Below are 57,671 nucleotides of genomic sequence, written 5' to 3'. Positions count from 1 at the left end.
AGAAATCCTACCGAGAGATACATATCGAACTCGGCATCGCACTGCCGACGGTCGACTATCACATGATGAAAGCTCTTGCGCATTTGCGTCAAGCGCTGGGTCACTGTTGGTGACTGCAGGCATCCGGCCAAAAGGGACCACTCAAAATTTAATTTCAATTGAAACTAAGGTGCTCGCAAAAGTGAGCGTCATCTTCTGTAGCGGCCGGTCCGCGCCAAAACAGGGAGATATCAATGTCGTCGACAATTCGCACACTTTCCGTCCTTCTAACCGGGGCAGCATTTGCAGGTGCCGCTCCTCCTCTTTTCGCCCAAGACAGTCCAGGCGAACAGGCACAAGATGACGCTGCCGAGGTTGGCGATACAGCTTTGGACGAAGAGAGTTCCGCGATCGTTGTCACGGGAACGCGTATCCGAGGCGCACGGGTCGTAGGTGAAGTCATCGAGCTTGATCGCGAGACGATCGTCGAGACGGGCCAGGTGGACCTCGGCGAAGCGATCCGCAACCTACCCCAGAATTTCTCGGGCGGTCAGAACCCTGGGGTTGGTTCGGGCGGCGGCATCGGCAATGAAAATGTAAATTCAGCATCGTCTCCCAATCTGCGCGGGCTTGGGCCCGATGCGACGCTGACATTGCTCAACGGTCATCGCCTTCCATACAACTCGGCGTCCCAGGGCGTCGACATCTCCGCCATTCCGCTCGCCATTGTCGACCGGCTCGAGGTCGTCCCCGATGGAGCTTCAGCGCTCTATGGCTCGGACGCGGTTGGCGGCGTTGTGAACGTCATCCTGCGCCGCGACTTTGAGGGCGTGACAACCTCGGCCCAGATTGGAGCGAGCACCGATGGAGGCAACTTTCGCCAACAGGCCGACATAGTCGCAGGCACAATCTGGAACAGTGGCGGCTTCGTCTTCGCCTACGACTTCGCGAACAATTCCGGGATTGAGGCGAGGGAGCGCGCCTATGCAGGATCACTGCTACCGGAAACCTTGCTTTATCCCTCAAACCGGCGCCACGCCGTAACATTTTCGGCGCACCAGAGCTTGTCAGAAGGCGTGGAGGCCAATCTCGACGCGCTCTATTCGTATCGCGAATCAACCACCATTGATGGCACGCCGGCCCAGCGCATTCGGCGTGAGCCCGACCTCGAGACCTTTTCCGTAGCGCCGTCGCTGCAGTTTGACCTTGGGCCGAGTTGGAAGGCCAATCTCGCGGGTGTCTTCGGGCGCGATCGAACCCGCTTCCAGACCAGTTTCATTCCAGAGACAGGTCCGGCGCGCGTCTCTACGGGAAGCTACCTGCATCAGATCACCTCGCTGGAAATGGGTGCGGAAGGCCCGGTTATCACTCTTCCCGGCGGCGAGACGCGCTTGGCTGTCGGCATCGGATTTCGTAACAATCGACTCGAGTACTCTCTGGAAAGCGCGATCCTCAATGCGCAATTCGATGCAACGCAGCGGGCTCGCTTCGCCTATGCGGAACTGTATGTTCCATTCGTGTCGGGTCGGAACGCCGTCGATGGAATCGAGCAGCTAACGCTATCCGCTGCAGTTCGCTACGAAGACTATCCCGGACTCGACCAGCTCGCCACCCCGCGCCTTGGGATTACCTATTCGCCAAGTGGTGATCTGATGTTCAGAGCGAGTTGGGCACGCTCGTTCAAGGCTCCCACGCTTTTCCAGCAAAACATCTTTTCTCAGGCCATTCTGGTGCCTGCTGCGGTGTTCGGAGCGGGCACCGGCTCCGACACAGTCTTTCTGAGCGGGGGCGGCAATCCCAACCTCCGTCCCGAGCGCGCCCGAAGCTGGACGGCGGGATTCGAGTTCCAGCCTGCGGCAGTCCGAGGATTGACCGCCTCCGCGACGTGGTATGATATCCGCTATGACAACCGCGTCGTTGCGCCGATCGCTGGATCGATCGCAGCTGCTATCAACAATCCGGGCTATGCCAGCCTCATCGATTTTTCACCTGATCCGGCCGATTTGGCCGAACTCATCGCGGGTGCCCAGTTCGGATTGGAGAACTTTACAGGCCGCCCGTTCGATCCTGCAGATGTTGTCGTTCTGTTCGATAACAGGAACATCAATGTCGCGGCGTGGAGCGTAGAAGGGCTGGATGCCAGGATTGCCTGGAACCGCGATCTCGGGAATGACCGCTCGATAGAATTGGATCTCAACGGCAGCTGGTTGCGCAGCAGGCAAACCATCACATCCGAACTACCTGAAGTCCAGCTTGCCGGTACGACTTTCAACCCGCCCCGCTACCGCGCGCGTGGAGCAGCAAGATATCGGGCAGGCCGCCTTACCGCCAATGCGGCAGTCAGTTATATCGGTGCGCTCGTCGACAGACGGCTTGCAACCGTGCAGCGGCTGTCACCAAGCGCAACTGTCGATCTTGGCATGCACTATGCGGTCATTCGCGGCGACGACCGTGATCCCGGCCTCGAGTTCTCGTTGACCATTCAAAACCTGTTTAACGATAAGCCGGACGTGATCGGCCAAACCGGTCCCAACACAACACCCTACGATTCAACCAATTATTCTCCGATCGGGCGCTTCATCGCGTTTGGCGTAAGGAGGCATTGGTAATGACTGCGCTCCTTACCCTAGCGCTCAGCCTGACGATCGTGCCGACAGCTGAAGATCCGCCATCGGCCGAAGATCCGTGTGATGCACTGCCCATCGCCCAGGAAACGGCAAATGCGGAATTAGGTGAGTGGACAGTGGACGGACAAGTCCGGATTGCGGATATTGGCGCACCGGTCGGAACTCCCAATCGAAGTGTATTTGGCATCTCGCCTGACGACAGCCAAATTGCCTTCACCGTCCGTCGCGCAATTCCCGAGACGAATAGCTATTGCCAAAGACTGCTGGTCGCGCCGTTGAACGGCGAAGGTTCTCCAATCGAGGTGGCGCGCGGCGGGGAATTCATTCGCGACGATTTCCGGCTTCGCGACTTTACCGCGATACTGGCCGGTTGGCCTAGGACAAGCGCGCCGCGATGGTCGCCGGATGGCATGCGAATTGCGTATCTGAGGAGAGAAGCCGGTTCGACACAGGTTTGGTTGGCCAGCCCAACCGGGCAAACGGGTGCGGTCCGAGCAACCAATCTGGCCGACGATGTCGACGATTTCGCCTGGGCTCAGGACGGAATGGGTCTCATTGTCAGCACAAGGCCTGCAATTCGCCTCGCCGCCGCGGCAATCGCCAGCGAAGGCAGACGCGGCTTTCTCTTCGACGCGCGGTTTGCGCCGCAGGCAGCCGACCGACCGATACCGACCGGCCATGCCGATCCGATCTATACATGGGTTTCGCTTCGGGACGGGTCATCGCGACCTGCAACCGAAATGGAGCAGGTGCTTATTGCCCCGCCGCGACCGGCAGCGATACCGGACAACGCACGAAATGTTCGATCAGGAGAGGGTGGATTTTCGGCCTGGCTCGAAGCAGAGTTCCCCGAGCGTCTCCTCAGCCCGACGCGGCTGGTTCTGGCCGCTCCGGACGGCAGCCGAAAAGTCTGCCCTGTCACGCAATGCGACGGCATCCGAGAACTGTTCTGGTCGGCCTCGGAGCGCGCCCTTTTCCTCGTCCAGCGTACTGGATGGGCCGACAGCCAGACGGCATTGTTGCGCTGGGATCCCCGCGATGCTGCGCCTCGCCAAGTCCTGATTTCCGATGATGTGTTCATCGGGTGCGCCCCTCATGCCAACGAACTTATTTGCGGGCGTGAGGGCAGCACACAGCCTCGCCGATTAGTGGCGCTCGACATGCGAACGGGATCAGAACGACTGATCCACGATCCAAACCCGCAGCTTGAGAACATGGAGTATGGCTCCGTCCAGCGTTTCCGCTTCCGCCTGGCAAGCGGTGTCGAGAGTTTCGCCGACCTTGTCCTGCCGCCCACTCATCGACCTGGCGAACTGCATCCCCTGATCGTGGTGCAGTACCGGAGCCGGGGCTTCCTTCGCGGAGGAACCGGGGACGAGGTTCCGATCCAGCCTCTCGCCGCACGCGGATTCGCGGTCCTCAGTTTCGACCGGCCTGATTTCCCGCCAGAGGCGTATCTGGCAACAACCGATGCAGAAATACGGACATTGAGCGAAGATGACTGGGCGGACCGGCGCCAGGTGCAGGAAGCACTAGAGCTCGCTGTACGACGCGCCGTCGAGACTGGTGCGGTCGATCCAACGCGCATGGGGATCAGCGGATTCAGTGATGGCGGATCGACCGTCCAGTGGGCGCTGATCAACTCGGACCTTTTCCAGGTCGCTTCGATGGGATCGTGCTGCGAGGATCTCTACTCCTTCGCTCTCGCTGCAGGGCCACGGTTTACCGAGTATTTGCGGGACATGGGTTATCGCTATTTCGAGCCCGGTGCCGAAACATTCTGGGAGCCCATGTCGCTCATACTCAATGTGGACCGGATCGATGTTCCAATTTTGATCCAGGCAGGGGACAGCGAGTACGAAGGCAGCCTCGATGTCGTTGAAACCTTCTCGCATAACAATAAGGCTATCGAACTCTACGTGTTCCCCGATGAGTCTCATGTCAAATGGCAATCGTCGCATCGCCTGGCGATGTACGAGCGCGTCGTCGAATGGTTCGAGTTCTGGCTTATGGGCAGGCTGAACTGCAATCCTTCAAGAGAAGCACAGTACGCCCGCTGGAGCGCCATGGAGGGTGCCCCGCCCACACGCGACCTTCGCTGCCATGCTGAACCATTAGCGGGTCCATGAGCGAGCCCAATTCTCGGCTTCGAGCAGGTCAAGTATGCGACCGAACATGCTGTTGTCGTCTCGTTCATCAGTGCGCAGCGCGGCTTCCACGGCATGGCGGTCGATTACCCCGTTCGCGGCGAGCAACCCATCCAGCAAGCGCTCGGCGATCGAATTTCGGTTCAGGGCGAAAATTTGCCTTACGAAGCTGTCGGGTCCGGCCTTCGATGTTCTGGCCAGCACGGCAGGCGGCAATTCCTGTGCGAATGCCGCCCGGGCCAAAGCGCGGTTCCTGCCGCCGTGTGCCCATATCCAAGTCGGAACACCGAGACAAAACTCCATGAGCGGCTGACTCATTAGTGGCGAAAATCGAGGCGGGCCGGCGGCCAGTCCATGAATGTGGTTCTGTGCCCGCATGATCAGGACCATATGGTCGCGTTTTCCCGAACCTGAGATCCCTAGAGGACTCAGCCAGGGCACGAGTGGCTCGCTGTACGCAGCGTCAGTTCCGCAGGTAAGCAGACTCGCATCGACCGGCCAGCTTTCCCTCGTTCCCTTACCAAGCCGTCTGCGAAGAACTGCGGCGACCATGGTGGGGACCGAGCATCCGGTGATATGGCACATGTCAATCAGGGAGCGCAGCACGCCTGTCCCCAGACCCTCCGCTGCCAGCCGGTCGGCTACCGGCGCAGAGGAATGGAGGAAACAGAACAGATTGTCGCCTCCGTTGCCATCGTAGATGACCGAGGCGCCGAGGTCCGCCATCGCATCGACAAGCAAGGCGTCAAGAATGTGCTGGAATGAACGTCGGGCCGGTCGCGGCAACCCGCGGGAGGAAGACCTCGAAGGATCGTAAAACGCCGGGTCGTATATCCGTTCGACACACCGAACCCCGAACCATTCCGCCACGCGATTGGCGTATATGCGCTCGTCGCCGGACGGATCCGGAGTGGCGAGAGTAACGCAATCGAAGCGTTCGCCCGAATGGGCCAGAGCAGCGCAAATGAATGACGAATCGACGCCGCCCGATGCCGCTACGCTTGCTCTTCCAAACATGCCGCTCCAGCTTTGCAGCACTGCGGCGCCGAGCTCCTTCAGTTGCGCGGCGTAATCCGTGAATGCCGGGATCGGCATTCGTGGGAGAAAGTCGGTTGCATGCCATATCCTACGGATCTGCAAACCCTGGCGCGCGAGTAAATGCAGCGATCCAGGCGCGAGTTCGTCAATTCCCTCAAGACACGTTTTCCGGTGGCGTTGTTCAGGCCGTAGCAGGTGCGCGTGCAGCGCCGGGTACGAAACCGGCGTCTCCAATCCTCCCGCTTCCGCAATCAGGAGCGGGTCACTGGTCAGTATGACGTGATCGGATGTGGAGAGAAGGTAAACGGGCAAGAGTCCGGAAGGATCGACCAGCACACCCATTGGCCCATTGCTCCAATCGCCTAGGATGGCGACATATCCACCCCAGACGTTGGCGACGAGATGCTTGGCGGCCTCCTCGGCTTCGGCCGGGGCCAACCCGAGTTCCTCGGCGGCGCGCACGCGGCGATATGTCGTTCGGGAAAAAGCGATCCCGATCAGGCAGCACTGTCGGTTCAGGAAATGGCAGGGCGTTTCGCTGTCACACCACAAGGCCGCGACATCGGAACAAACCTGACCCGGGGTTGCAACGATTGACGGCAAGATTTGGCCGTTCGCGCCATGAGGAACCGCAAGAACAAAACGTAGCGGTCTCATACGACAAGAATTGGTTCATAGCGGAGCACTTCTTCGACACTGTCGTTCAAGACCGTGTCTCGGTGCTGCGTCCAGCAGTGTGCTGCAAAAGGGGGTGTATGGACGCCGATGACGATCCGCGCCCGGTCGCCATATGCGGCAAGACAAGTCGCGAGAGCGATGGAGCGCGAAAGACACCGGTCCGCAGCGGTGCGCAACAATCGTGCATCCTCAAAAGCCCCGATACACCTGCGTCCCTTCTCACTGATCTCGAATTGGCTTTCCGACCTGGATTCGACAACGCTCCGTAATTGGGAAAGGACCAGCGCCAAAGAGTGTTTCGCGAGCCGCGCTTCAACGCGGCGTTGCATCCAAAGCGCTCTCGCGACTGCGGGCAGACTAAAGGTGTGCTCGGCGATTGCCGGGCTCGATTGTTCTGGGACGGTCCAGTCCGCAGGCCGGGCGAGGCTGCTCGGTTGGTGCCATTGCTTCTCGGGATACCGGCCAAGTTTTTCGAGACATCTGCGATTTTCGTCATCCGACAACCGAAAGTAGCGATCGTTGGAAACATCGAGAAATAGGAGCTGGCCATCCAAAATGCGCCACGCCAGTCCTTCGCGGTGGAGATCCATCGATTGGGAGCCCGAATCGGCGGGTCGCGCGGCAGGATTGCGCCGCACGGCCCGCCGAGGACTTATTCGTCGAGCAGGCCCGGGCTGTTGGCCAATTGCCCGCCGCTGGCGTCGATGTAGAAACCGACGGCGCCCTTGGTCTCAACCGAGGCCTTGCCGAGGTCGATAACCTCATTCTGGTTATGGTCGAACTCCTTCATGATTCACTCCTGTGGTTGGTATCGCGACTCGGACGTCGCAAGTGGAGAGTGAGCGCGGAGCGGAATTCAGACCAACTTATAATGGAATTATAAATACAGTGTGGTCGAAGATGCGACCGGGTGATGGAAACACCCGTTGGCGAGTGTATCGACACTTTTAGCTTTTCGCCTGGACATGCGTGTCGCCACCCGGTCGCTAGGAATATGCGTTCGCTACTTCACGATAAGGCCAATCATGCACGCGGAAACAGCGCAATTCTACCTACGTGTGCATTTCGCAAGTAAGGATGGCTTGGAAGAACCAGAAAAAGTTCCGATATTGTAGGTGCTTATTGTTTGGATAGTGCGCGCGATCCTCTGCGTGCCTTGGCAAAATCCCGGTCACTTGCAACAAAGCGCTCGATCATCGGCGGAATAAGCAGCTCAGGCACAGGCGCACCCTCTGATACCCCGCCATTGAGCACGGTCCCATATTCGATCAGCCGGCGATGGAGCCGGGCAGGGATTTCGATCGTTAACTTTACAGGCTTGCCATCGGTGATGTCGGAGAGTTTGAGCCGGGTCATGCTCCACCCTCCAGCACGATATCGCGCGTCACCAGCACCCGCACGGGAAAGCCGGGGCGGATCGTCAGCGTCGGGCGGATATCGAGCTCGCGTGCAATCACCTGCTCGCCAGCGCGATTGATGCTGTCCTGACTGCCGCGGCGAACAGCGCGCAGCAGATCATCATCTCCACCTGCGCCGAGTTCGCCACCAATCCCGAGCAAAGTGGAAACGAGCGCCGCCTTGACGACACCGCCCCAATGGTAATCGACGCCGTCTTCCAGTCCGGCATAGCCCGAGGGATCGGCGACTGGCTGGCGATCGAGCACAATCGAGCGACCATCAGGCAGGATGAGCCTGTTCCAGGCCAGCAGCACCCGGCGTTGCCCGAACCCGACATCGGATTCGTACTCACCGATCAGGCGCGCACCCTGCGGGATCAGAAGATGCCGTCCGGTCAGGCTGTCATAGATATTCTCGGTAACCTGCGCGGTCACGAGGCCGGGCTGGTCTGAGCGGATGCCGGTGATCAGCGCTGCCGGAATGATCGACCCGGCCTGAAGCAGCGCGCCAGATGGCACCGCCTCAAGCCGCTGCACGGACGCTGTCCGCGTCTCGGCAGGCTGTTGGAGAAAACTTGCCCGCGCGGTCGAGACGGAGGGCTGAAATGGTACTGCCGGTTGTGGTCCAGCCCCCGAAGCTGCCGGACCAGAACTGGCAGCTTGTGTCCCGCCGCCGAAAAACAGGCGGCTGCCGCGCGCCGCCTCGCGTTCCTGTTCTAGGCGTTCGCGCTCTATTTCTTCAGGGCTCGGCGCCGCCCGCTGGGGCGGGACCGGAGGCGGGGCGCCGACAGGGGGCAGCGCGGCAATAGCACCGCGATCCTGCGCCTCGAGGATCGGTTGACCGAGATCGCCCGGCAGCGGTGGCCCTAACCTCGGAACCTGGGAATAGTCCGCCGGGGCTGCGGCAAGCCCGTCTGCCACAGCGATCCCGTCGGTGTTCACCAGCTCTTCGCCGCTGTCCTGTGAGGGCGGCTGCAGGCCGTAGAGCAATATACCGCCAAGGACGGTCAGACCCGCGGCGCTGGCAATGCCGATAGCTTTGCGCGACAGCCTGACCACGCGCGGCCCTTCCCCGCGCAATTGAACGATACTTTCGGCATCGGGTGGCGGCTCGGTCTTGCTTTCCTCGTTCACGACCGCCCCCTCTTGCGGTTTTCAATCTTCACGCGGACCTGTCTGCGACCGGCACCGAGGCGCAGTTCGGCCTTGTGGAAGAGGCGGTCGACGATGAGATAGCGCCCGGAGACCCGGTAATTGACCAGCTCGGCTGCGCCACCGGCGCCAACCACGAAAAATGGCGGCATTTCGCCCCGGGCGATATCGGGTGGAAACTCGACCAGGGTCCGCTGTCCGTCGTCGAAGACCCGTAGCGGGCGCCAGTCAGGCTTGTCACCCGAGATGCGGTAATCGAAATTGAGCGCCTCAAGCGTGAACCCGTCGGCGACTGGTGTGGCTCGCGCCGCTCGCTCTTCTTCAAGGCGCAGCGCGATCAGTTCGTCTGCCGGATAGGACCAGCTGACCGAGGCCATATAGATGTCCGGATTGGCGCGCAGTTCGATATGATAGGTGCGGCGGTCGGTATTGATGACCAGATTGGTGGCGATGTCGGGCCGCGTCGGTTTGATAAGGATATGCACCCGCTGCGTCGCTCCCGAGCCGCTCAGCGTGTCGCCGATCATCCAGCGCACGGTATCACCTGCAGCGACCGGCCCGGGGCCGACCAGCGTTTCGCCCTCCTGCAAGGCGATGTCGGTCACCTGCCCGGGTTTGGCGTAGACCTGGAACAACGCACCTTCGCGATAGGCATAGCGCTGGATGGCATTGTCAAATCCGGCATTGTCCGGTTCGATCCTGGCGGCCTCGTTCGCCGCTCCCACATGGCTCTGAGGATCAGGGGCGGGGTCAGAGGCAGGGGAGCGGCGCGCGGCAGTGGGGGAGGCCTGCCGCGAGGGGGTGTTGGCATATGCAATGGCCTGAACAAGGCGGGATGCATCGGCGAGGTCGAAGGCGGTGATCGCCCGCGATGCGGCCCGGGCCTGCGGCGCAGGCGTCGCTGACGCGGGCGATCCGGCAAGGAGTAGAACGCCGGCTGCGAGCAGCGCCGGACGGGAGAATTGAAGTAAGTGCGTCATCAGCCAAGCTCCTTTGACCAGTTGATCGAGGTGACGAAGATCCCGAGCGGATTGCTGGTGAGCGCGTCGGGCGTTCTGGGAGGCTGGACGGCAACGCCGAGGATAGCGGTCCAGCGAGTGGTTTCGGCGAGCGCGCCGTCGCGGTAGCGCCGCTCGACCCAGGCCACGCGGAAGCTGCGCGGCGAGGCTCGGATCACGCTGGTGACATCGACCGCAACCTGTTCGCGGCCGATTGCCGCGAACGGGTCGTTGGCCCGCGCATAATCGTTGAGCGCCAAGGCGCCCTTGTCGCTGGCGAACTGGTAGGCTCTGAGCCAGTTCTCGCGCACCACAATCGGATCGTCGGGGATAGCGCGGACATGCTCGATAAACCGGGCGAGGTGAAAGGCGATCTGCGGATCGGTCGGCTCGTAATCCGCAGCGGCAGGAGCGACGGTGCGGGCCTCGCCGAGCCTATCGACCTCGACCACCCAGGGCACGATGGTGCCGCGCGCATTCTGCCACACGAGCCCGCCCGTCAGCGCTGCCGACAGGCCGAGGGCGCCGAAAAAGGCGTAGCGCCAGCTCTTTGCCTGGACGCGCGCGGAACCGATGCGTTCGTCCCAGACCTGCGCCGCGCGCTGGTAGGGCGTCTCTGCTTGAGGCGTTTTTGCGTAGCGGATCGAAGGCCGTTTGAACATTGAAAGCTAATCCTTCTCTTTGGTGTCGATGGAAGCGCCTGCACCGTGGCCATCACCGGAGCGCACGGTGTGCGCGGCAAGCGAGGCCGAGTGCCCCAGGCTCTGCCTGTGCTTCATGGACCGCGCCCAGGCCGGCGGGCCGTTCGTCTGTTCCGGATCCGGTGACGAAGCACCGTGAGCGGGCACGATGCGGCCACCCATGTTCCCGACCGACGCACGCGCCCCGTCGCGGAAATTGCTCCTGGCGCTGTCTGCCGCTTTGCGTAGCGGCGACATGGCGGCACCGCCTGCTGCGCGGCCAACACCCGCCATTCCGCTTGCAACCGCGGCGCCGCCGCTCTTGCCCGCCGAACCGGTGGCATAGGCCATGGTCGCACCTCCGGCAGCGCGCGAGGTGCCTCGCGCGACGGAAGAGGCAGCACTGGCGACCGCGCCGCCCGCAAGTTTGGCACCGGCCACGCCGCCAACCGCAGCACCGCCTGCAAGAAGCGCGGTGCCTGCGGCAGCGCCTGCACCGAGCTGCGGACCGCCCGCGACAATGCCATTGGCGATCCCCGGCCCGAAAATGCCCAGACCAAGCAGGGTGAGGCTGGCGAGCACGATGGCCAGCGCATCCTCGATGGTCGGCTCGCCGGGGATGGCGCCGGTGAATTCGGCGAAGAGCGTCGAACCGATGCCGATGATGACGGCGAGAACGAGAACCTTGATCCCCGAGGAGACCACATTGCCGAGCACACGTTCGGCAAGGAAGGCGGTCTTGCCGAACAGTCCAAAGGGAATGAGCACGAAACCCGCCAAGGTCGTCAGTTTGAACTCGATCAGGGTGACGAACAGCTGGATGGAGAGAATGAAGAAGGCGATGATGACAATCGCCCAGGCGACGAGCAGGATGATGATCTGCAGAAAATTCTCGAAGAAGCCGACATAGCCCATCAGATCGGCAATCGATTCGAGCAGCGGCCAGGCGGCATCGATGCCTACTTGCGCCACCCGTCCCGGCTGCAACAGATCGCTCGCGCCAAGCCCCGAGCCGCTCGCCTTCAGGCCTAGCCCGGCAAAGCTGTTGAACACGATATTGGCGAGCGCGCTCCAGTTGCCGATGATGTAGGCAAAGATTCCGACGAAAAGCGTCTTCTTGACGAGCCGGGCGATGATGTCGTCGTTCGCGCCCCAGCTCCAGAACAGGGCGGCGAGCGTGACATCGATCACGATCAGCGTGGTCGCGATAAAGGCGACCTCGCCAGAAAGCAGCCCGAAGCCGCTGTCGATATATTGCGAGAAGATCGCGAGGAAGCGATCGACAACACCGGTGCCGCCCATGTCAGTTCTCTCCTCTCGCTTCGCGGGAAAAGGACTCAGGCAGCGCCCTGTCGCCGATCCCGGAATAAGCCTCGGGGTGATCGACGCCGAAGAAGCGGCGGCGTTTTTCGGCCCAGGCCGCGCGGCAATCGGGCGAGGACAGCGCCAGTTCGCCCATTTGAGCGCAAGCCCTCAGCTGTGCTGGCAGCGGATCACCGTCGGGCACCCATATGCGCCGGTCAGCTTGCCGCACCGGCGCGGGCTCCTCGCGCAGCTGGACGATCGTCGTCGCGATGGCGAGACCGACGAACACAACGGCACCGATGCGCGCGAGGAGCTTGGTGTCCATCGCGGATCAGTCCGATCCGCCGGGCAGATAGCGCGGACGAACAGCGAGAAACCGCCTCAACTGCTCGCGCGCCTGTGCCTTGGCCGCCGCGCGTTCGGCGGCATCGAGCGCCTGCGCCCGGCCAGTAGCGGCGATCGTGGCGGTCAGGTCGGCCAGCTGGCGGGCCTGCAATGCCAGCAGCTGGTTGCCAGCCTGTGCTGCCTGCAAGGCGCCCGTGGCGGACTGGCTTGCGGAAACGAGGCTGCCGAGCGCTTCGCGCGAACCTTCGATATTGGCAACCGTGCCCGCCTGGACCTTGAGGGCATCTTCGAAAGCCACCACGCTGTTTTGCCAGCGCGCCTCGGCGCCTTCGACCATCGCCCGCTGCGAGGCACCGAGCGGTACGTTCTTGTAATGCTGGTCGAAAGCGCCCTCGATGGTGCGGACATCGTAGGCGATGCGCTGGGCTTCATTCAGCAGTTGCTGGGTCTGCCGGATCTGGTCCTGCAGGGGCTGCACGATCGTCAGCGGCAGGCTCTGAAGGTTCTTCGCCTCGTTGATGAGCGACGTCGCCTGGTTCTGCAGCATGCGGATCTGGTTGTTGATCTGCTCGAGCGTGCGCGCGGCAGTCAGCACGTTCTGCGCGTAATTGGACGGATCGTAAACGATCCCGCCGAACTGGGCGTGTGCAGGCGTTGATACCAAGGCGCTCGTACTCGCCAAGGCGAGCGCGGTGCCCATGGCCAGGCTGCGGATGATTTTTCGAGAGGTCACTTCAGGTCTCCTTCTGATGGGTTTGGGGGGTCGGAAGAGTGCGCATCGCTGCCGAGCAATTCGGCGGCCCAGTGGAGGCCGCGATACCTCAGCCAGTGGACGGCAAAGCCGCTCCGACCATGCTCTTCGATGATGCGGGACATGGCGAGCTGGTCGCTCTTGGAAGAAGCGGCGGCAAAGGCGAGCGCCACTTCGCCAAGGCCCAGTTCGAACAGGCGATTACCGCGAGAGGACTGACAGTAATAATCGCGCTTGGCCGTTGCCCGGCTGAGGATTTCAATCTGGCGGTCGTTCAGCCCGAAGCGGCGATAGATACTCAAAATCTGGGGTTCGACCGCCCGGTCATTGGGCAGGAAGATTCGCGTCGGGCAGCTTTCGATAATCGCGGGCGCGATCGCCGAGGTCTCGATATCTGCAAGGCTTTGAGTGGCGAAAACGACGCTCGCATTCTTTTTGCGCAGGGTCTTGAGCCATTCGCGCAATTGCGCGGCGAAGGCCGGACTGTCGAGCACCAGCCAGCCTTCATCGATGATGATGAGCGTCGGCGAGCCGTCGAGGCGGCCTTCGATACTGTGAAACAGATAGGACAGCACGGCAGGCGCAGCCGCCGATCCGGTCAGCCCTTCGGTCTCGAACGCCTGGAAACTCGCTTCGCCCAGCCGTTCGCTCTCGGCATCGAGGAGCCGTCCGAACGGCCCGCCGACGCAGTAGGGGGCAAGCGCCTGCTTCAATGCCTGCGATTGCAAAAGGACAGCAAGCCCGGTGAGCGTGCGCTCAGCGACCGGCGCGCTCGCCAGCGAGCTCAGCGCCGACCACAGATGATCCTTGGTTTCCGGATCGAGTGCGACGCCCTCCGCAGCGAGGATCGCCTGAAGCCATTCCGAGGCCCAGTTGCGCTGTGCCGGCTCATGGATCCGCGCCAACGGTTGCAGCAGGACTGGCTCGTCGCTGTCCTCGGAAAGACTCGATCCCAGATCCTGCCAATCGCCGCCGCACACGAGCGCGGCCGCACGGATCGAGCCACCGAAATCGAAAGCGAAAATCTGCGACCCGGCATAGCGGCGAAACTGCAACGCCATCATTGCCAGCAAGACCGATTTGCCCGCCCCGGTCGGACCGACGACGAGGCTGTGTCCGACGTCACCGACATGAAGCGAAAACCGGAACGGGGTCGAGCCTTCGGTCTTGGCGTAAAACAACGGCGGCGCGCTGAAATGCGCATCGTGTTCCAGTCCGGCCCAGACAGCCGAAAGCGGCATCATATGCGCAAGGTTCAGCGTCGAGATCGGGGGCTGGCGAACATTGCCGTAGACATGGCCGGGCAGCGATCCGAGCCAGGCCTCGATCGCATTCATGCCTTCGGTCACGCAGGTAAAATCGCGGCCCTGGATGACCTTTTCGACCAGCCGCAGCTTCTCGGCGGCAAGCGCTGGCTCTTCGTCCCACACCGTAACGGTCGCGGTGACCAGCGCGAGCCCGACATGGTCAGCGCCCAGCTCCTGTAGCGCGGCATCGGCATCCTCGGCCTTGTTGGCCGCATCGCTGTCGACCAGCACCGAGGCCTCGTTGGTCATCACTTCCTTGAGGATCGCGGCGACCGATTTGCGCTTGGCGAACCACTGGCGGCGAATTTTCGAAAGCAGCTTCGTCGCATCGGATTTGTCGAGCATGATTGCCCGCGTCGACCAGCGATAGGCAAAGCCTAGCGCATTGAGTTCATCGAGCAGGCCGGGGAATGTCGCGCTCGGAAAGCCGATCACGGTCAGTGTCCGCAGATGGGCCGCACCCAGGCGCGGTTCGAGACCGCCGGTCAGCGGCTCGTCGGCAAGCAGCGCATCGAGATGCATCGGGGTTTCGGGAACGCGTACATCGTGCAGTCGCGTCGAGATGCAGCTGTGAAGATAGCTCAGGGTCTCGCCATCATCGAGCCATTGGACCTCAGGAAAGAACCCTTCGAACAGGCGCAGCAGCCGGTCGGTCCGATCGGCGAAGCCCTCGAGAAGCTCGCGCGGATCCACGCCTTTCTCGGCCTTTCCTTCGTAGAGCCAGCTTTCAGCCCGCGCGGCATCCTCGGCAGGCGGCATCCATAAGAAGGTCAGAAAATAGCGGCTCTCGAAATGCGCGCCCTCCTCTGCGAACTGCGCGGCGCGCTCTCGTTCGACCAGTGCCGAGGCCGGATCGGGAAATGCGCAGACGGGATAATCCAGTGCCGGACGGCGCACGGCCTCGACGAAGATCGACCAGCCCGAACCGAGCCGGCGCAGCGCACTGTTCAGGCGCGCCGTCGTTGCAACCAGTTCGGCAGGGGTCGCGCTGTCGAGATCCGGCCCGCGAAAGCGAGACGTGCGCTGGAAGCTGCCGTCCTTGTTGAGCACGACGCCGGGGGCGACGAGCGCCGCCCATGGCAGGAAGTCCGCAAGCCGGTCGGCCTTGTTCCGATATTCGCGCAAGCTCAGCATGGCTCAGACCTGCAGATGCGCGGGGAACCGCAGATGCCGCCGCGCGACATCGACGAATTGAGGATCGTGCCGGGCGGCCCAGACCGCGACCATGTGGCCGAGCGCGAAAAACGCGGCGCCTGCGATCCACAGCTGCAGACCCAGTCCGATTGCGCCCGCCAACGTCGCATTGGCGATAGCGAGCCCGCGCGGCGCACCGCCGAGCAGGATATGCTCGGTCAGCGCCCGGTGAACTGGAACAGCAAAGCCGTTCGGCAGAGGAGATTGACCGCTGTCCATCAGACCAGCGTTCCGCCGCCGAAGGAGAAGAACGAAAGGAAGAAGGAGGACGCGGCAAAGGCGATCGAAAGCCCGAAGACGATCTGGATCAGGCGCCTGAAGCCTCCCGATGTATCCCCGAAAGCGAGCGCCAGCCCGGTGGCGATGATGATGATCACCGCGACGATCTTGGCGACCGGGCCCTGGATGGATTCGAGGATCGCCTGGAGCGGCGCTTCCCACGGCATTGACGAGCCGGCGGCATGGGCCGGCGCCGCAAATGCCAGTGCAATGACGCTGCCAACGATCAAAGCGGACAGGCGCGGGTGCGCTCGCGACAAGATATGGGTCACGAATGGTCTCCTGTTGTGGATGGAAGGGGTGCGAGGACGTATTCGCCGGCGGCATCGAGTCCGCGCACTTCGGCGAGTTCGGCAAGGCGCCGCCCGGTGCCGTCGCGCACGAGCACGGCGATGATATCGATGGTTTCGGCGATCAGCGCGCGCGGCACGGTGACCACACTTTCCTGGATAAGCTGTTCGAGCCGCCGCAGCGTGCCAAGCGCCGAACCAGCGTGAAGCGTGCCGACCCCGCCTGGATGACCGGTGCCCCACGCTTTCAGCAGATCAAGTGCTTCTGCACCGCGCACCTCGCCAATGGGAATGCGATCGGGCCGCAGGCGCAGCGCGGACCGGACAAGATCGGACAAGGTCGCAACGCCGTCCTTGGTCCGCAGCGACACCAGATTGGGCGCTGCGCATTGCAGCTCCAGCGTATCCTCGATCAGGACGACACGGTCGGACGTGGATGCGACCTCGGCGAGCAACGCATTGGTGAGCGTCGTCTTGCCGGTCGAGGTGCCGCCGACGACCAGAATGTTCTTTCTCGCAGCGACCGCACCGGCAAGCGCTTCAGCCTGCCATTTGCTCATGATCCCGGTCGTCACGTAATCGGCCAGCGCGAACACCGCGATAGCTGGTTTGCGGATGGCGAAGCTCGGGGCGGCAACCACCGGGGGCAGCAGGCCTTCGAAGCGCTCGCCGCCTTCCGGCAGCTCGGCGGACACACGCGGTGCGCTTGCATGAACCTCGGCGCCGACATGATGGGCGACCAGCCGGATGATGCGCTCGCCATCGGCTGCGCTCATCAGACATTCGCTCGCCGCGAGACCCTCGCCCAACCGGTCGACCCAGAGACGCCCGTCGGGGTTGAGCATGACTTCGATGACATCGGGCTCGTCGAGCCAGCGAGCGATGTCGCCGCCAAGCGCAGTGCGCAGCATGCGCGCGCCGCGCGATGAGACTTCGGATCGAAGGGGGATGACGCTCATGGACTGCCTCGGATGCGGCAACCGACCACCGGCTGCGTTCGCGAGGCAGATCAAAAAGGCATTACTTTGCCCTCAGGCAATAGCGATCTGCAGTGAGGGTAGAAGGGCGAAAAATAAGAAATAAAAGACAAGGCCAAATCGGAAGGTCGTCGCCATTCAGTCTCGAACACCGCGCGATCGTGGTTGCTTTGCATGGCCAGGTTTGGTCTTATCGGTGCACCGATTTCAATGAAGGTTGTTCCTTGCGCAGACCCGGCCCCGCCTATCTCGATTTCATGGCCTCAACTCCGGTCGATCCCTCGGTGATCGATGCGATGGCGGATGCGATGAGCAATGACTGGGGCAATCCGCATTCGGATCATGCGCATGGCCTGCAGGCCTCGAAAATTGTCGAACGATCGCGCGAAGCGCTCGCAACGCTGCTCGGTGCCGGAGAGGACGAAATCCTCTTCACCAGCGGAGCAACCGAGGCGAACAACCTCGCCATCAAAGGTGTCATGAGCTCAGCGGAACGACGCGGAAACCATCTGGTGGTGTCGTCGATCGAGCACAAATGCGTGCTGGAAGCCGCCCGTTCGCTCGTGAAAACCGGGATCGAGGTCACCGAAGTCAAACCGGGGGCAGATGGCCGCGTTCGCGCAGAAGCCATCGCGCAGGCCCTGAGGCCCGACACGGCGCTCGTATCGGTCATGCACGCCAACAACGAGACGGGCGTCATTCAACCCGTGCGCGAGATTGCCGAAATCTGTCATCGCCAAGGTGTTCTGTTTCACACAGACGCGGCGCAGACCGTCGGAAAGATCGATGTCGACTTCAACCATACCGGTGCCGATCTGCTGAGTTTCTCCGGTCACAAGTTCTACGGTCCAAAAGGCATCGGCGGCCTTGTCGTGTCGCGCGCCGCGCGGTTACGGCTCGTTCCGCAGCTTGATGGCGGTGGACAGCAGCCTCTCGGACGCAGCGGTACAGTGCCGGTTCCGCTTTGCGCCGGGCTTGCAGCGGCGGCGCGGCTTTACGAGCGCCACGGCCAGTCGGCACGCACACATATTCAATCATTACAAAGACTTTTAGAAGATCGGGTCACCAGGAAGGGATGTCCTTTCACTATCAATCCGCATGCCGAGCGCATCCCGGGTTGCACGAGCCTCAGGGCCGAGGGAGTGAATGCGGAAGACATCCTCTTGCATGCCCGCGGCGAACTATCGGCATCGACAGGCTCAGCCTGCAACTCAGGCAGCATCGAGCCATCTTACGTCCTGTTGGCGCAAGGGCTTTCCTTTGACGAGGCTTCGTCGTCCGTTCGCATCGGGATTGGCCGAACCACTTCCGAGGCCGATATCGACCGTGCCGTCAGTGCGCTCTTGGCCGCGCACGAGAAAGCCTACCGAGCAGCGGCCTGAAGCGTAAATTTCCAAGCAGGGCCCGCATCGAGGTTGCCAACTGGGGGAAATCACCAGTAGGAAAAAGCTATGCTCAGAGGCCCTCTTGGACAAACCGGCGTGAAGACGCGCTTTGCGGGACATGAAACCTTTCCGCTGAGGCGGCTGTGGCTACGCAAGGCTTACGATGCGGTCTGCGAGGATGCGGAGGCTCCGGCCCCAAATACCTTCGACAAGGACGAAGGGATCATCCGGTTCGGAGTCGGCAAGAATATGGTTGCGGCAATCAAGCATTGGGCGCTCACTTGCCGAATCATTGAAGAAGACCCGGAGCGGGGTGTCGGCGCCTTGAAGGCAACGTCCTTCGGCAAGCTCATCTTCGACCGCGATACAGGTCTCGATCCATTCATGGAAAGCCTCGCGACCACATGGCTGCTCCATTGGCAGATCGCCAGCAATTTCGAGCGCGCGACGACATGGTATTATGCGTTCAACCATCTGAATGCACACGGGTTCGACCGCGACGGCATTGCCGAGCCGATCCGGCTGCTGTGTGCCCAACTCGACCGGTCGCGGGCCTCCTCCACAACGATCAAGCGCGACGTGGAGTGCTTTGTCAGATCCTATGTCGCCAAGGTCGGCGCGGGCGCGGTTGACGATCAGGTGGAAACCGTACTTGGCGAACTTGGCCTTATGCGCGAAGTGTCATCGCGATCGTTCGCTTTCCGCCATGGGCCCAAGCCCGGCTTGCCCAACGGTATCTTCCTTTTTGCGCTTGCAGATTTCTGGGCAAGGCGTGCACCCGAGCAAGCAACGCTCGCCATCGATACGCTGGTATACGAGTCCGGATCGCCGGGGCGGATCTTCAAGCTAGACGAGGATGCGCTGATCGACCGGCTTGTCGATATCGAAAGGGTCGCCAAGGGCGCCTTTCTGTGGACCGACAGCGCAGGCGTGCGCGCGATTGCCAGGCGGGGAGAAGGCCTGCCTGATCCGGCCTCCTTCATCGCCAGCGCCTATCCGCACACCAAGGCGCTCGCGGCATGACGCAGGCCTATCTCTCAGACCATGTTTCGGTCGCCCCACGCTACCAAAGATCGATCAGGATCGATGCCGATTTTGGCCAGGCCGATCCCCTCTCCGGTTATGTACTTCAAGGATCGGCGCGCGATGCGTTGACCACCACGCTCCGCCTCGCGACAAACGGACAGGGCGCGTTCACCTGGACGGGCCCTTACGGCGGCGGCAAGTCGAGCCTCGCGCTTGCGCTTGCCTCCTATTCGCTCGGGCGCGGGCCCGCCTACAGGGAAGCGAAGCAACTGCTTGGCGATGTGCCCGAAGTGGCCGACGTTTTCGGGCGTGCGCCCAAGGACTGGCTCTGCGTGCCCGTGAGCGGTCGGCGGGGCAACCCGGTGGCGGACCTGCGCGAGGCGCTCGCATCAGCAATCGCTGGCGCCCCGGGCCACGCTCGGACCAAGCGGTCCAGGATGGAAGCCGCTGACGGGCGCGATATCGTCGAGCGGCTGCAACGCGAGGTTGAAGCGCGTCCCCAGGGCGGGGTTCTCGTCATTGTCGACGAACTGGGCAAATATCTGGAAGGTGCTGCCGATCACGCCATCGACATCCATTTCTTCCAGGATCTCGCAGAGGCGGCCAATCGCAGCGAGGGAAGACTTATCGTTGTGGGCGTGCTGCACCAGGCTTTCGAGCGCTATGCGGATCGCCTCGGGCAAAGCGTCCAGGACGAATGGCGCAAGGTTCAGGGCCGCTTTGCGGATGTCCCGATCATTACGGCGGTCGACGAGGTCATCGAATTGGTCGGTCGTGCCGTCACGACAGAGCGTTCGCACCCTCAGTCGCATCCAATTGCCGCTATTGTTGCCAGCGAGATTGCCGAACGGCGACCAGGTGTGCCCAAGGATCTTGCGGAAAGGCTCGACGATTGCTGGCCTCTCAACCCTGCGGCGGCAGCGCTGCTCGGGCCGATCACCCGGCGGCGCTTCAGCCAGAACGAACGCAGCCTGTTCGGTTTTCTTGCCTCGGCGGAACCCAGCGGCTTCACCGAATTCCTTCAACGCACGACGCTCGCCTCGGGAAGAACCTTCGGACCGGCAGAACTTTGGGATTATCTGCAGGTCAATCTGGAGCCGGCGATCATGGCTTCGCCCGACGGCCATCGATGGGCACAGGCCGCAGAGGCCATAGCGAGGGCGGGCCGCGACGGCAGCCACCTGCGCTTGCAGATCGCGAAGACCGTGGCGGTCATCGATCTGTTCAGCAATGGATCGGGTCTGGCAGCCTCATCCCGGACGATTGCGGCAAGCCTCGGTCATTCCGATGCGGACGTCGAAGAGCAGCTTGCCGATCTCGTGAAGATTTCGGCGCTGGTCTACCGTCGCCATCTCGGCGCCTATGCAATCTATGCCGGCAGCGATTTCGACATTGAGGGCGAAATCGAGGCCCGCATCGCCGAACGCGGGCGGCTCGAGATAGCGTCTCTGAACGATCTCGCCTCGCTGCAGCCGATTCTGGCCAAGCGGCATTACGCCGAATATGGCACGCCGCGCTGGTTCGACGCACAAATCGGCGAACTGGCGCCGCAAGGGCTTGGTCCGAAAGACGTTCGGGTTAGCGCCGGGGCTGCTGGCAAGTTCCTGCTGCTTCTGCCTGGGATCGACGTCGATCCCGGCCAAGCGGAGGCGAGTCTGATCGAAGTCTCGCGCACGGAGCATCGGCACGGTCTGCCCGTAATTGTTGGTCTTGCATCGAACAGTGCGGACATTCGCAAAACAGCGATCGAGCTCGAAGCCGCGCGAGACGTGCGCAACGAAAGCCCCGAACTGGCCGGAGATGCAGCCGCCAGGCGCGAGATCGATGCCCGCATTGCCCATTTGTCCGCGCAGCTGGAAGGTCTCCTGAGAGAGGGTTTCGAGCGCGCGCACTGGTTCGACACTGGTAAGCCGCTCGATTTGCAGTCGCTTTCCTATGGCCTGTCGCAAGCAGCAAGCGATATCGCCCGGCGGACTTTCCGGCAGGCTCCGATCGTGCATTCCGAACTCATCAATCGTCGGCGGCCTTCGAGCAATTCCAATGCGGCGTTGCGAGCCCTGTTGCATGCTATTGTAGTGGGCCGCGGCGAGCAGCACTTCGGGATCAAGGGCTATCCGGCCGAGAAGGGCCTAGCGGTTACCGTTCTGGAACGCGCGGGTCTCTATGTCCGGCAAGGCGAGCGGTGGGACTTCGTTCCGCCCGGCGAAACCAGCACGTTCGCCCCTCTCTGGTCGCTAACCGATGGCCTGCTCGAAGCCGGCGAGCAGGTTGGTGTTGCCGATATCTACCGGGCTTGGGGCGAGCCGCCTTACGGCGTGCAGCAAGGCGTGATGCCCCTATTGCTCGTGACCTATCTTTTCTCGCGCCGCCACAGCACTGCGATCTATGCGAAAGAGGCCTTCCAGCCGGCCATATCCGATCTGGTCATGGATCTTCTGCTGCAGGACCCCGAACATATTGCGCTGAGATCTGTTCCGACCGATGCCGCTAATGCGGTCGCGCTGAAGGAATTTGCAGCCGTCGCGAGCGAGTTCGTTGAAGAGGCGCCATCGGAGGAGCCGCTCGAGATAGCGCAGGCGCTCGTGCAGTTTGCATACAGCCTTCCCAACTGGTCGCGCAAGGCGCAAGCAACGCTTTCCAAGCAAGCCATCGATGTGCGCCGCTTGTTGCTCGATGCGGACGATCCCTACCAGCTCCTCTTCGTTGACATCCCCCAAGCGCTCGAAACTTCGGGCGAAGGCACCGCACCTGCGCTGCGCACGGTCCTGAGCGAACTTGATCACGCTTACCCAGACATGATCGAGGATCTGAAAACCCGGATGCTGGAGGGTCTGAAACACCGCGATGCCGGCAATCTCTCGGAGTTGGTGGAACGAGCGAAGCGAATAGCCGGTCACGGAGGAGACGACCTCAAGCTTCGAGGCTTCATCACGAGGCTGGCCGAGTTCGATGGGTCGACGGAAAGCATGGCGGAAATTTGCGGTCTCGTGATGGGTAAGCCGGTGACGACGTGGCACGATCTCGAGCCGAGTCGGGCGGGGATGCAGCTGTCGGAATACGCCTACCGGTTCCGACGCGTGGAACTGTTCGGCGACAGCGACCAGCAACCGACCCAGACCGCGGTGATGGTGATGGCGGGTGTCGGGTCGACCGAACGAAGCGTCGTCCGCAGAGCACAGATTGCAACCGAGGCGCAGAAGCGCCTCGGGCCACTCCTCGACGAGATCGGCAAGACGCTCGACGCCGCACAGCTCGAGCCCGATATGGTGCTCGCCGTGATCGCGGAGCTCGCACAGCGTTATATCGAGGATGACGGCGAGCGCGATGTCACTGTGCCCATCAGCGCGGAGAAGGAAGCGTGACCGGCGAGGCGATGCATGTTCTGGGTCTGTCCGGTGGACGAGACAGCGCTGCCCTCGCGGTCTGGATGCGCGATCACCGCCCGGACATCGATGTGCGGTATTTCTTCACCGACACCGGCAAGGAGCTACCCGAGGTCTACGATTATCTCGGCCGCCTTGAGGGCTTCCTTGGCAAGCCCATTGAAATGCTCAACCCTGGTCGGGACTTCGATTTCTGGCTAGCCGAATACGGCCATTTTCTGCCTTCCCCGCGGACACGCTGGTGCACCCGGCAGTTGAAAATTCAGCCATTCCAGAAGTGGCTCAAACCGCATCTCGACGCAGGCGTGGAGGTGCATTCCTATGTCGCGATCCGCGCCGACGAACCGAGCCGTTCGGGGATGATCGCAACCCACCCCAACATGCACGTCCATTTCCCATTGAGGGAGGCCGGCCTCGACAAGGCTTCGGTCATCGGCCTGCTGGAAAACTCCGGGCTTGGCCTACCGGATTACTATCGCTGGCGCTCTCGCAGCGGTTGCACATTCTGCTTTTACCAGCAGAAGATCGAATGGGTGCGGCTGATGCGCGAGCACCCGGACGCCTTCGAGGAAGCCAAGCGTTACGAGAAATCAGCCATCGAGCACGGTTCACCGTTCACCTGGACCCAGAACGAAAGTCTCGAAGAACTGGCGCGGCCGGAGCGGGTTGCCGAGATCGAGCGCAATCATGAAGAGCGCAAGGCACAGGCGCTCGCTCGCAGAATGCCAAATCCGCTGAGAGCACGGATCACCGATAGGACGGTGGAACAGATGCTTGCGGACGAGGACAGCGGCTGTCTCGTCTGTCACAAATGACGAAGCCTACAAATATCGAGGCTCAAGTTTGCAATCTATGATGTCGACAAATCAACTTTCCTTGGTTCCGGGGGCATGCTTGAGATGCCAAAATTAGAATACTGTCATTTTACCATTTCCGTTCTATGTGCCCGTGATGTTTAAGGTTTCGGCCCGCACCGTTCTTGAGCTCGGCTCAGAGCTCATCAGCTCCGACGCGATCGCATTCTATGAGCTTATCAAGAACGGTGTTGACGCAGGGACGAAGGACGGCGTCACGATCAAATTCAAGGTTGTCCTCGCCCGCAGGGACTATCTCGAGTTGCGCCATACCGTGAACCGCCTGCGAAAGATGCCCGACAATGGCAATCATGCGGAAGATGAGTTCGATTTCGAGGAAGCGCTTGCCGAACTGCTCGATGAAACCCGTGCCCGCTTCTTCAGCGATGCAGGTAAGCTTTACGATAGGGCGATCGAATTTCTCGAGGATATCGACGATCTCGACGAATACGATGCTGCGCTAGAAGAGATTGATGCGCTCAACCAGGTAACGGTTTCTGACACCGGGTCGGGCATGTCCTTGGAACAGCTCGAAACCGTGTTTCTGGTTCTCGGAACCAAATCGCGCAAAGAAGAAGTCGACACTGCGTTTGAAGACGGTGTCAGCGAAGCTCCGTATTTGGGCGAGAAAGGCATAGGCCGGCTCTCCGCAATGCGTCTTGGCGACCGGCTGACAGTTCGAACCGCCCGTGAAGAAGACGAGACCTTCAACATCTTGGACATCGATTGGACCGACTTCGAAGATCCGCAAAAGATGATCGAGGATGTCACGATCGAACCGCGCGTGGGCGGAGAGAAGCCGCAACCGGACTACAGCGGGACTGACATTCGCGTCCGCAGGCTAAAGGCCAATTGGGATCGCAACCGTGTTGAACGGCTTGCCGTTGATGATTTTTCGTTGCTTGCCAACCCGATTGGAAAGCCCAAACGCCACCGCATTGCCATTTTCTGGAACGGCGAGCGCATCAATTTTGCCCGGCTTGACAAAAATTTCCTTTCTCATGCCCACGCGACCCTCAAGGGTGAGTATAAGATCCGGGACGGCTCTCCCGAACTCACGCTGCGAATGGAGCTCGTCAATCTTGGGTTCGAGCATCCCGTCGAGCACCAGATCGAGACATTGAAATTCGACGATTTGCTCGCCGCACTGGTCGGCCTGCGTCAAAAACGCAGCCGGGAAAACAAGCGTGATGTAAACGCAGCCGCACTGACTGACGTCGGACCTTTCAATTTCGAACTCTATTGGTTCAATCGCGCAACGCTGCGAAAGGGCCGGAGTACAGGCGATTACCAGGCTTTGCGCAAATTGCTCGACCAATGGATGGGAGTGCGGCTCTATCGCGACGGATTCAGGGTCTATCCCTATGGTACCGAAGATGATGACTGGCTCGAACTCGATCGCACAGCTCTGCGCGCAAAGGGCTATGCGCTCAACCGGATTCAGTTTGTCGGACAGGTAGATATTGGCCGCTTCAGCAATCCGCATCTAATCGACCAAACCAACCGAGAGGGTTTGCGGCACACCCCAGAAGAAGCGGTTCTCAAAGAGGCGATACAGCTCGCTGTCGACAGGCTACGCGACGAAATGAAGCGCGTCGAAAACGCTTTCAAGAAAAACAAGCCGAGAGTGCCGACGGACCCGACCCGTACGAAAGCCCTCGAACAGCGGATGAAGAAAGCAATTCGCGCGCTCGCCCGATCGGCCGATGAAGACCAGCGAGAGATCGTCGCCGAGTTTGAAGAGATGCGTGAAGAATTTTCCCGGTATGCCGCAGAAGCGCGGGAGCGGATTCTCGAGCTCGAGCAGGATACCGATCAGATGGTCGCGATGGCCGGCGTAGGTCTGATGGTCGAGGTCGTTGCCCACGAATTGGCTCGATCCGCCGAGGATGCGCTCGACACGCTAAACAAGCTTCAGCGTAAAAACGTACCGGAAGAGGTACGAAGCAGGTTGGAAAGTCTGCGCGCGTCGATGAAAGCGATAAGCAAGCGGCTTCGTATTCTCGACCCGCTCAGCGTGAGTGGCCGACAACGCAAGGAGGCGTTCGAACTTGACGAGCTTGTCCGCGACCTCCTCAGTGCCCACGAAGCGCAGTTCGACCGACACCATGTCAAACTTGAAACGCATTTCCCCGATCGTCCGGTTGCGCTGAAAGCCGTCAAAGGCATGGTCGCACAGGTTATTGAAAACCTCGTTTCCAATTCTGTTTACTGGATGGATATTGAGCGCGAACGCAAACTGGGCTTCAAGCCGCTGCTCACGATAGCGGTGGAGGACAATCCACCGCGGGTACGGGTAACCGATAATGGGCCCGGTATATCGCCCGAATACGCCGAGCGGGTTTTCGACCTGTTTTTCTCGCTGAAGGACAAGAGCCGACGGCGCGGACTCGGGCTGTTCATTGCCCGCGAGGCAGCGGAGCACAATGGCGGCGCGCTTGTCATCGACACCGAAATTGTAAACCGCGAGGGACGATACACCACGTTCGATTATCGCGTCATCGGGAGCGATGAATGACGGACAAAGAAATCATCGCCGCGGCGGGCATAAAGTCCGCGCTCATTGTCGATGATGGCTATGACCTAGTACCGCGCGCGAGCGAGCTTGCAGATGTAGACTGGGATATCTTTTTCGACGACGCCATTGGCGACGCGCTCGAGCGCTTGGAAGCCGTTTTCCCGGGCTTTGACCCCGATGAGAGAGCCGATCTTCGCGGTGATGACGCCTTCATTCAAGCGCTGTGGGAACACCGTGGAGTTCTTGACGATCTGGTTCGCGACCTGTTCGCCGACTATGTCGCGAAGAGCCTGCGAGACATCAAAGCTCTCGGTGAGATCGAAGAAATACTGACCGATCTCGGGATTGCGTTCACCAAAGCAGGACGCGACTTTGTCAAAGCTGCCGAGCAGGTCGACCTCATCATCATCGACCTTTTTCTTGGTGCCGCCCAGTCGGACGAAGACAGGCAAACGACTGTAGCCGGCCTGAAAAAAGTGATCGACGGCCGTGACGCCCCCCCCGCAGTTGTTCTGATGTCGCAGATCAACCTCACAGAAGAGGCACCCGGGCTTCGCGACGAGGTCGAGCTCCACGCATCCGGTTTCCGCAGCATCCAGAAAAAGGTAATCAAGAAGGGCGCTCGAATGCGGCGCATCATCGCAACCTTGGCGACGCACCGTGAAGATAGTCTCTTGCTGGCGGAATTCACTAAGAAGTGGAAGACCGGCGCATCTGACGCGGTCGAACGTGCGGGACGAGAATTGCGAAGAATCGATATCGACGACCTGCATCATATCAAATCGCTGCTTTTATCAGCCGAAGGACTGCTGCCATCAAGCTATATGGTCAGCGTTCTCGACCGCGTCCTTCAATATGAAATCGAAGCCGACAAGGAAATCCTGTCCGGAGCCGAGGCGCTAGACAAAATAAGCGACAAGCCGGCTCCTTTGACGATCGCTAAGGGAAAGGACAGTTTCCGCCTCATCGAGCGGACGGTCTTCGCTAATCCCGAGCGGCGCAAGCGAGACAATGGCTCGGTCTGGCCACTCACATTTGGTGACATTCTCATGTCCCGGCTCCAGGGATCGGTCAGCAAGGCCAGCATTTTCAAAGGCGACCCAAACAGGGTGTTTTTCGTTGCCTCGCCGGAATGTGATCTGCTGCGTGGCAAAAACCTCCACGCAGCACTGCTTATCGGAGGTACCCTAGAACCGCTCGCTATGACGGAGCCACTTTTTGGCGAAGACAAGACGACGCCAATCATCACACGCGGGAAGAAGCGTTATCAGATCAGATGGGACTTCGGATTTCCAGCTACAATTACGCTCCAACGCGCGAAAAATCACTTGGCGTCGGACGGGTCTGCAAAGATTGCGGAAACTTTAAGGGACGTTAGCGCCCTCAATCTGCGGCAACAATATCTCGATCACATCGGACGCGTGGGAATGATGGCCCTGCCTCCTCGTACTTTCAACATAACCGTGCAATGCGCCTATCCGACAAAAAATGGCGACCTCGTCGTAATCAAGATCGGTAGCAAATCCGATCTGACAGGTGTGATGCATATCGATCAGCGCACCAAGACCGCACGCATCGCCTTCGACCAGACGCAGGAAGACGATTTTGCCGATGCGATCTTGGGTATCGACCTCGGTGATGTCGCCACCAATAGTCGATCCGAAATAGAGGCGCTCCAGCAGCAAACCCAGCTTCAGCAGTTGTTCCGCACAGGCTTCCAGAACCTAAAATATCCACTTAAACCCAGCCAAGCGGCCCAACTAATCGCTCCTTCCAGAAGTGTGGGCAACGATGCGAGCCAGAAAAATAAGCCGATTGGCAAGCTATTTGATGGCGAGAGCTCGCATCCTTCGGCCAGTGTGCTGCAGAATTCTGGTTTCGCTTTCACACTACTTTCCGAGCACGACTAGGCCTCTTTCACAACTTCGCCCTGTGATGAGCGTCTCTCCTCGCGATCGAAAACAATATTCAGCTAGGTCCGAAGTAGGCGCGCAACGCAGACATCTGCTACAGTGCGATCGGACCCGACAGGCGAGCATCGATTAGGGGTTTATTTCATTACTGAGCTTTTTGAGACGGTCTGAGCATATCTCGTGTACGACCCGGCCAAGCTCCTCAACCTGCTCTCCGAGCCATTCGAGCTCTTCGCTGGTGATGCGGTAATGCTTTGAGTATCTAGCCTTGACGTACGCTTCCTTCAGCTTCTCAAAGCGCGCACGATCGCGGCGCGTGTCGCGCGGCCAGACATAGGTCAGGCGTGGGTCGATTCGCTCCGCCTGGGTGCGGAGAAAACCCAGATTATGCACATGCGGTGTATAGAACGTGCAGACCAACAGCACGCAATGGTATAGAAATTCGGCCGATTGATGCATGTCGAATGCTGCGGGTTTTAGGAATCCTCGCTCCCGGCCCACCTTTGATAGCTCATACCGTTGCATCGCTGTCGGGAACCACTCGTCGAAATACTCCTGCGCCATCGCCAGCGCCTCACCGGCAGTCTTGGGCTTCGGCGTGTGGAGCTCGGTGTCATCGGATTGGTAGAGCGCGATCCCGTCCTTCGCGACATCCATGAAGAAGTAGCGTCCGTGCGCGAGACCGTCGTTCACCTCCTGCAGCGTATGGACGATAAAATTGACCGGCGTCTTGAGCGATTTGGTCACGCCGTACTCGCGCATCAGCCGGTCATCGAGCTTCGACCAGTACTTGACCCGGTCGACCAGCCGCTTGTCGTTGACGATGATGAGCAGATCGTAGTCCGACTGGTAGCCTTTGGCCGTATGCGGCTCGTCGACCCAAGTGCCGCGGGCATAGCTACCGTAGAGAATGACCTTGAGAATGCGGCCGGCCTTCTTCCACTCGTGCTTCGCCAGGGCAAAGGCATCATCGAACTCTTCGAAAATCAGCTGCACCACGCGCTCAAGTTCGCGTTGCTTTTGCGGAGGCAGGTGATCGAGTTCGGTGCGCATTACTGGACCTTTAGCAAGCACTTGGAATGGTTGCACCCTCGCATTCCTGCAGGTGCGCCGGCGCATGAAAGAAAGCGTTCCTCTGCTCTATTCATGTGGGTTTCCTGCCGGACTATCGAAGGTCTTTGTCAGGGCTACGCCGGAGGCTCAGGGCCGTCTCCGTCCGGATTTTCAATCTCATCCAGCCTTGGTTCCGAAGCCGCGCGAATGAGATCGTCAGCGAGATGCCTGCCCGTTTCCATGCGCCGCGCGAGCGCTTCGACGAAGAAGTCGAACCGCTTTTCTGCATCGGCACGCGCAGCGGCATTGGCTTCAAACGGCATGGCCGGGGTCACCGCCAGCCATCGCCTGAGGTAGAGCGCGAATGCCTCGTTCCCGACCTCGATATGATAGGCGAGCTTGCCGATCTGTCGGCTTATGCGATCAAGGCGTCGACTGAAGGCCGCTTCCATGCGTTCCGATCCATCGGGAGAGAGAAACGAGCCGATCGCGGCCTCCACCACCGAAGCCTGCGAAACGCGCTTGCGACCCGCATAGTCTGCAAGCTGCCTGGAAAGGGCCGGCAGCAGGCGAAAGGTATGCTTGATACGGTTGCCCTTGCTCATAGCTCGATCCCGTCGCCGGGATCGAGCGCAGCGCGCCGCGCATTGGCCTGCATCCGCTGGGCCATTCTGCGATTGCGGTTTGCCTGATCGTCGTCCGTTCGGTCGTCAAACTCAAATTCGTTGGGGATCTCGACTGGCGGCGGCGCCACATCTTCGTATTCCGGCAATTCGGGCGATTGGCGGATCCCGCCATCGGACTGGCGATCATCGACCTCGTACTCTTCAGACGCGGTCGGCAATTTCTCCAATTGCGAAGGCGCGGTCACATGTCTCCCGTGCCATTCGCTTTGGTCCGCCGCGAACTCCGGCTTTTCAACCGTCGGTGGACGCTCCACCCGTTTGCTGAGCCGGGGGTCGCGGTAGTAACGCGCTTTCCTGGCACGGATCGGATGCACGCCTGCGAGCATCACGATTTCATCGGTATCGGGAAGCTGCATGATCTCGCCCTGGGTCAGAAGAGCGCGCGCCGTCTCCGAGCGCGACACCATCAAATGACCGAGCCAAGGCGAGAGGCGGTGCCCGGCATAATTGCGCATCGCCCGGGTTTCGGTGGCGGTCCCGAGCGATTCCGAAACGCGCTTTGCGGTTCGCTCGTCATTGGTCGCGAAGCACACCCGCACATGGCAATTGTCGAGAATGGCATTGTTCTGTCCGTAGGCCTTCTCGATCTGATTCAATGACTGGGCGATCAGAAAGGCCTTGATGCCGTAGCCCGCCATGAAGGCGAGCGCGCTTTCGAAGAAGTCGAGCCTGCCCAAAGCCGGGAACTCGTCGAGCATAAGGAGAAGCCGCTCGCGATCGGCACCTTCCTGCAGGTCCTCGGTCAGACGTCTTCCAAGCTGGTTGAGAATGAGCCGGATAAGCGGCTTGGTGCGGCTGATGTCTGACGGCGGGACGACGAGATAGAGCGTGACCGGTCGGCCCTGTGCCACGAGGTCCGCGATGCGCCATTCGCAGTGCCGCGTGACACTGGCGATGACCGGATCGCGGTACAGGCCGAGGAACGACATGGCGGTCGAGAGCACGCCCGAGCGTTCGTTCTCCGACTTGTTGAGCAATTCTCGCGCCGCGCTCGCGACAACCGGATGGACGCCGTCTTCCCCCAGATGCGGTGTGTGCATCATTGCGGTCAGTGTCGCCTCGATGGATCGGCGTGGATCGGAGAGGAAGTTCGCCACCCCGGCGAGCGTCTTGTCAGGCTCGGCATAAAGCACATGCAGAATGGCCCCGACGAGCAGCGCGTGGCTGGTCTTTTCCCAGTGATTGCGCCGTTCAAGCGAGCCTTCCGGATCGACCAGCACGTCGGCGATGTTCTGCACGTCGCGCACCTCGTTGATGCCGCGTCGCACTTCCATCAGAGGGTTATAGGCCGCCGATGCCTCATTGGTCGGATCGAACAGAAGCGTGCGGCTGAACCGGGTACGGAAACCAGCTGTCAGCTCCCAGTTCTCGCCTTTGATATCGTGCACGATCGCCGAATGCGGCCAGGTCAGGAGCGTTGGCACGACAAGGCCGACCCCTTTGCCGCTGCGGGTCGGCGCGAAGCAGAGCACATGTTCGGGGCCGTCGTGACGAAGATAGAGATTGGCATGCTGGCCGATAATGACGCCCTTGCCTGCCAGAAGGCCCGCGCGTGAAATTTCGGAACGGGTCGCCCAGCGCGCCGAGCCATAGGTCGCGCTGTTCCTGATCTCTCGGGCGCGCCAGACCGACATGCCGATCGCGACCGCCACCGACACGAGACCGCCCGATGCGGCAATCATTCCGCCGGTCTCGAAGATGCGCGGCGCATAGGCTTCGTAGCTGAACCACCACCAAAAGATGGCATAAGGCGGATAGACAAGCGCTCCGGAGATACTGAACCAGGGCGCGCCCAGCTGCGCCTGATAGCCAAGCGCGTGCGCCGTCCACTGGGTGCCCGCCCACACACCTGCGAGCGTTAGGGTGAAGACGACGAGTATCTGACCCCACAATATCCGGGTTGCCGACAAGGCTGGCTCCTTTCGTGAAGGACAGCACGGCGGCTTTGCATTGCATATTCAAGTCGGAAGCTGCGTGATCGCAGGTTGGCGTAGCAAAAGCGGCGTACGGCTAGATTGCTTCCCGACTATAGTCCGGGTTGCCGGACCAGGTCAGGCGGTACATCGCCCCTTGCGCGACCGATTGCACGACGTTGGGCCACAGGGCCGCGATGCAAGTCCCATCCGCATGGCGCACAGAGGGATAGATAATGCCGTTATGACCGGCGGCGCGTGCCTCCGCCGCTAGAGCATTGCCGACAGGATAGCCTTTCGTCTTGTCCGGATCGAGGGCCGGGTGTCCGGGCTGCTCGCGCAGATCGATAAAGACGCCCGCCATGCTGGCGATCATCTCGCCATATTCGACAACGGCATCGAAATCGCCGGCATCGGCGAGCGCCTGTGTCAGGTGATGGCCGACCTCGGCAATACAGGTCTCGACATCGAGCGCGGCATACCATGCGCCGCGGTTCGCGGGGTTGAAGCGATTGGGCTCGCGCGGTTTGGCGTAAGCAAAGCTCGCATTAATGAACCTGGCATGCGGCACGCCATGAACCAGCTCGTCGGCTGTCAGCCCGCCAAACCCGCGCTCTTCGGCGATCAGGCGCGAACTCGTCGCCCCCTCGATTTCAGCGAGCAGCGCAAGCTCGGCATCACTGTCGGCAAGTGGAGCCATGACCGCTTCGCGCAAGCGCGCGCTGGAAACGAGCCGGACAGTCCGCTCGAACGCTTCGCGGATCTGCGGCGGCTCGCCTGCCTCCTCAGAGCCCGCCACGAAGCGCGTCGATATATTGTCTGGTCTCCAGCATGCGCGGAATGCCGCCTTCGATCATCGCCCCGATGGGCGAGCGGCGATCAAACAACGGGGCCCTGTTTTCGAGCTTTGGCCAGCGATCGGCCATGTCGTTGGCGAACAGCAGATGCAGTCCCTTGAACAGACCGATCAGCGCCGACGCGCGGGTCAGCTGGTCCTGACCGAGCGAGCCTTCCCAGGTTCCGGCTTTCATCCGGTCCCAGGTGCTTTCGGACACGCCGAGCAGCGCAGCGCCCTCAGCGTTGCTCGCACCCCAGACCCCAATGAGGCGCAGCACGGCCTTTACCGCAGCGCTGGTGAGGCGGCTGCGATCACCGTCGCTTGCAAAGGTCTGAAGCCCCGGGGGAGCTTCGGCATGCTGAATCGCTGCACTTACCATATCGCATCTCCTGATGCGTTTATAAGCATCATATGGTGCGTTTGTCAAGATTTCCGTTATGATGCCGGTGCTCCTCAAACCGCCGGACCGCGCGAACGCGCAAAGTTCCAGTCGACACCGCCTCGCACATGGACCTTGCCAGCGACTTCTTTTCCAAGATGCCGCTCGAGGTCTTGCCTCCAGGGCACGAGCTGGAAACCCGCTCCGTCATCGATCATGGCGAAGCGACCCGACGCCAGCGAAATGCGCTCGCGGTAGATGCCGGAAATGTGATCACCTTCCGTTACCGGATTTGCCAGACGACCATGACGCGCAGCCAGCGCTTTACCTGCCGCGTCCAGTTCCTGCTTGCGGAGCGTTCCGAGCAGGTTGCGCACCAAGGTCACGCTCCTACCATGTCGCTTCGCAAGACTTTGATCGACGAGCCATTCACGGCGCTCGTCAAGAGCCTTCCGGACTTCATTGCCGAAGCCGCCTCCCAGCGACGCGGCTCGTGCCGACAGCAGCTGCCGGTCGAGCCAGGTCGCCCCGCGCGCGTCAATCTGTCGTTCGAGCGGCAGGTCCGAACGCACCAGCAGGCTGCTGCGCCGTCGCCCGTTGCGGTCGGTCCATTCGCCTGTCTCGACGATGGCGCCGGGTGCTGCATCGCTTGTCTGGTCCAGATCGGGAAAACGCAGATAATGCGCACGCCCGTCCACTCCTTCGACGATCGCATAAGCCTCGCCTGTCAGCTCATCATGAAGACCGCGCTCGACCAACCTTCCGATGACCCGGCGGTTCTCGTCTTCTCCATGCAGCGCGAAGGATGCAAGGGCGCCTTGTGCGCCGCGTCCACGCATCGCCTTGTGCAAGGTCTTGATGATGTCGCCGCGCTCGCCCAGCGCGCGCAATGTCGGTTCGAGGTCTGCGGTCAAGGTCCAGCGCGCCGACCCGACCCGCTCGGCCAATCCCATGCGTTCGAGCGTTTGTGCGCGGCCAATAAGGAATGCGCGGTTGCTGCGGCGTGTCGCATCGTCCTCGGGGGACAAATCGACCACGCCAAGATCGTCGCGCTGATTTTGCAAGCGGCGGTCGAGCGAGGTCCAGCGCTCGGCATCGACCTCGCGGCGGAGCGCTTGCTGAATATTGCGCTCGCTGCGCGGGCCGAGCTCGACGGTGACGCGCTCCTGGGCGCGGGCCCGCATACCTTCGCTGATATAAGAGCGATCGATCACCAGGTCCCTGCCGTCCGAGGCAACGCCGCGGACCAGGACATGGACATGCGGGTTGTCGGTATTCCAGTGATCGACCGCCACCCAGTCGGGCTTGGTGTCGAGATCGCTCGCCATATCCTCAAGGAGTTCGCGCGTGAAAGCGCGCAGGTCAGCCATCTCGCTTGCGTCTTCCGGCGACACGATGAAGCGGAAGTGATGCCGGTCGTCTTCGCAGCGCGCGGCGAAGGCATCGCCATCGACCTCATCCGATAAGGCATCGAACATCTGGGCATCCGATCCGTCACGGGTGACGCCGTCGCGTTCGAGATAGGCGATGTGGCGGGCGAGCGGTGCCGAGCGGAACCGGCTGCCGCCATGGCGAACGACGCGCGCCTTGATGATGACCCGCCGCTGGAAAGCATGGGGGCGGCCTCGGAACGCAGCACGTTTGCCGCGTCCCAGATGCCCGGTTCCGCCGCCTGCCCGGCCTCGCCCGAGCGGCGTATAGCCTGACCGGCGCGAGGCCTGCAGCACGCGCCCGACCAGCGTACCGGCCTTGCGATAGGCGCGCGCATCGCTGTCTCTTGACCGACCCGGCCTGATATCGAATTCGTCGTCAGCCACAGACAGGAAAACCGGTAGACGGCGCTTTCAGCATTGAAAAGCCTAAGGATTCCGATCCAAGCGCCTGCAGGCGTACAGCAGAGACGGCGCATATTCTCCCGCAAAACCAACCACCTGCAGCCCGGCCGACGGCGCTGCTTTTATCTCGCCATCCCTCCCTTCCATTGATGCCTAGGTCTCCGCTCCTACGCCCGCTTTCGCTTGGGAACGCATGCCTGCGCGAAGGTGCGAGGACCGCTCTCATTTAGAAGGAGCCGTCGAGACGGGCGCGAAAAGATCATGCGCGGGCTGTTCCGGGCGCGCAAAAGGGTTCGCTACGGGGCCGGGCGCAGCCACCTCGTCCAACTCTTGTCGCGCCGCGCCGGAAGGCTGCAAGACGCCGGGCGGAACATCCCCGGCTTGAAGAGGCGCCGCCGCAAAAATGCCCTCGGACTGCAACAGCGGCGCAATCCGGGCGACATAGCGGCGTGTTTCGAGTGGCAGCGAACGCCGTCCGGCAAGCCAGTCTTCATAGCGTCCCGGACCCGCATTGTATGCAGCGAGGAAGCCTTGCGCGCCGTAGCGATCGTACATTTCGCGCAGGTAAGACGTGCCGGCCAGAATGTTGTCGCGCGGGTCGAACGGGTCTTGCCCGAGGGAGAACCGGGCGCGCTGCCGCGACCAGGTTCCGGGCATGAGCTGCATGAGACCCATCGCTCCTGCTCTGGAAACCGCCCGCACCCGGCCCGCACTTTCGGCGCGGATCACCGCGTAGATCCAGTGCTCGGGAATGCCGAATTGCTGCGATGCTTCGCTGACATGCGTCGCAATCTCGACGCGCGGGGAAGGTCGGACAAACTGCTCCGATTGTGCAAAAGCCTGCCCGGGACTCGCCGCCAGCATGGCGGCCAGGATCCCCGGCAGAAGATGCGGGCGGAGCACGGAATCAGTCCTTTGCCGGGCGGCGCGCGCCGCGCGACCATATCAGGACATGGCTCTGGTCGTCAGAACTGAACAGATTGGCGCGCAGGGGCCGCGGCAATACCGGATCGTCGATGACGAGCGTGACGAAATCGCCTGCCTTGTCGCCGACATGTTTCCAGCCTGCACCCACCTCGTAGGTTTCCTCGCCTTCGCCTGCCATGATGCGATAGTCCGGGGCGTTCTCGGTGTCGCCGGGGTCGGCGGCCACCAGGGTCAGCGGTGCGTCGATGGTCAGGGTTTGCAGCCGCCCTTCAAAGCCGTCGGGTGTGGCTGCAAAAGTGCCGATACAGGTCATTGTGCGTCTCCATCATTTACGTTGGGAATGGGAAAGTCGGCGGGCGAGGCGAGCAGGACATAGTCCCCGTCGCCCGCTTCGTTGGTCCAGACGGGCCGCGCGCGCCCGATGACATCGGCGCGTGCGACCGGGCCGAAATAACGCCCGTCAAAGCTGCCGGGGGCGCGCCTGTTCATCACGAACAGTTCATCCGCAGCGATAGTCCGGCATCCTTTCCAGACGGGCAGTTCGCGTCCAAGGCTGTCGCGCCGACGCGCCGAGCCCGCAGGTGTCCCATTGATCTCGATGAGCAGGTCGCGCCGGCAGACCGTATCCCCGCCAAGCGCCGCAACCTCCTTGATGAGCGGAACGCCCGCAGGAAGATAGCCGCGCGAGGCGAGGTATTTCTGCAGCCTGAAAGCAGGATCGATCGCGACGCGGTCGCCCCTCTGGAGACCGGTCTTTCCGCCGATTGAGTACAGTCCAACCGGCACGCTGGCCGTCACGTTCCAGACCAAAAGTCGCGAGAACGGGATTGCGATGCTGGCCAGTGTCGCTGCCGCGACCATGCCTGCCAGAAAGGCGGTGCGCCGCCTCATGATTGCAGCTTTCGCCGCCGCAGCCAGTCGCGATGGCGCGCAGGGGAATAGAAACGTACTTGCATGCCCCCTGCCAGCCTGTTGTGGACATGATGCCAGTGGTCGGGAGCTACATCGCAGGGATCGATGCCAACGTCCTCGATCGCATCGATCAGCGCAAGGACCTGGCGAACCTTTGGCCAGCTTCGCACCGAGAGCAGGATTTGCGCGCCAGGATCGACCTGCGGCAGAGTGGTGAACGGCTCGCCGAAACCGGCGGCTTGGGCGATCGTGAGTGTGGAGCCAACGGTCCCGTAGTCGTTCGAAGCCCACCGAACCAAGGCAAAGACCTGTCCCGGAGCATAGCTTTCGATACGCGTCCGGCGATCGAGGATGCGCTCTGCAACGGGCTTGCCGAACCGAAGCCAGTCTTCCTGCACGCCGCCGCGCCACACCAGCGTGACATGCGTAAGTGGCGGATCACCGGAACCTGCCTCGACCGGTTCCGGAGGCGGAAGCGAAGCGCGCGCTGCGCTTTTGCACAGGCGTGGCTGTGTTAGCAGGAATCTGAAAGATTCCTTGTTAGCATTGTTAAGGGCTTCGCAGGCGCCGCGTTTTCGGCGAGTCGCGCAGGCTCCCGGTTCCCGATAGTCCGGGAATAGGGTTCCCGATCGTCCGAACGTCATGGTTCCCGATAGTCCGAACATCACGCACCCTTTTCCACAGGGGGCAGCCCGATACGGCGCCGCGCGGACGCGAAGGGATCGACAGGCGCTGCAACGAACAGGAGCCGCTCGCGGCCGAACTGGTGCTCAAGAGCGAGATTGTAGCCGGGGAGCGACTGGCGGCGAACGATGGCCCGCACTTCGAAAGCGAAACGCTTCAATGGCGAGAGCGCGCCGGACTTCAAATGCAGGTGCGAAATGTCGAAACTCCACCCGCCCTTCTGCTTCCCGCCATGCTTGCGTACGATGCGATAGAGCCAGCGCTCAAGACCGCCGGTAAGCGCGAAATAGGCCGGGTCGATGGTCAGGACGAGCGCACGATCGAGCACGCCCTCGTAGAGCCAGTCCGGCACGATCATTTCGATGCCGAGCGCGCGCCCGTTGTCGTCGAGCCGTTCGCGCCATTCGTTGATCCAGGAAAATCGTCGGCGGCGTCGCGCCCCGGCCTGCCGGATGGAGGTGGCAATGCTGGTCGACTGCAAGCGGTCGAGCGCCGCCTTCAGGCGCTCGTAGCCAGCCTTTCCGGTTCCGCGCCGGGTGAAGGTAAGGATTTCATGGGGCGTCGCCGCGATAAGGCGCGAGGTGGCTTTGCCGGCATCGCGCGCCTCGACGATCTGGCTCGCTACCCAGATCAGTACATCGGCGTCCCAGATGGTGGCCATGCCATGTTCGGCGGTCGCTTCGACCAGAATGGCGACCTCGCCCATACGAAAGTCGATCGGCTTCACGCGCTTCGTCTTGGCGAGGCTGAAGAAAGGCCAGGCCATCAGATCCTGCGCATCGCGCGCGGCGATGTCGCTGCCCGCGCCGACGAACAGGTCGAGCTGTCCGGCCCCGCCGTCCGATGTCTTCAAGGAGCGCATGGTACCGCTTCAGCGCCGGACCGGACCGGTGTAGCCGTCGATCCGCTTGGCAGGATGAACGACGCCCTTGCCCGGATCGCTGGTGGAACGGCGCAAGCCCTGCTCGGCCCAGGCGTCGAGATCTTCGGGCCGGTAAACGATGCGGCCGCCGAGCTTGTGGTAGACCGGCCCTGTTCCATAGCATCGGTGCTTTTCGAGCGTGCGCGGCGAAAGCCCCAGATGCACCGCGGCATCCGGGGTGCGCAGGTAGCGGGGACGGACCGGATCGGGAACGGCGGGCATGGGGTTAGCTCCAGGAGGCTTGGGTGGCTGCGGCTAACTGCCGCTGATTGCGGAGGGTGATGGCGCATGCCCTGGCAATGGGGGGAGCGACACGATGCCGCGTTCGGATTTGTCGCCCCTACCGATCTGAGCTCGGCAGGATCGAGGAGGGGCGGCATCCGCGCAGAACCCGACGCTATCGCGCTGCCCGGCAGGCTTTCGGCTGCAATGCCGAAGGCTCAGAGCAATGAACCGCACCTGCGAGAGAGGCAGTGGCCAAGGGCCTGTGGGAAGCAAGGCAAGCGGGACCTGTCGCGGCCGTAGCTTCCCGCTCGCCCGACCCGCTGCCGGTTCGCAAGTGCATGCGGGGCCCCAAAAACACGTAATGCCGCACCCTCAGGAGCGTATCGCCAGATGCGCGGGACAGAGTGCGTCCCCAGCCCCGCTCCATTTATCCCGATCGCCAGTTGGCCAAGCCGATGTTTGGAGAACCGCCGATTGCTGCTGGATCGAAACTTGAACCTGTAGCTCAGCCCATAAGAGACACGAAAAAAGGGCAGGAACCGCTGCCGGTCCCTGCCCTGCAGAATGCCTCAGAATTCGTCGAGCATTCCGCCATGGACGGTATGAACGACCCGGATCGCAAGATGCGGGGGCAGCGCATTGTAGTCGCCTTCGTCGACCGCGCGATATCCGAGTTCGTCATCCTCGATAACATGCTGGTCGAAGAAGCTGTGCAAGGCCCGTTGCTCAGCTGTTTCCAGAGCCTCGAAATAATTGCGCGAAGGCAGTGTGCATTTCGTGAAATAGGTCATGATAATCCTCCTGAAATCTGTCGCGAGACGACAGGAGGTTGGCCGATGGGCCCGGGCAGACCGGGTCACAGGATCGCCTGACAGGGCGACCGCGAAGCGGCGCAGGGGGAAACGGTTTTGTCCGGTGCCGGATGCAATCCGGCGGCGGACAAAATGGTGGGGCCCCTGCCGTCCTTGATGCGGGCGGCGCGGGACCATCATGCTGGAAATGCGGTAAGCCAGGCCAATCCAGTCCACCTCAAACGACCGTTTCAGATGATCGCTGCCATAATGGGTCGGGCCCTCCGGGCAGCGCCTGGCTATTCCCCGGAGAAAAGACCGAGCGAAAGGAAGGGTGAACAGCGAAAGAGGCCCTGCCGTTTCCGGCAGAGCCTCCTTTGGCTGGTTCGATGGCGCCGGATCAGTCGATCGGAGGGGCGTCCTGGTTGTCGCCGCCATTGGCCCGCGAGAGGAAATCGACCTTGTCGGCAAGGATCTCCGAGCCATACCGCGTCACACCGTCCTGGTCTTCCCACTGCGTGTAGTGGATGCGGCCCTGGACCGAGACCAGCTGGCCTTTCGAGCAGTACTGACCGACGGTCTTGGCGAGGCCGTTGAAGCAGGTCACACGGTGGAATTCGCTGTCCTTGGCGGTGTAGCCGTTCTCGTCCTTGTAGGTCTTGCCGTCCTTGTCGCGTGCAGGACGATCGGTGACGACGGTGATCCCGGTGACGCTGGTGCCGCCCTTGGTCTCGCGGGTGTCGGGATCGCGGGCGATGCGGCCGGTGAGGATTGCGATATTGGTCATGATGAAATTCCTTCAGTTCCTCAAACCGGAGACCATCTCCGGCTTGCGAACATCCAGAAGAAGCAGGGCATGGGAGGACTGCACCGCAGGCCTGAAGGGCCGAAGGGAAACCTGTTCATGACGAGTGGTGCGGGCAGGCGGCGAAGCCGCCAACACGGCCGGAAAGGAACGGGTTGCGGCTCCTCAGCTGACCTGGTTCAGGACTGTTCGCGAAGAAAGCCGGATGGGTATCGGGTGCGGGTCTGAAGGTGCCAGGACCCTGCTGCAATCAGCTTACCTCATTGCCTTCCGATGCCGCCAGGAGATCCATGAAGTTGCGGGCTGCTTCCCGGTCTTCCTCGTTCTCGAAGGCCACGTCGAGGTCGGGGGCAGACCCGAGCAGGTAGAGCATGGCCCACAGGGCAAAGCGTTTTCCCCGGTCCTGCTCCAGACCGAGATCGACCTGGCATCGCTCGATCCCCGAGGCCAAGGTTTCTGCGCCAGTCGCTCCAGGATCGGCAGTGCCAAAATAGCGGATGAGAAGCGTATCAAGGTCCATCGCACTCTTTTCGGATCATCGGTCGGGCCGCGGCGAGGAAGGCCAGCATTCGTGGCCCGGTCATGCGTCGCTCAATCAGCGGTGGGTTGCTCGCGAAGCCGCCGGGCGCGCTCGACGAAGTGCTCCATCTGGGTGGCGGCATGCAGGGTAAGCGGATGCGGCTTCGCATCGGCACGCGGGGATATGAATTCCGCGATTTCTTCGATTGCTGCAAGCTGATCGGCGCTGGCCTTCGACAGAAGGCCGAGCACCATGTTCTCAAGGGCGATCACCCTGATGCGCAATTGGATGATCTCGGCATCGGAAAGTGGCGGAATATCCCATTTCTCGCAATCGGCAGCGAGCGCTTCCTGCGGCCCGCAGGGCAATGCCCCGCCTTCGTCTTCCCAGCGCGACAGCGCCCCGGCTTTTCCCGTTTCCGACATATGCGGTTCCTTTCATAGCCAACGAGGCGATCGTCTGCACGCTGCTCACATAGCACAAAGTCCTACCGGGATGCGCCTGGCACGGCGACAGCGAAGCCGGGCAAACGGAACCCCGCGCGGGTTGGTCTTCACGCGGGGTTCCTGAACGACCCCTTGGGGGCACCTGCGACCCGCAGGGCTTCGGGGGGAGGCGGGGCCGTCCTTTCCTGATCTTGCGATGTTCGTTGCGGTTTCCTGCCCAGGGTATCTCCTGAATAGCCGTGTCACCGGGGAACGCGCCCGATCACATGCTGTCCATGTCGTGATCGGCCATCGAGGACATGTCATGGCCCGCATGGGGATCGGCGGGCGGGGTCGCCTCGCTCGCGGGTTGCGTGCGCGTTGCTGGCGCTGCGGGTGTGGCAGTTGCGCGTGATGCGGGCGGGACAGCGCGCCGTGACGCAGGCGTGGCGGCGCCAATTGTCGAAAGAGCGTCCTGACGTGCGGCCGCTGCCTCATTTTCGGAGGGAGAGGTTGCCGGGTCTGCAAGACCCGCCTCGGGTGCCGTGCCAGGCATCACCGCAGTTCCGCCCATAGGCGAAACCTCAGCAGCCGGTGTGCTCTCCTGCGCTTGGTCACAAGCGGCGAGAGCGAACGTCAATGGCGCGGTCGCGAGAAATGCTATCGCGGTGTTCGATTTCAGAATTCGCATGTTATTCAACTCCTTCAGAGCCACGAAACGCCAAGATGGTCCGGTCCGTGCGCGAGCTCGCCGCCAAGGAACCCCTGGATGAGAACGAGTGCCGCCATGGAGAAGATCGACGCGCGCAACCATGCGCGGCTCTGGCTCGGCCTGCTCGCGAGGTATGCCATCGCAATACCGAGAACCGCGACCAGCATACCGGTCCATCGATGGACTTGCATGACAGTATCGCCGCCGAACCACAGACCGGTGTGAATCCATCCGAACAGAACTGCGACGACTGCGCCGATTGCTCCGCCGTAGACGAGTACGCGCACCGCACTTTCCAGGCCCGCTCCTTTCCGGCGCATCACGAACAATTCGGTGGCCGCAGCCATGAAAAACAAGGCGATCGGGAAGTGGATCGTTGCCGGATGCAGCTTTTTCAGTACGGCCATGACGCCGGTTTCGCTCTCATCCGCATGGCCACCGGCCTCGTCATGGGCTGCGCCCGCTTCATCGTGCGCGCCGGAGGACTCGCCAGCATCCGCAGTCTCGCCCATCTGCGCCATGGCCGCCTGGTCGTGCACATCGCCATTAGTGGCAGCAGGCGCGGCGCTCGCCTCTTCGCCGTGCTTTTCGTCGCCATGAGCCTGAACGGGTCCGACGAAGAGCAGGCTTGCGGCGAGCAGCGCCAGAAATGAGGGGGCTTTCATGTCTCGTATGTCTTCCGAACCTGCAGTTAAAGTGCGACCTATGTGCCTGATACGCACGGCAGCCGCGTGCCCCTCACATTAATTTGATGGTATTGGCGCGACAGAAGAGCGTCTGCGGGATCAGGTCCGATGCCGGCACGATCGCGATCGTCGAACGCATTCGGCTCCTGGCCCGTTGGGCCTGGCGAACGGGGGTAAGGCGTTCGCCCACGCACATGAGCCCCATGGGCTCAGGCGAGCTTGCTCTTCTTTGCGCGGCGGCGCAGCCTCGGCATCCGGTTCGCCAGCAGGACGAAACCCGACAGGGCTATGATCGTGCCGCCAATGCCGAACAGCAGAAGCCACCAACTGTTGATGCGATCACGCTCGGTCCAGTCCATGATGTGCAGGCCCCAGATGAAATCGAACAGGCGCCATGTATCACTACGCGCCGCCCCGAGGGTACCGCTGCTGGCATCGATGTAGAGGCGCGTCGAAGCCTCGTCAGCATAGGTGACCTGCCAGGCCGGAAAAGGGCCGCGAAACTCGGTCCCCACCGGTTCGTGAACGAGCCGCGCGCCTTCGATCGTCGTGCGCGGTCCGGTCCATGCGCGCAACGCGATGGATCTTGCCGTCGGAGCCGAGATGGGGGAGAGTTTGCGCCCTGTCACCGGATCGTGGAGGCTCACGCTACCGTCGACCTTTCGGACCTCGGTCACGGCATCGCCGTCGAGCGAACGTGTCGCTACCGCTGCAAGAGTACCGTCGCTTGCGACCCAGGCCGGGAGTGGGGCGTCGGCGGGTAGCGCTTCTCGTTCACGCGAAACGACATGTTCGGAGCGAACTTCTTCCAGGTCGAGAAACGACATGAGGGCGCCGGTTCCCATCCACAAGAGGACCTGGACACCGACGAAAATCGCCAGCCATTTGTGGATCTTGCTGCCGAGCACATGCAAGCGCAGCTTCAGCGACGGCGTTGCCAACCGGTGCTACCTCTTCGAAAGCCGTAATCAGTTGCGCGGCGCGCGCGACGAGGAATGGTACTGGACGATTCTCCACCCGTCCGCATCGTGAGCAAGCACCGATGTCGCCACGCCGTCGCGCTCGATCACCCGGCCATCGGTAAGTTCGATACGATATCCATACGTCTCATAGGCATGGGCCATGTGCCCCATCCGGGTGACGGTCAGCGTGGGGTCGGTAAAGGTGAAGCTCACGATCGCGTCGAGCTCGGGTCCGAGATGATGCTCCATGTAATTCGCGAAACTTCCTTCGGCCTTGCCATTCTCGAAGATGGCCGAGTCCTCGGTGAAGAGCGCGCGCATTGCCTGCGCGTCGCGCGCTTCAAGAGCGGTGCGATAGGCCTTGAGGGTTTCTTCAGCGCCCGCGACATCGTCCGCCGAAGCGTCCATCGCGTGCATCTGATGGTTCGCATGGGAAGAGTGGTCCATCTGCTGGGCGAAGGCTGGCAGCGGTATCAGCGTGGCAACAAGCGCAGTCGCCGCGATGCGTGTCAAAGTCTTGGTCATGGAAGTTCTATCCTTTTTGAAATTTCAGAACCAGAATCGCACACCGACGACATAATTGGTGACGCTCGGATCCTCTCCGGCGGCCCGCGCAAAATCCGCGCTGTCGCCGATGCGCCATTCCTGCGAAACGCCGACATAGGGTGCGAATTCGCGCGCGAACTCGTAGCGTAGACGCAGGCCCGCCTCGATCCGATCAAGACCGGCACCGATGCCCAGCTCGGGAATGTCCTGCGCAGAAAGCGCGAGTTCGGCTCTGGGCTGGAGGATCAACCGCTGCGTGATGCGCTGGTCGAGTTCGCCCTCGATCCGCGCGGTCACATCGCCCTTGGTGGACACGAAGGCCGCAGCATCGACCTCGAAACGGTACGGCATGAGGCCCTGTATGCCGATAACCGCGTGCGTGCGCTCCGGACCGGTGAGGTCCTGGCGAACACCCGCCTGGAAATCGAAGAAGGGCGCAATGGCGCGGCTCCAGAGCGCCTGAACCTCGGCACCTTCTATGGGTTCGCCGAAGCTGCCCTCCCCCTCTGACTTGAACCAGAATTTGTCGATGTCGCCGCCATAATAGCCCTGGATGTCCCACAGATATCCATCCTTCCCCTCGCGGGCGCGGTATTCGAGCCGATCGCCCTGAAACCAGAAGCGCATTCCTCCGTCGGTCTCGCGGACAAGCTCGCGGCGCGCTTCGTTCATGGCTTCCTCGCCCCAGATGGCGACCGCCGCGCGCGCGGGGCCGCTCCCGGCTTCTGGAGGAGGCGGCAGCAGCGGGATATCATCGTCCGCGCCCATCTGCATCGCCGAATGGTCCATGCCCTGCATGTCCTGCGAAGGCGTCTCCCCATGGCTCATCTGGCTGTGATCCATCTGCCCATGGTCCATCGACGAACTGGCTTCCGCCTGTCCCATCTCGCCGTGATTCATCTGCGAATGATCCATCGCGCCTTCGGCAGGCTTGCCCTGCGGCATAGAGCCGTGATCCATTCCGTCATGACTTTCGGGCGATGCCTGTGGACGGGCAGCGTCCATCGGCATTGTCATGCCAGAATGACCGTCCCGAGCGGTCATCGAACCATGATCCATGGTTGAATGATCCATCTCGGAGCGGTCCATGGCGGCTTCAGGCTGAGCAGCCGGTTCGCATGCTCCATCTGCTACGGGATGCCCCATTGCGCGATGGCGCTCGGCTTCTAGTTCGCACTTCGTCTTCGCGTCAGACTGCGCCTCGACACTCTGCTGCGGTTCCGTCGGCGAATGACCGGCATGCTGTGCCGCCGCGGGGGAGGCGAGAACTGAGCCGGCTGCGACCGATGCGAGCAGGCTGGCAATACGAATTTTCATGCTTCGCTCCCGTCGGGATTGGCGACCGTGACGATCTGAAACATCCCGGCATGCATGTGGTAGAGAAGGTGACAGTGGAAGGCCCAGTCGCCCGGCTCGTCCGCCGTCAGGTCGAACTGCGCGCTGCCACCCGGCTGCAGGATTACCGTGTGCTTGAGCGGTTGACGATCGGCCGGCGCGCCATTGACCAGCTCGAAGAAATGACCGTGCAAGTGAATGGGGTGCGCCATCATCGTGTCGTTGACGAGCTTCACGCGCACGCGCTCGTTATAGGCGAAACGGATCGGCTCGTCTGAGACGGCGGAGAACTTCTTGCCGTCGAACGACCACATGTAGCGCTCCATATTGCCGGTCAGATGAATTTCCATTCGCCGGGACGGCGTGCGGCCCTCGCGGTGCGGCGTCAGAGCGCGCAGCTTGCGATAGTCGAGCGTACGATGCGGCACATCGGCGAGACCGATGCCGGGATCGCCCATGCGGTCGACCGGGTTCATCGAGACCATGTCGAGACCGGGCCCGACCTTCACATCGGGCGGCAGAAGCGACGTGTCGCGCATCTGCATCCCCGACATGCCGGCCATGCCTGCCATCTCGGATTGGCCGGACGAACCATGATCCATCCCCGCCATGTCGCCGCCACTTCCGTGGTCCATGCCCGACATGCCGGCATCGCCAGACGAGCCGTGGTCCATGCCGCTCATGCCCATGTCGGCCATGGTCAGAAGCGGCGGATCGCGCAGCGGCGGAATGGCGGCGCGAGCGCCGGGTGCGCTCGCGAGTGTGGCAATACCCATGCCCGAGCGGTCCATCGACTCCGCGACCAGCGTGTAGGCTTGTTGCGCGCCCGGCGTCACGACGACGTCGTATGTCTCGGCCACACCGATCTGGAACTCGTCGACCTCCACCGGCTCGACGTTCTGCCCGTCCGCCTGAACGATGGTCATCGGCAGGCCGGGAATGCGAATATTGAAGAAGGTCATGGCGCCGGCATTGATGAAGCGCAGCCGCACGCGTTCGCCCGGGCGGAAGAGGTATTCCAGATTGTCGAGCGGGCCATGGCCGTTCAGAAGATAGGTATAAGCCGCGCTCGACACGTCGAGGATGTCCGTCGGCATCATGCGCATTTTCGCCCACATCCGGCGATCCTCGCCCGAAAGCGGGTAATCGTCGGTCCAGGTATTCTGGTTGTAGTTGAAGTAGCCTTCGCCCTTCTTGAGCTTGTCGAAAATCGTGTGGGGCGACATTTCGCTGAATTCGCTCAGCACCACGATATATTCGCGGTCGGCCTGGACCGGATCGGGTCCGGCGGGGTCGACCACGATCGCGCCGTAATGCCCGGCCTGTTCCTGCAGGCCGCTATGCGAGTGCCACCAGTAGGTACCCGACTGGCGAACCGGAAATTCGGCGGTGAAGGTCTCTCCCGGTTTGACGCCGGGAAAGCTCACGCCAGGCACTCCATCGAGCTGAAACGGCACGAGCAGACCGTGCCAGTGGATCGAGGTATCTTCCTCGAGCTGGTTATGGACATTGAGCCGGACGGTCGTGCCTTCCTGCAATCGCAACAGCGGACCGGGGATCGTGCCATTGACGGCGATCGCGCCGCCGCGCCTGTTGCCGGTCGCGAAGGCCGATCGGGCAACGGTGAGGTCGATATTGGGACCGGATACCTCGTCCAGCCCCTTGCGGGCGTTACCTGCGAGGATGTCCGCGCCCCGTGCCCAGGCAGGCATCGCCCCGGCAAGGCCGAGCAGACCCATTCCTCCTGCTCCGGCTCCGAGAAACTTGCGTCGATTGACGGCGATCATAAAGGGCTCCTGACTTGGCGTTTACCGTTACTTACGCGCGCGCCCAGCCAACCCCTCAAAGTTTTTCGAAGCGCTCCTTCAGCCTGTTGCGCGCGCGATATACGCGGGTTTCGATGGCCTTTTCGGTCGTTCCGAGAAGATCGGCCGCCTCGGCCTGGCTACGCCCCTCGATGGTCACGAGCACAAGCGCTTCGCGCAGCCTTACAGGCATTCGCGCGATCTCGGCCTGAACGAGATTGAGCTCTTCCCTGGAAACGGCCAACGCTTCAGGACCAGGCAAATCGTCGGCGATGGAATGGAGTTCGTCATCACCCGACAGTCCGAAAAAGCCCGCGACCTTGCGCCTGCGCAAACGGTCCCGGCAGCGGTTGAGGACGACGGTTGTCAGATAGGGTCCGATCGGCTTGTCCGGATCAAGCCGATGGCGCGTCAGCCACACCGAAGCGAGGCTGTCCTGAACAACGTCCTCGGCCTGAGAAGGAGAGGAAAGCATGCGTGTCCCGAGCGCGAGAAGCCGACCAGTTTCATGCTCGACGAGTTGGCTGAAAGCCCGCTTGTTTCCAGCCCTCGCCTGCGAAACAAGGGCCTCATCCGGATTGTCGCCCGCCCCCGACATGGCGCTTCAGTCGCGAGGGTCGCGGGTCAAGGCGTCGGAGACCTTGCGGTCGAACTGGCGTTGCTGCTCGGGTTCGAGAATTTCACGCATGTCGAAGACATGCCGTACCGTTGCTTTCTGCAGATCGCCCATACGCGCATGCACCTCGTCGATCGCGGCCGAAACCTCGGGACCGTACTCGTGCTCATTTTCCATCGCCTGGGCGAGCCGGGCATTGGCTGCGCGCGCCGATCCTTCGAGCCGTGCCCTTTCGAAAGCGAAACGAGCCTCGAGCGCATCGAGACGCTGCTCCTGGTCGGCCGTCAGGGTGAGTTCGTCGTGCACGAAATCGTGGAGGCCGGAGCCAGCCTCGTGATTGGCCCAGCGGTCCGCGGCAATCGCGCCGAGGCATCCTGCAAGTGCTGCGAGAAGCACCGCGAGAACGATATGCGTCGTCTTCAAACCCTATTGCTCCACATGGAGGAGCGCCGATGGGGACAGCTGTTCGCCGAGGATAAGACTCTCGCCAAATGACGCGGAAGACGTGCCATAGCCGCCGGGCCAACCGCTCGTTCCGGCGCCAGCTCCAAGCCCGACGACGAACAGACCGACGAACAGAGCCGTCCGGCGGCGTCGGTCGGCGATTTCGCCAAGCTGTCCGGCGCGCTGCCAAACGCCATCCATGAAGTCGGCGGGGACCTCGCTGGTGCCGGTGGCGGAAAGGGTTCCGAGCACCGCATCAAGAGAGTGATTGTCACGCATCCGAAAAACTCCTGGGGGTTGCACGTGTCCTATACGCGCTCGCCTGCACAATCCCTTAAACTTCTTTTTTTGAGGGAATGTCCACCACCATACGTAATCGAGACGGGTCTGTCAGAATCGGGTCGAAGCCGGGATGAATGGGAACCAGCTCGTGAACAATATCACCGCACCTGAAGATCACGGCGAATTTACGCCTCTTCTTGGCAAGAGCTTTCTGACGCCCCTTTACGACCGGGCGATCGGTCTGTTCACCCGCGAACATCTCTGGCGACAAAGGATTGTCGAAGAGCTGCACCTTGTCCCCGGCGACCGGGTGATCGATGTTGGCAGCGGAACCGGCACTCTTCTCAAGGCCTTGATGACGGATTGTCCGGAAGCGGGTCTGATCGGTGTCGAACCCGACCCGGAGGCGCTCGCGCTTGCGCGGCGCAAGTTTGGCGCGGGAGCCGATCTCGTGAAATGGCACAATGGCTTTCTCGAAAGCCTCGAGCTACCCGCAGGGTGGCAGCCGAACAAGATCGTCAGCAGCCTCGTCCTGCACCAGGTCCCCTTGCGCAAGAAGCAGACAATCCTGGAAACCATCGAAAGCTTGCTCGTGCCAGGCGGAACCGTGTTGATCTCCGATTATATGAAGCAGGATAGCCCACTCATGCGGAGCCTCTTCCGGGCGACCGTCCAGTCTCTTGACGGCATAAGCGACACGCAGCCCAGCGCCGACGGCGAAGTCGAAAAACTGTTCGCCGAAATCTTCACCGAGCCATGCCTGCTCCAACGGTTCCCGACGGCAACCGGGACGATCTCGCTATGGCGCGGATACAAGAAAGGAATTGCACAATGAATTTGAAAAAGCCTTCGCTGCTCCGGCGATCGATTAGCGGCGCGGCCTTGCTCGTGCTGGCAGCCTGTTCGAACGTGGCTCAGGCAGCGACCTATACGATGTTCCGGGATCCAGGATGTGGGTGCTGTCTCAACTGGGCAGGCCATGTCGAAGACGGGATGAACACGAAGGTGGCATCGGTCGACAGCAACGACATGGCGGCGATCAAGACCGCGCGGGGCGTACCCCATGAGTTATGGTCATGCCATACGATGGAGGTCGATGGATACATCATCGAAGGTCACGTGCCTGCAGAAGCCGTCGCCAAGCTTTTGCGCGAACGGCCCGCCGGCGTTGCCGGCCTCGCGGTTCCGGGAATGCCTCTGGGATCGCCCGGCATGGAGGCCGGAAACCGGATCCAGCCTTACGACGTCATCGCCTTTGGCCCAACCGGACAGAGCGTCTTCGCGTCCTTTCCGTAAGGGGGTGAAGCCACTCCATGCGTCGGCATGAAAGGTTGCAGGCGATGAGGACTAATTGCGGGAAGCGACACAGAAGCCTGTCGAACTTCTCGCCGGGTCCGGGCTGGCTGCCCCCACAGTCCCGGACCCTTCCAATTTGTATGATTGCAGCACGCACGAAATAGGAGAAATGCGATAGTCAAAAGCTCGGTCAGAAATGCTGGATCTTTTTAAGGGGTGAACCTCTGCCCAACGTACTGCTTGTCGTGATGCTTCTCGGACGGGATGACATAGACAGGGGAAAGACTTGCAGACAGATGGCGACGATCAACATAGCGAGAATGCGGGCTCGATAACGTTGCTGGGCGGTGTCGCGATGGGGACCGGCGTCATGATTGGCGCAGGTATCTTCGCACTGACCGGCCAGATTGCCGAACTGGCTGGACCGTTATTTCCGCTTTCTTTCATAGTCGGCGCGCTGGTTACCTCGCTTGCCGCCTACAGCTACATCAAGATGTCGAACCGCTGGCCCTCCTCTGGCGGCATCGCGATGATCCTTCAGAAGGCTTACGGACCGGGCGTCGTTGCAGCATCGGCATCGCTCCTGATGGCGCTGTCGATGGTCATCAACGAAAGCCTGGTCGCTCGGACCTTCGCGACCTATGCCTTGCGGCCCTTTGGGCTCGAAAGCAGCGGCATTCTGGTCTCCGTCGCGGCACTGGCCCTCATCGTTTTCGCCTATTTCGTGAATGCTGCCGGCAACAAATCGGTCAGCGGGTTTTCGCTCATTATGTCGGCAATCAAGATCGGCGGCATCGCCCTGTTCGCAATTGCGGCGATCTGGGCCACCGGATTTTCAGGCGGTGCCTTCGCAGAGCCGGTCGCGCTTTCGGGCCTCGACGCGTTGCTCGCTTCGGTCGCTTTCTCGATCCTCGCTTTCAAGGGTTTCACCACCATCACCAACAGCGGCGGCGAAATCATCGATCCGCATCGGAATGTCGGCAGAACCATTATCATTTCGATCGCAGTATGCGTGGTCGTCTACCTTCTCGTCGCGGTGGCGGTCGGCGCCAGCCTCAGCACTTCAGAAATAGCCGAGGCGCGCGATTACTCTCTTGCGGCAGCTGCGCGCCCCGCGCTCGGAGAGCTTGGCTTCTATTTCACAGTCGCAATCGCGATCGCAGCCACGACCTCGGGTGTCATCGCCAGTGTTTTCGCCGTTTCGCGAATGCTGACGATGCTGACCGAGATGAAGATGATCCCGCATAGCCATTTCGGCATGAGCGGACCGATCCGCAGTCACATGCTGGTCTATACCGTAGTGATTGCCGGCACGCTCGCGGTCCTGTTCGATCTGTCGCGGATCGCTTCGCTCGGAGCATTTTTCTATCTCGTAATGGACATGCTTGTGCATTGGGGCGTGCTGCGCGGTTTGCGGGAAGAGATCGGTGCGCGTGCCTGGGTGCTATGGTCGGCACTCGTGGCGGACAGCGTAGTCCTGACAGCTTTTGCCTTCGCCAAGCTCAAAACCGACCCTGCGGTCGTCGCCTATGCGGTCGCAGGCATTGCCGCCGTTTTCATCGCCGAATGGTTCTATTTGTCCAGGCGTTCGCAAGCGATGGACTCCGCTTCAGAAAGACCGGCGGAAGAGAGGCGGTGACCCCGTTAGTAGAACACGAGCGCAAAGGCAGCGACCAAAAGCCGACGAGGATCGAGGCGCCAAGTTCGCGGATCAAAAGAAATTCAAGACGGAGCATATCGTGACGACTAAAACTGCCACCGTTTACCGAATGGTCATGCCGGACCACGTTTGTCCGTATGGATTGAAAACGGTCGATTTGCTCAAACGCGAAGGTTTCGAGGTGGACGACCACCATTTGAAAACGCGCGAGGAGACCGATGCGTTCAAAGAGCAGCATGGGGTAGAAACCACCCCCCAAACCTTCATCGGCGGGAAGCGCATCGGAGGTTACGACGATGTCCGTGAGCATGTCGGCAAGAAAAGAACGCAAGCCGGTGATGACGAGACCAGCTACCAGCCCGTCATTGCCATTTTCGGCGTCGCTTTCCTCCTGGGTCTGGCAATTAGCTGGTACGTTTTCGACACGATTTTCACGGTGGAAGCGGTCGAATGGTTTGTCAGCCTATCGATGGCCTTGCTCGCGATCCAGAAGTTGCAGGACGTGCGCAGCTTCTCGACCATGTTCCTCAACTACGATCTGCTGGCGCGACGCTGGGTAGGATATGGATTTCTATATCCGTTCGGTGAGGGTTTGGCTGGAATATTAATGGTCGCGCACGCGCTTCCGATCGTCTCGGTTCCGGTATCGCTGTTCATAGGGACGGTCGGCGCGGTCAGCGTGTTCAAGGCGGTCTACATCGACAAGCGCGAGTTGAAATGCGCTTGCGTCGGCGGAAGCAGCAACGTGCCGCTCGGCTTCGTATCGTTGACCGAGAACCTGTTCATGATCGGTATGGGTCTTTGGATGGGTGCCAAGGCCCTGGGTTGGGTCTCGCTATGATTTGGGCACTGCTTCTCGGTTTCGCGCTGTTCGCGATCTCTCTCTACTTCCACATGTTGATGCTGCGCGGGGCGAAAGCCGTTTCTCCGCCAGGCAAGGACCCACGCCATTTCCGGCTGCTTGCAGGCTCCAGCCTCGTTCTTCTCAGCCATCTGGTCATCGCCGGCATATTCGCGGGCGGAATGTATCTCGCTTCCGTCTGGGGCCTTGGCGGGCTCGAGAAGGACGTCATCAACAGCTGGATGGATTATTACTACTTCGCGCTGATCACGATCTCGACGGTCGGTCTCGGCGATATTCTGCCCGCCGGGCACATGCGCGCCATTTCCGGCATCGCCGCCCTTACCGGGTTCCTGATGATCAGTTGCACCGCCCAATATGTCTATCAAACCATGAGCGAAAAGGAGAATTGATATGGCTGAAGCTAGGCACGATGCACACGAAAAAGGTGGAGGGGGCGGCAACTACTGGCGGTTCATGGCAATGGTATCGACCTCGACCGTGATCATGTTCTTCCTGATGTATGCCAACAGCTTCGACATGGACGACGTTTTCTGGAGCGAGACGCGCTTCTGGATGATGTTCGTCATGGGCGCGATGATGATGGTGGTCATGCTTCTCTTCATGTGGGGCATGTACAAGGACCGGACCAAGAACTTCATCATCTTGGGTGTCGGAGCCGTCGTCTTCGCGCTCGCGCTATGGCTCGTACGCAGCCAGACCACGGTGGACGATACCGAATACATGGCCGCGATGATCCCGCACCACTCGATCGCGATCATGACTAGCGAGAGGGCGAGCCTGAAGGATCCGCGGGTTCGCGAACTCGCGCAGGCCATCATCGTCGCGCAGCGGCGCGAGATCGCCGAGATGAAATATCTCATCCAGGACATCGAGGAAAACGGTCCGCGCACCGAAGAACGCCTGCCCGAGGAGATGCAGCAATGAACAAGATCGCAATCCTGACGCTTGCAGCCCTCCCTCTGGCGGCCTGCAACACCAATACCGCGGTCGGCAATGATCGCGAAGCACAGCTCGATCCCCCGGCAACTGCGGCGCCGATAGAGAGTGCTGCGAGCGCTCTTGCCAACCTCAGCCCGGGCCTCATGCTGCCCGAGACCATGAGCGACGCGGACCTCGCCACGCTGGGAGCCGAGAACACGTGTCAGTTTCGCCTGACTGAGGTCGCGTTTCCGTCGTTCGTCTACGACAACAGCGGTGGCGGCGCGATCAAGATCAACGGCAAGCTGATCCCTGTCACAGCAAGCGCCTCGGGTGAGTATGCGAATGGTGAGCTTCGTATCCGCACGCGCCTTCTCGATGACGAAGGAGACGCGGGCCTGCAGATGCAGGAACTCATCGTCGCCGGACCTCGGATGAAGGACGAGTTCGGGTTCTGGGGGTACACGACCTGCGGCAACAGCGAGGCGTGAACACGAGCGAGCGGGCGCCAGCGTGCGTCGGTGCCCGCTCTATGATCATGTTCGGCCCGGCACGCGCGGCCGAATTTATAATGAGGTGCTACAGTGGAAGCTGAGCCTGTGAGCGATGCAGCCCCCCTTGCGGTCTTCGGTGCCGGAGGAAAGACCGGCACGGAAATACTGCGCCATGCGGTTCACAAGGGCATCGAAGTTCGAGCGTTCGAGCACACCTTGCCCGAACCATCGGACCGGGTCGACAACGTCGAGTACCTCCAGTGCGATGTACTCAATGACGACTTCAGCAGCGAGCTCGAAGGTTGCCGTGCTGTTATTTCCGCACTCGGTATAGGATTTAGCCCATCCACGGCGATCGATCCGCCTCCGCTTTACACGGAGGGAACCCGCAGGCTTGTGGAAGCGATGTCGGCGACCGGCATTTCCCGGATCGTCGTGATATCGGCGGCGTTCGTAGAGCCGCAGCCCAGCGTTCCTGCATGGTTCGAGCTCACAGCAAGACCAGCCTTGCACAATATTCTCGAACAGATGCGCGCCATGGAAGATCTTCTGGAGCGCGCGAAAGGCCTGAAATGGACGGCTGCGCGACCGGGCTGGCTCCTCGACGAACCCTATACGGGTGAAGCCGTCATTACCGACGAGCGCCTTGCCCAAGATTGCTTTCGCTGCAGGCACGCCGACCTCGCGGCAGCGATGCTCGAATTCGTCTGCGAGAACACCTGGGTCAACGCTAAACCCGCTATCGCCCGGCCAGAAGAAGACCGCTTCGAGAACGTCTCGGCGCTCAAGGCCGAACTCGGGATCGACTAGATCGATGCGGACTTGCGGAAACATTCCAACAACGAGGTAAGATATGCTGCTTGAGAAGATAAAGACCCCCGGCCTTTCGCACCTTTCCTATCTGATCGGTTCGCAGGGCAAGGCAGCGGTCATCGATCCGCGCCGCGACTGCGAGATATATCTCGAGCGAGCCCGCGCCGAAGGGCTGGAGATCACGCATATCTTCGAAACGCACAGGAATGAGGATCTCATTACGGGATCGCCGGTACTGGCCAAAATGACCGGTGCCCGCGTTCTGCACGGTCCAAACCCTGCGGATGAGGTTGTGTTCGCCGACACCGCGCGAGAGGGCGACGTTTTCGAGATCGGTAAGATCAGGGTCGAAGTGCTCGAAACCCCCGGTCACACCGACGATCATCTCGCCTTCGTCTTTCACGACGACGATTATCCCGAAGGACCGGTCGGCGTGTTCACCGGCGATGCGCTCTTCGTGGGCGACGTCGGCCGAACCGATTTCTATCCCGAGCGCGCGCGGGAGGTCGCGGGCCTCCTGTACGATTCATTGCAAAAGATTTGCGCTCTGGGTGACCAGACAATCATATACCCGGCGCACGGTGCCGGATCGGTTTGCGGGTCCGGAATGGCAGACCGGGAATTCTCGACAATCGGCCATGAGCGGCGCAACAACCCGCGGCTGCGCATTGCTGACCGCGACGAGTTCATCAAGGCGAAGGTAGAAGAGCATCATTACCAGCCACCTTATTTTCGGCTAATGGAGCGGCTCAATCTCGAAGGCGCCAATGCCGCGCCGCGAGTCATGCGGCCAAGGCTTCTGGGGCTGGAAGACCTCGGCGAGAGCGGCGCCGATCATCTGGTCGATGTACGCGAGCCGCTCGCCTATGCCGCCGGTCATATGCAGGGTGCCGTGTGCCTTCCAGTGGGAATGATACCCGCCTTTGCCGGGTGGTTCATCAGCGAAGGCGACACGATAGCCCTAATCGCTTCCGAAGAAGACGAGCTCGCTCAAGCTATGGCGCATTTGGTGCGCATTGGTCTCGATAATATTGTCGGCGGCTATGTCGGCGTGATCCCAGCCGCCGCACAGGGCAAAGCGATGCAAAGTATTGCCATGATCGACACCGAGGAAGTCGCACGCAGGCTCGCTGAGGACAGCGAAGATTGGACCTTGCTCGACGTGCGCGCCCTTGACGAACGGCAGCAAGGCAGCATCGATGAATCCGAACATGTCTATGTCGGCGAGCTCAACACCCGCTGGAAAGAGCTCGATCGCGACCGTCATTACACTTTGATGTGCGCCAGCGGCATGAGGGCGAGCGTAGCAGCGGGCTGGCTCGCAAGCCAAGGCTTCAAACACCTCGACGTCTATCTGGGCTCCATGGGCGCATGGACAAACGCGCAGGGCTAAAAAGCTGGAAAACCTCGAAAATGGCCAACCCGCGATCCCTTCAGGGCCGTGCGCGAAAGCTGTTTGGCCTACCGGAAGACACGCTGGTCTATCCTGCGCTTGATTGTGCAGGGGGGCGCGTCTCGACGATCATACAGGCAGGCAAACGCAACCCCCGCTTGAATGGCGATGTCTCACTTTTTCGAATTTCAGCAGATCAGGGCCGTGCTGGACCTGCCCTACCTTGAAAAAATCGACGTGGCCGTGCCTACCAATCTGAAATGCGGAAATTGCTCTGAAGATGCTGTCGAGCGACTGCACGAGCTCGGCGGGAAATCACCGCAGGGATAGGTTGGATTGCCTTGGCCACCGCGGAGCCATGTGCGGGCTATTGCGCGCTATCCGCATTCCCAATCATTTGAACGAACCGGGGAGGCTATCATCAGAACCACATCGGGATGACAATCGAATTGGAGTCCTTCGGGATTGGGGAGCTTTTTTGAACCTGTCGCAATTAAGACCGCTTTTTTTCGCTCGATTCCGAAAATGCTTACCCTCGAACATTGCCAAGGCGCATTTGTCTGTAGGACGTTGCGCGCAGAAGATCGTCTGAACCCTCATTGTCCGGTCGCGCTTTATAGATCCCCGCAAAGTTTCGCTATCGCAGTAAAAGGAGCCAATCCGAGTGTCGTTCTCTCAGAACCTCGGATTACATAAATGCTTTCATGAGAGTTGGCTCGAAATAGCCCCAGGCGGCCGCGATGAAGCTCATCACGGTTGCAACCAGGAGCAAAATTATCTGACGGTTCTTGAGCCATTTAACTGCGGCCCGGGAGTGGCAATGACTCGTGTGCCGATGTTTGCGCAGAACAATGAGCCAACTAGCCGCCACCGCAATCATCGAAAATGCGGTCATTGGCCAATGGAGCGAACCCAGAGGCGCCAAAACACTGCTCAGGCTCGCACTCAGCCCGGCGGCAACCAGCACCATCGGTAGAATGCAGCAAGAGCAAGCTGCCAAAACAGCAGCCGAACTGCTTATGACGCTCACAACGGTCGTCTTGCCGTCGTGCAAAGGTAGTGGTTCGACAGCATGAGTCGGTTCGGCCATCAAGCGACTAGCAACCACGAACGGCCCTTACCCATATGAAGTCTTCAAATAGGTCTGCCATAGTACTCGTTCGAACAGAGGCTTCACACGCGAGGGTTCATTGTATTTCGCCGATGTGGCATAGCCCTCCACCAATTGAAGGTCGAGGTCAATTGCGTCACACTGACAGCTCCTCAACCCCGTCACGCAGCTGAGGTGTCCAAGCTCGGCGGACGCCGCAGTCCTTTGACCAACATAGCCGCGCTCAACAGCTATTGTACCTGAAAGACGGAACCCCGCGCCAGGGTTGGGTGAAGCGCGGGGTTCCTGAACGGCCCCGGGACACCTGCGATCCGCAGGGTTCAGGGGGAGGTGGGGCCGCCATTCGATTAACGAGGAGAAAACCGATCGGGACCGGATTTGGTTTTACCGTACACCTAATCGCTTACGCTTCTTGCCAATCTATATATCGAACAGATAGATCCACTCGCAGGTGTGGCGACGCGCTCAAATTCTAGGCTTCGTGGACAAAGCTTGACGGGGGACTCGGTCGCTGATTCAAGGCTGGCTTTTGGAGGCGGCCTTGGGCGAGCGGATCGGCGTTACAGACGAGGAATGGGGAGTGATCGGGCCGCTG

57 protein-coding genes (1 of these 57 running past the window's edge) are annotated in these 57,671 nt (G+C 61.2%); 18 read left to right on the top strand and 39 right to left on the bottom strand.

Going from position 1 to position 57,671, the window contains the following annotated elements:
• The 3 genes from GQO94_RS17550 to GQO94_RS17540 form a co-directional block, all read left to right on the top strand.
• Positions 1-113, top strand: partial view of an RNA polymerase sigma factor gene (locus GQO94_RS17550; RefSeq protein WP_156842707.1) — the 3' portion only. The gene continues 631 nt to the left of window position 1, outside the view; only the last 113 of its 744 coding nucleotides appear in the window; the start codon falls outside the window, past its left edge; it ends in the stop codon at positions 111-113.
• Between the two features lie 120 nt (positions 114-233).
• Positions 234-2,588, top strand: coding sequence for a TonB-dependent receptor plug domain-containing protein (locus GQO94_RS17545; RefSeq protein ID WP_156842706.1), 2,355 nt, complete (start codon positions 234-236; stop codon positions 2,586-2,588).
• Positions 2,588-4,735 carry an Atxe2 family lasso peptide isopeptidase gene (locus GQO94_RS17540; RefSeq protein WP_054523105.1) on the top strand — a complete coding sequence of 716 codons (2,148 nt, stop codon included), beginning with the start codon at positions 2,588-2,590 and terminating at the stop codon, positions 4,733-4,735. The genes GQO94_RS17545 and GQO94_RS17540 overlap by 1 nt, the downstream gene beginning before the upstream one ends.
• Here the strand turns inward: GQO94_RS17540 and GQO94_RS17535 are convergent.
• From GQO94_RS17535 to trbB, 14 genes are all read right to left on the bottom strand, one after another.
• Positions 4,721-6,394, bottom strand: a complete 1,674-nt coding sequence (locus GQO94_RS17535; RefSeq protein WP_198046020.1) for an asparagine synthase-related protein — start codon at positions 6,392-6,394, stop codon at positions 4,721-4,723. The two genes, GQO94_RS17540 and GQO94_RS17535, sit on opposite strands and share 15 nt — an antisense overlap.
• A gap of 50 nt (positions 6,395-6,444) precedes the next feature.
• A complete protein-coding gene (locus GQO94_RS17530; protein WP_010240191.1) occupies positions 6,445-7,059 on the bottom strand; it encodes a lasso peptide biosynthesis B2 protein in 615 nt (204 codons plus the stop codon).
• 62 nt (positions 7,060-7,121) lie between these two features.
• Positions 7,122-7,259: a benenodin family lasso peptide gene (locus tag GQO94_RS17525; protein WP_010240188.1), complete on the bottom strand. Its 138-nt coding sequence runs from the start codon at positions 7,257-7,259 to the stop codon at positions 7,122-7,124.
• Between the two features lie 329 nt (positions 7,260-7,588).
• Complete coding sequence (locus GQO94_RS17520; RefSeq protein ID WP_010240186.1) at positions 7,589-7,825, bottom strand: DUF2274 domain-containing protein; 237 nt, start codon at positions 7,823-7,825, stop codon at positions 7,589-7,591.
• Positions 7,822-9,000, bottom strand: a complete 1,179-nt coding sequence (locus GQO94_RS17515; RefSeq protein WP_156842704.1) for a TrbI/VirB10 family protein — start codon at positions 8,998-9,000, stop codon at positions 7,822-7,824. Before GQO94_RS17515 ends, GQO94_RS17520 begins: the two co-directional genes overlap by 4 nt.
• Entirely contained in the window at positions 8,997-9,998 is a 1,002-nt protein-coding gene (trbG, locus tag GQO94_RS17510) for a P-type conjugative transfer protein TrbG (RefSeq protein ID WP_029140648.1), read from the bottom strand. Before trbG ends, GQO94_RS17515 begins: the two co-directional genes overlap by 4 nt.
• Positions 9,998-10,678: a conjugal transfer protein TrbF gene (trbF, locus tag GQO94_RS17505; protein WP_010240179.1), complete on the bottom strand. Its 681-nt coding sequence runs from the start codon at positions 10,676-10,678 to the stop codon at positions 9,998-10,000. Before trbF ends, trbG begins: the two co-directional genes overlap by 1 nt.
• A 6-nt stretch (positions 10,679-10,684) precedes the next feature.
• A complete protein-coding gene (gene trbL, locus GQO94_RS17500; protein WP_010240177.1) occupies positions 10,685-11,998 on the bottom strand; it encodes a P-type conjugative transfer protein TrbL in 1,314 nt (437 codons plus the stop codon).
• Position 11,999: 1 nt separating this feature from the next.
• A complete protein-coding gene (gene trbK-alt / locus GQO94_RS17495) occupies positions 12,000-12,326 on the bottom strand; it encodes a putative entry exclusion protein TrbK-alt (RefSeq protein ID WP_050775919.1) in 327 nt (108 codons plus the stop codon).
• 6 nt (positions 12,327-12,332) lie between these two features.
• On the bottom strand, positions 12,333-13,079 hold the full coding sequence (gene trbJ, locus GQO94_RS17490; protein WP_408636660.1) for a P-type conjugative transfer protein TrbJ: 747 nt from the start codon (positions 13,077-13,079) through the stop codon (positions 12,333-12,335).
• Entirely contained in the window at positions 13,076-15,538 is a 2,463-nt protein-coding gene (gene trbE, locus GQO94_RS17485; protein ID WP_156842703.1) for a conjugal transfer protein TrbE, read from the bottom strand. Before trbE ends, trbJ begins: the two co-directional genes overlap by 4 nt.
• 3 nt (positions 15,539-15,541) lie before the next feature.
• On the bottom strand, positions 15,542-15,817 hold the full coding sequence (locus GQO94_RS17480; RefSeq protein WP_010240658.1) for a VirB3 family type IV secretion system protein: 276 nt from the start codon (positions 15,815-15,817) through the stop codon (positions 15,542-15,544).
• Positions 15,817-16,140 carry a TrbC/VirB2 family protein gene (locus GQO94_RS17475; RefSeq protein WP_269748775.1) on the bottom strand — a complete coding sequence of 108 codons (324 nt, stop codon included), beginning with the start codon at positions 16,138-16,140 and terminating at the stop codon, positions 15,817-15,819. The genes GQO94_RS17480 and GQO94_RS17475 overlap by 1 nt, the downstream gene beginning before the upstream one ends.
• A gap of 5 nt (positions 16,141-16,145) precedes the next feature.
• On the bottom strand, positions 16,146-17,126 hold the full coding sequence (gene trbB / locus GQO94_RS17470; protein ID WP_156842701.1) for a P-type conjugative transfer ATPase TrbB: 981 nt from the start codon (positions 17,124-17,126) through the stop codon (positions 16,146-16,148).
• A 179-nt stretch (positions 17,127-17,305) separates the two neighbouring features.
• On the opposite strand from trbB, the gene GQO94_RS17465 reads away from it, so the two are divergent.
• The 6 genes from GQO94_RS17465 to GQO94_RS17440 all read left to right on the top strand — a co-directional run bounded on the left by GQO94_RS17465 (position 17,306) and on the right by GQO94_RS17440 (position 28,220).
• On the top strand, positions 17,306-18,526 hold the full coding sequence (locus tag GQO94_RS17465) for a cysteine desulfurase family protein (RefSeq protein WP_156842700.1): 1,221 nt from the start codon (positions 17,306-17,308) through the stop codon (positions 18,524-18,526).
• A 69-nt stretch (positions 18,527-18,595) separates the two neighbouring features.
• The gene (locus GQO94_RS17460; protein WP_232332998.1) at positions 18,596-19,552 is read left to right on the top strand and encodes a DUF4007 family protein; all 957 of its coding nucleotides are present in this window, start codon (positions 18,596-18,598) and stop codon (positions 19,550-19,552) included.
• Positions 19,549-22,917 (top strand): ATP-binding protein, encoded by a 3,369-nt coding sequence (locus tag GQO94_RS17455; RefSeq protein ID WP_156842699.1) that lies wholly within the window; start codon positions 19,549-19,551, stop codon positions 22,915-22,917. Before GQO94_RS17460 ends, GQO94_RS17455 begins: the two co-directional genes overlap by 4 nt.
• Entirely contained in the window at positions 22,914-23,753 is an 840-nt protein-coding gene (locus GQO94_RS17450; protein WP_156842698.1) for a phosphoadenosine phosphosulfate reductase family protein, read from the top strand. Before GQO94_RS17455 ends, GQO94_RS17450 begins: the two co-directional genes overlap by 4 nt.
• Positions 23,754-23,889: 136 nt before the next feature.
• On the top strand, positions 23,890-26,310 hold the full coding sequence (locus GQO94_RS17445) for a sensor histidine kinase (protein WP_156842697.1): 2,421 nt from the start codon (positions 23,890-23,892) through the stop codon (positions 26,308-26,310).
• Positions 26,307-28,220, top strand: coding sequence for a hypothetical protein (locus GQO94_RS17440; RefSeq protein ID WP_156842696.1), 1,914 nt, complete (start codon positions 26,307-26,309; stop codon positions 28,218-28,220). Before GQO94_RS17445 ends, GQO94_RS17440 begins: the two co-directional genes overlap by 4 nt.
• Positions 28,221-28,352: 132 nt before the next feature.
• Here the strand turns inward: GQO94_RS17440 and GQO94_RS17435 are convergent, their stop codons facing one another.
• The 24 genes from GQO94_RS17435 to GQO94_RS17320 form a co-directional block, all read right to left on the bottom strand.
• Positions 28,353-29,276 carry a HEPN domain-containing protein gene (locus tag GQO94_RS17435; protein WP_047822821.1) on the bottom strand — a complete coding sequence of 308 codons (924 nt, stop codon included), beginning with the start codon at positions 29,274-29,276 and terminating at the stop codon, positions 28,353-28,355.
• 134 nt (positions 29,277-29,410) lie between these two features.
• Entirely contained in the window at positions 29,411-29,881 is a 471-nt protein-coding gene (locus GQO94_RS17430; RefSeq protein ID WP_156842695.1) for a CopG family transcriptional regulator, read from the bottom strand.
• Positions 29,878-31,872, bottom strand: a complete 1,995-nt coding sequence (locus GQO94_RS17425) for a conjugal transfer protein TraG (protein ID WP_156842694.1) — start codon at positions 31,870-31,872, stop codon at positions 29,878-29,880. The genes GQO94_RS17430 and GQO94_RS17425 overlap by 4 nt, the downstream gene beginning before the upstream one ends.
• A gap of 100 nt (positions 31,873-31,972) precedes the next feature.
• Positions 31,973-32,674, bottom strand: coding sequence for an RES family NAD+ phosphorylase (locus tag GQO94_RS17420; protein WP_198046019.1), 702 nt, complete (start codon positions 32,672-32,674; stop codon positions 31,973-31,975).
• Complete coding sequence (locus GQO94_RS17415; protein ID WP_156842693.1) at positions 32,661-33,092, bottom strand: antitoxin Xre-like helix-turn-helix domain-containing protein; 432 nt, start codon at positions 33,090-33,092, stop codon at positions 32,661-32,663. Before GQO94_RS17415 ends, GQO94_RS17420 begins: the two co-directional genes overlap by 14 nt.
• A gap of 74 nt (positions 33,093-33,166) precedes the next feature.
• Positions 33,167-34,915, bottom strand: a complete 1,749-nt coding sequence (locus GQO94_RS17410; RefSeq protein WP_156842692.1) for a relaxase/mobilization nuclease domain-containing protein — start codon at positions 34,913-34,915, stop codon at positions 33,167-33,169.
• 234 nt (positions 34,916-35,149) lie between these two features.
• Entirely contained in the window at positions 35,150-35,830 is a 681-nt protein-coding gene (locus GQO94_RS17405; protein WP_408636657.1) for a lytic transglycosylase domain-containing protein, read from the bottom strand.
• Between the two features lie 4 nt (positions 35,831-35,834).
• Positions 35,835-36,167, bottom strand: a complete 333-nt coding sequence (locus GQO94_RS17400) for a DUF736 domain-containing protein (RefSeq protein ID WP_010236492.1) — start codon at positions 36,165-36,167, stop codon at positions 35,835-35,837.
• Positions 36,164-36,745 (bottom strand): S26 family signal peptidase, encoded by a 582-nt coding sequence (locus GQO94_RS17395; protein WP_054522839.1) that lies wholly within the window; start codon positions 36,743-36,745, stop codon positions 36,164-36,166. The genes GQO94_RS17400 and GQO94_RS17395 overlap by 4 nt, the downstream gene beginning before the upstream one ends.
• Positions 36,742-37,269, bottom strand: coding sequence for a DUF2840 domain-containing protein (locus GQO94_RS21280; RefSeq protein ID WP_408636665.1), 528 nt, complete (start codon positions 37,267-37,269; stop codon positions 36,742-36,744). The genes GQO94_RS17395 and GQO94_RS21280 overlap by 4 nt, the downstream gene beginning before the upstream one ends.
• Positions 37,270-37,430: 161 nt before the next feature.
• Positions 37,431-38,312: a replication initiator protein A gene (locus GQO94_RS17385; protein ID WP_054527881.1), complete on the bottom strand. Its 882-nt coding sequence runs from the start codon at positions 38,310-38,312 to the stop codon at positions 37,431-37,433.
• Between the two features lie 9 nt (positions 38,313-38,321).
• Positions 38,322-38,594, bottom strand: coding sequence for a helix-turn-helix transcriptional regulator (locus tag GQO94_RS17380; protein WP_010240237.1), 273 nt, complete (start codon positions 38,592-38,594; stop codon positions 38,322-38,324).
• Between the two features lie 572 nt (positions 38,595-39,166).
• Positions 39,167-39,388, bottom strand: a complete 222-nt coding sequence (locus tag GQO94_RS17375) for a hypothetical protein (RefSeq protein WP_010240235.1) — start codon at positions 39,386-39,388, stop codon at positions 39,167-39,169.
• Positions 39,389-39,788: 400 nt separating this feature from the next.
• Complete coding sequence (locus GQO94_RS17370) at positions 39,789-40,175, bottom strand: single-stranded DNA-binding protein (RefSeq protein WP_054522840.1); 387 nt, start codon at positions 40,173-40,175, stop codon at positions 39,789-39,791.
• A gap of 268 nt (positions 40,176-40,443) precedes the next feature.
• The gene (locus GQO94_RS17365) at positions 40,444-40,713 is read right to left on the bottom strand and encodes a hypothetical protein (protein ID WP_067674521.1); all 270 of its coding nucleotides are present in this window, start codon (positions 40,711-40,713) and stop codon (positions 40,444-40,446) included.
• 71 nt (positions 40,714-40,784) lie between these two features.
• A complete protein-coding gene (locus GQO94_RS17360) occupies positions 40,785-41,138 on the bottom strand; it encodes a hypothetical protein (protein ID WP_010240464.1) in 354 nt (117 codons plus the stop codon).
• 705 nt (positions 41,139-41,843) lie between these two features.
• Entirely contained in the window at positions 41,844-42,515 is a 672-nt protein-coding gene (locus tag GQO94_RS17355; protein WP_156842691.1) for a DUF2231 domain-containing protein, read from the bottom strand.
• 230 nt (positions 42,516-42,745) lie between these two features.
• Positions 42,746-43,477: a PepSY domain-containing protein gene (locus GQO94_RS17350; RefSeq protein ID WP_156842690.1), complete on the bottom strand. Its 732-nt coding sequence runs from the start codon at positions 43,475-43,477 to the stop codon at positions 42,746-42,748.
• A gap of 27 nt (positions 43,478-43,504) precedes the next feature.
• Positions 43,505-44,023, bottom strand: a complete 519-nt coding sequence (locus GQO94_RS17345; protein WP_082851464.1) for a YybH family protein — start codon at positions 44,021-44,023, stop codon at positions 43,505-43,507.
• Between the two features lie 24 nt (positions 44,024-44,047).
• On the bottom strand, positions 44,048-45,361 hold the full coding sequence (locus tag GQO94_RS17340) for a copper resistance protein B (protein WP_156842689.1): 1,314 nt from the start codon (positions 45,359-45,361) through the stop codon (positions 44,048-44,050).
• Positions 45,358-47,166: a copper resistance system multicopper oxidase gene (locus GQO94_RS17335; protein ID WP_039388613.1), complete on the bottom strand. Its 1,809-nt coding sequence runs from the start codon at positions 47,164-47,166 to the stop codon at positions 45,358-45,360. Before GQO94_RS17335 ends, GQO94_RS17340 begins: the two co-directional genes overlap by 4 nt.
• A gap of 55 nt (positions 47,167-47,221) precedes the next feature.
• Entirely contained in the window at positions 47,222-47,782 is a 561-nt protein-coding gene (locus GQO94_RS17330; protein ID WP_151884812.1) for an RNA polymerase sigma factor, read from the bottom strand.
• 6 nt (positions 47,783-47,788) lie between these two features.
• Positions 47,789-48,223 (bottom strand): Spy/CpxP family protein refolding chaperone, encoded by a 435-nt coding sequence (locus GQO94_RS17325; protein WP_156842688.1) that lies wholly within the window; start codon positions 48,221-48,223, stop codon positions 47,789-47,791.
• Between the two features lie 3 nt (positions 48,224-48,226).
• Positions 48,227-48,523: a hypothetical protein gene (locus GQO94_RS17320; protein ID WP_009823994.1), complete on the bottom strand. Its 297-nt coding sequence runs from the start codon at positions 48,521-48,523 to the stop codon at positions 48,227-48,229.
• Positions 48,524-48,656: 133 nt separating this feature from the next.
• Between GQO94_RS17320 and GQO94_RS17315 the strand changes: the two genes are divergently transcribed.
• The 9 genes from GQO94_RS17315 to GQO94_RS17275 all read left to right on the top strand — a co-directional run bounded on the left by GQO94_RS17315 (position 48,657) and on the right by GQO94_RS17275 (position 55,965).
• On the top strand, positions 48,657-49,361 hold the full coding sequence (locus GQO94_RS17315; RefSeq protein WP_156842687.1) for a class I SAM-dependent methyltransferase: 705 nt from the start codon (positions 48,657-48,659) through the stop codon (positions 49,359-49,361).
• Positions 49,358-49,822, top strand: coding sequence for a DUF411 domain-containing protein (locus GQO94_RS17310; RefSeq protein WP_156842686.1), 465 nt, complete (start codon positions 49,358-49,360; stop codon positions 49,820-49,822). The genes GQO94_RS17315 and GQO94_RS17310 overlap by 4 nt, the downstream gene beginning before the upstream one ends.
• Before the next feature lie 286 nt (positions 49,823-50,108).
• Positions 50,109-51,461 carry an APC family permease gene (locus GQO94_RS17305; protein WP_009823996.1) on the top strand — a complete coding sequence of 451 codons (1,353 nt, stop codon included), beginning with the start codon at positions 50,109-50,111 and terminating at the stop codon, positions 51,459-51,461.
• Between the two features lie 130 nt (positions 51,462-51,591).
• Positions 51,592-52,323, top strand: coding sequence for a glutaredoxin family protein (locus tag GQO94_RS17300; RefSeq protein WP_156842710.1), 732 nt, complete (start codon positions 51,592-51,594; stop codon positions 52,321-52,323).
• Positions 52,320-52,736: a potassium channel family protein gene (locus GQO94_RS17295; protein WP_008603934.1), complete on the top strand. Its 417-nt coding sequence runs from the start codon at positions 52,320-52,322 to the stop codon at positions 52,734-52,736. Before GQO94_RS17300 ends, GQO94_RS17295 begins: the two co-directional genes overlap by 4 nt.
• A 70-nt stretch (positions 52,737-52,806) precedes the next feature.
• Positions 52,807-53,271: a DUF305 domain-containing protein gene (locus GQO94_RS17290; RefSeq protein ID WP_008603933.1), complete on the top strand. Its 465-nt coding sequence runs from the start codon at positions 52,807-52,809 to the stop codon at positions 53,269-53,271.
• Complete coding sequence (locus GQO94_RS17285; RefSeq protein WP_009823998.1) at positions 53,268-53,756, top strand: DUF6692 family protein; 489 nt, start codon at positions 53,268-53,270, stop codon at positions 53,754-53,756. The genes GQO94_RS17290 and GQO94_RS17285 overlap by 4 nt, the downstream gene beginning before the upstream one ends.
• Positions 53,757-53,864: 108 nt before the next feature.
• A complete protein-coding gene (locus GQO94_RS17280; protein ID WP_119511735.1) occupies positions 53,865-54,569 on the top strand; it encodes an NAD(P)-dependent oxidoreductase in 705 nt (234 codons plus the stop codon).
• Between the two features lie 43 nt (positions 54,570-54,612).
• The gene (locus GQO94_RS17275; RefSeq protein ID WP_156842685.1) at positions 54,613-55,965 is read left to right on the top strand and encodes an MBL fold metallo-hydrolase; all 1,353 of its coding nucleotides are present in this window, start codon (positions 54,613-54,615) and stop codon (positions 55,963-55,965) included.
• Between the two features lie 688 nt (positions 55,966-56,653).
• Here the strand turns inward: GQO94_RS17275 and GQO94_RS17270 are convergent.
• Positions 56,654-57,055, bottom strand: coding sequence for a hypothetical protein (locus tag GQO94_RS17270; protein ID WP_156842684.1), 402 nt, complete (start codon positions 57,053-57,055; stop codon positions 56,654-56,656).
• Positions 57,056-57,671 lie beyond the last annotated feature (616 nt).

Source organism: Novosphingobium aquimarinum (genome assembly GCF_009746585.1).
GTDB lineage: Bacteria > Pseudomonadota > Alphaproteobacteria > Sphingomonadales > Sphingomonadaceae > Novosphingobium > Novosphingobium aquimarinum.
This window is presented reverse-complemented; position numbering and strand designations above follow the sequence as displayed.

Excerpts from the sequence above, each read along its gene's own strand:
- GQO94_RS17380 (WP_010240237.1), bottom strand. The coding sequence starts at position 38,594 with ATGCCCGCCGTTCCCGATCCGGTCCGTCCCCGCTACCTGCGCACCCCG.
- trbL (WP_010240177.1), bottom strand. The coding sequence starts at position 11,998 with ATGGGCGGCACCGGTGTTGTCGATCGCTTCCTCGCGATCTTCTCGCAA.
- GQO94_RS17365 (WP_067674521.1), bottom strand. The coding sequence starts at position 40,713 with ATGGACCTTGATACGCTTCTCATCCGCTATTTTGGCACTGCCGATCCT.
- GQO94_RS17270 (WP_156842684.1), bottom strand. The coding sequence starts at position 57,055 with ATGGCCGAACCGACTCATGCTGTCGAACCACTACCTTTGCACGACGGC.
- GQO94_RS17400 (WP_010236492.1), bottom strand. The coding sequence starts at position 36,167 with ATGACCTGTATCGGCACTTTTGCAGCCACACCCGACGGCTTTGAAGGG.
- GQO94_RS17360 (WP_010240464.1), bottom strand. The coding sequence starts at position 41,138 with ATGTCGGAAACGGGAAAAGCCGGGGCGCTGTCGCGCTGGGAAGACGAA.
- trbE (WP_156842703.1), bottom strand. The coding sequence starts at position 15,538 with ATGCTGAGCTTGCGCGAATATCGGAACAAGGCCGACCGGCTTGCGGAC.
- GQO94_RS17330 (WP_151884812.1), bottom strand. The coding sequence starts at position 47,782 with ATGTCGGGGGCGGGCGACAATCCGGATGAGGCCCTTGTTTCGCAGGCG.
- GQO94_RS17375 (WP_010240235.1), bottom strand. The coding sequence starts at position 39,388 with ATGACCTATTTCACGAAATGCACACTGCCTTCGCGCAATTATTTCGAG.
- GQO94_RS17540 (WP_054523105.1), top strand. The coding sequence starts at position 2,588 with ATGACTGCGCTCCTTACCCTAGCGCTCAGCCTGACGATCGTGCCGACA.
- GQO94_RS17415 (WP_156842693.1), bottom strand. The coding sequence starts at position 33,092 with ATGGTAAGTGCAGCGATTCAGCATGCCGAAGCTCCCCCGGGGCTTCAG.
- GQO94_RS17395 (WP_054522839.1), bottom strand. The coding sequence starts at position 36,745 with ATGAGGCGGCGCACCGCCTTTCTGGCAGGCATGGTCGCGGCAGCGACA.
- GQO94_RS17370 (WP_054522840.1), bottom strand. The coding sequence starts at position 40,175 with ATGACCAATATCGCAATCCTCACCGGCCGCATCGCCCGCGATCCCGAC.
- GQO94_RS17520 (WP_010240186.1), bottom strand. The coding sequence starts at position 7,825 with ATGACCCGGCTCAAACTCTCCGACATCACCGATGGCAAGCCTGTAAAG.
- trbG (WP_029140648.1), bottom strand. The coding sequence starts at position 9,998 with ATGACGCACTTACTTCAATTCTCCCGTCCGGCGCTGCTCGCAGCCGGC.
- GQO94_RS17335 (WP_039388613.1), bottom strand. The coding sequence starts at position 47,166 with ATGATCGCCGTCAATCGACGCAAGTTTCTCGGAGCCGGAGCAGGAGGA.
- GQO94_RS17530 (WP_010240191.1), bottom strand. The coding sequence starts at position 7,059 with ATGGATCTCCACCGCGAAGGACTGGCGTGGCGCATTTTGGATGGCCAG.
- GQO94_RS17275 (WP_156842685.1), top strand. The coding sequence starts at position 54,613 with ATGCTGCTTGAGAAGATAAAGACCCCCGGCCTTTCGCACCTTTCCTAT.
- GQO94_RS17455 (WP_156842699.1), top strand. The coding sequence starts at position 19,549 with ATGACGCAGGCCTATCTCTCAGACCATGTTTCGGTCGCCCCACGCTAC.
- GQO94_RS17545 (WP_156842706.1), top strand. The coding sequence starts at position 234 with ATGTCGTCGACAATTCGCACACTTTCCGTCCTTCTAACCGGGGCAGCA.
- trbB (WP_156842701.1), bottom strand. The coding sequence starts at position 17,126 with ATGAGCGTCATCCCCCTTCGATCCGAAGTCTCATCGCGCGGCGCGCGC.
- GQO94_RS17345 (WP_082851464.1), bottom strand. The coding sequence starts at position 44,023 with ATGACCAAGACTTTGACACGCATCGCGGCGACTGCGCTTGTTGCCACG.
- GQO94_RS17525 (WP_010240188.1), bottom strand. The coding sequence starts at position 7,259 with ATGAAGGAGTTCGACCATAACCAGAATGAGGTTATCGACCTCGGCAAG.
- GQO94_RS17295 (WP_008603934.1), top strand. The coding sequence starts at position 52,320 with ATGATTTGGGCACTGCTTCTCGGTTTCGCGCTGTTCGCGATCTCTCTC.
- GQO94_RS17460 (WP_232332998.1), top strand. The coding sequence starts at position 18,596 with ATGCTCAGAGGCCCTCTTGGACAAACCGGCGTGAAGACGCGCTTTGCG.
- GQO94_RS17445 (WP_156842697.1), top strand. The coding sequence starts at position 23,890 with ATGTTTAAGGTTTCGGCCCGCACCGTTCTTGAGCTCGGCTCAGAGCTC.
- trbK-alt (WP_050775919.1), bottom strand. The coding sequence starts at position 12,326 with ATGGACACCAAGCTCCTCGCGCGCATCGGTGCCGTTGTGTTCGTCGGT.
- GQO94_RS17320 (WP_009823994.1), bottom strand. The coding sequence starts at position 48,523 with ATGCGTGACAATCACTCTCTTGATGCGGTGCTCGGAACCCTTTCCGCC.
- GQO94_RS17340 (WP_156842689.1), bottom strand. The coding sequence starts at position 45,361 with ATGAAAATTCGTATTGCCAGCCTGCTCGCATCGGTCGCAGCCGGCTCA.
- GQO94_RS17385 (WP_054527881.1), bottom strand. The coding sequence starts at position 38,312 with ATGCGCTCCTTGAAGACATCGGACGGCGGGGCCGGACAGCTCGACCTG.
- GQO94_RS17315 (WP_156842687.1), top strand. The coding sequence starts at position 48,657 with ATGAATGGGAACCAGCTCGTGAACAATATCACCGCACCTGAAGATCAC.
- GQO94_RS17310 (WP_156842686.1), top strand. The coding sequence starts at position 49,358 with ATGAATTTGAAAAAGCCTTCGCTGCTCCGGCGATCGATTAGCGGCGCG.
- trbF (WP_010240179.1), bottom strand. The coding sequence starts at position 10,678 with ATGTTCAAACGGCCTTCGATCCGCTACGCAAAAACGCCTCAAGCAGAG.
- GQO94_RS17435 (WP_047822821.1), bottom strand. The coding sequence starts at position 29,276 with ATGCGCACCGAACTCGATCACCTGCCTCCGCAAAAGCAACGCGAACTT.
- GQO94_RS17355 (WP_156842691.1), bottom strand. The coding sequence starts at position 42,515 with ATGAAAGCCCCCTCATTTCTGGCGCTGCTCGCCGCAAGCCTGCTCTTC.
- GQO94_RS17290 (WP_008603933.1), top strand. The coding sequence starts at position 52,807 with ATGGTATCGACCTCGACCGTGATCATGTTCTTCCTGATGTATGCCAAC.
- GQO94_RS17440 (WP_156842696.1), top strand. The coding sequence starts at position 26,307 with ATGACGGACAAAGAAATCATCGCCGCGGCGGGCATAAAGTCCGCGCTC.
- GQO94_RS17480 (WP_010240658.1), bottom strand. The coding sequence starts at position 15,817 with ATGGACAGCGGTCAATCTCCTCTGCCGAACGGCTTTGCTGTTCCAGTT.
- GQO94_RS17430 (WP_156842695.1), bottom strand. The coding sequence starts at position 29,881 with ATGAGCAAGGGCAACCGTATCAAGCATACCTTTCGCCTGCTGCCGGCC.
- GQO94_RS17285 (WP_009823998.1), top strand. The coding sequence starts at position 53,268 with ATGAACAAGATCGCAATCCTGACGCTTGCAGCCCTCCCTCTGGCGGCC.
- GQO94_RS17300 (WP_156842710.1), top strand. The coding sequence starts at position 51,592 with ATGGTCATGCCGGACCACGTTTGTCCGTATGGATTGAAAACGGTCGAT.